The organism is Marinobacter shengliensis, from assembly GCF_003007715.1.
Taxonomy (GTDB): domain Bacteria; phylum Pseudomonadota; class Gammaproteobacteria; order Pseudomonadales; family Oleiphilaceae; genus Marinobacter; species Marinobacter shengliensis.
On record NZ_PXNO01000008.1, the window covers coordinates 1 to 57,671 of the forward strand.

The following is a 57,671-nucleotide window of genomic DNA, read 5'->3' on the forward strand; positions in this document are numbered from 1 at the left end:
CTTTCTGATCACTGGGTCAGATTTGCTCTTTAACAAATTGGACGAGATAGAACACGAATAGATTTCTCTCATTATCTCCGAGAGAAACTGTTCAAAGTGATAGCGATTTCAAGCGTTATCCGGTGTTGTCGTTGAAGTGGTTGTTATATTGCTTCAAGTGACTGTCTCGAAACAGGGTTCTGTATCAGGCTTGCCTGGTAAAGGATGCTGAATCGTGATCAGTTGTCTTGGGGTTATATAGTCAAGCAACTAAGCGCATACGGTGGATGCCTTGGCAGTCAGAGGCGATGAAAGACGTGGAAGCCTGCGATAAGGTTCGGGGAGCTGGCAAACGAGCTGTGATCCGGACATCTCTGAATGGGGAAACCCACCTGGTTTCGGCCAGGTATCTTACACTGAATCCATAGGTGTAAGAGGCGAACCGGGGGAACTGAAACATCTAAGTACCCCGAGGAAAAGAAATCAACCGAGATTCCCTAAGTAGCGGCGAGCGAACGGGGACCAGCCCTTAAGCTGGACAACTGGTAGGAGAAGGCTCTGGAAAGTGCCGCCATAGTGGGTGATAGCCCCGTATCCGAAACCTGAGTCCAGTGAAATCGAGTAGGTCGGCGCACGAGAAACGTTGACTGAACATGGGGGGACCATCCTCCAAGGCTAAATACTCCTGACTGACCGATAGTGAACCAGTACCGTGAGGGAAAGGCGAAAAGAACCCCTGTGAGGGGAGTGAAATAGACCCTGAAACCGTATGCGTACAAGCAGTCGGAGCAGACTTGTTCTGTGACGGCGTACCTTTTGTATAATGGGTCAGCGACTTATGTTCAGTGGCGAGGTTAACCGTTTAGGGGAGCCGTAGGGAAACCGAGTCTGAATAGGGCGAATTAGTCGCTGGGCATAGACCCGAAACCGGGCGATCTATCCATGAGCAGGTTGAAGGTGCCGTAACAGGCACTGGAGGACCGAACCCACTGTCGTTGAAAAGCCAGGGGATGACTTGTGGATCGGAGTGAAAGGCTAATCAAGCCCGGAGATAGCTGGTTCTCCCCGAAAGCTATTTAGGTAGCGCCTCGGACGAATACCACAGGGGGTAGAGCACTGTTTCGGCTAGGGGGTCATCTCGACTTACCAACCCGATGCAAACTCCGAATACCTGTGAGTACTATCCGGGAGACACACGGCGGGTGCTAACGTCCGTCGTGAAGAGGGAAACAACCCAGACCGCCAGCTAAGGTCCCAAAGTACCAGTTAAGTGGGAAACGATGTGGGAAGGCTCAGACAGCTAGGAGGTTGGCTTAGAAGCAGCCATCCTTTAAAGAAAGCGTAATAGCTCACTAGTCGAGTCGGCCTGCGCGGAAGATGTAACGGGGCTCAAACTGGTCACCGAAGCTGCGGCTGCATACTTTGTATGCGGGGTAGGGGAGCGTTCTGTAAGCCTGCGAAGGTGTGTTGAGAAGCATGCTGGAGGTATCAGAAGTGCGAATGCTGACATGAGTAACGACAATGCGGGTGAAAAACCCGCACGCCGGAAGACCAAGGGTTCCTGCGCAACGCTAATCGGCGCAGGGTGAGTCGGCCCCTAAGGCGAGACCGAAAGGTGTAGTCGATGGGAAACGGGTTAATATTCCCGTACCTTGGATAGCTGCGATGGAGAGACGGAGAAGGCTAGGTGAGCCGGGCGACGGTTGTCCCGGTTTAAGCGAGTAGGGAGTGGACTTAGGCAAATCCGGGTCCACAATCCTGAGACGCGACGACGAGTGCCCAAGGGCGCGAAGTCATTGATGCCCTGCTTCCAGGAAAATCTTCTAAGCTTCAGGCTATTCGAGACCGTACCCCAAACCGACACAGGTGGTCAGGTAGAGAATACCAAGGCGCTTGAGAGAACTCGGGTAAAGGAACTAGGCAAAATGGTGCCGTAACTTCGGGAGAAGGCACGCCGGTGTGTACGTGAAGCCCCTGCGGGTGGAGCGGAAGCCGGTCGAAGATACCAGGCCCCTGCGACTGTTTATTAAAAACACAGCACTCTGCAAACACGTAAGTGGACGTATAGGGTGTGACGCCTGCCCGGTGCCGGAAGGTTAATTGATGGGGTTAGCACTCGTGCGAAGCTCTTGATCGAAGCCCCGGTAAACGGCGGCCGTAACTATAACGGTCCTAAGGTAGCGAAATTCCTTGTCGGGTAAGTTCCGACCTGCACGAATGGCGTAACGATGGGGGCGCTGTCTCTACCCGAGACTCAGTGAAATTGAAATCGCCGTGAAGATGCGGTGTATCCGCGGCTAGACGGAAAGACCCCGTGAACCTTTACTATAGCTTCACAGTGAACTTTGAGCATGCTTGTGTAGGATAGCTGGGAGGCTTTGAACCCGGGACGCCAGTTCCGGTGGAGCCAACCTTGAAATACCAGCCTGGCATGTTTGAGGTTCTAACTCTGACCCCTTATCGGGGTTGAGGACACTGTGTGGTGGGTAGTTTGACTGGGGCGGTCTCCTCCCAAAGCGTAACGGAGGAGCACAAAGGTGGGCTAAGTACGGTCGGACATCGTACGGTTAGTGTAATGGCACAAGCCCGCTTGACTGCGAGACAGACACGTCGAGCAGGTACGAAAGTAGGTCATAGTGATCCGGTGGTTCTGTATGGAAGGGCCATCGCTCAACGGATAAAAGGTACTCCGGGGATAACAGGCTGATACCGCCCAAGAGTTCACATCGACGGCGGTGTTTGGCACCTCGATGTCGGCTCATCACATCCTGGGGCTGAAGCCGGTCCCAAGGGTATGGCTGTTCGCCATTTAAAGTGGTACGCGAGCTGGGTTTAGAACGTCGTGAGACAGTTCGGTCCCTATCTGCCGTGGACGTTGGAGATTTGAGGAAAGCTGCTCCTAGTACGAGAGGACCGGAGTGGACGAACCGCTGGTGTTCGGGTTGTGTCGCCAGACGCATTGCCCGGTAGCTATGTTCGGACAGGATAACCGCTGAAAGCATCTAAGCGGGAAGCCCCTTCCAAGATGAGATCTCCCTGAGGCCTTGAGCCTCCTGAAGAGCCGTTCAAGACCAGGACGTTGATAGGCTGGGTGTGTAAGCGCTGTGAGGCGTTGAGCTAACCAGTACTAATTGCTCGTGCGGCTTGACTATATAACACCCAAGACAATTGCGGATAACGCAGAGCAGGGCAAACGCCAGGCTCCACAGAAATCAACATCACGTTCCATCTCGTCCTTCCCAGTGATCATCCGTTTTGCCTGACGACCATAGCGGTCTGGAACCACCTGATCCCATCCCGAACTCAGAAGTGAAACAGACCAGCGCCGATGGTAGTGTGGTTCGCCCATGTGAGAGTAGGTCATCGTCAGGCTCTTAATACCAAAAGCCCCAGCATCCTTGATGTTGGGGCTTTTTTATTTTGGGCCCGTTATCGGCTGATCAATTCGATCACCCCACCTACAATGCTGTGCATCAATTCAAACTGTTCATTGGTGTGCTCAATGTGATTGTCCAGGATGTTGGCCTGCCAGCTGCTAACCCATACCAGCGCTACGACCAGTAACACTGCCGTAGCCATCAGCCATTGGATGCTTCGGCTTTGACGGTTGATACGATCGGTGTGTTGGCGCTGGGCGTTTTCGTTGGCTTGCCTGAGCTCCCTTAACTCTTCCTCAAGCTCTTCATAGGCCACTTCCAGGGTCGACATCCGACCGGTGAGTTTACGGGTAGCCTGCTCGGTATTCTCCTGTGCTGTTCTGCCAGTTTCTTCCACCGCGATTCTGAAAGCTTCGCTGTACTCGGGTTCCGGGCTGTTTACCAGTAAGGTATCCAGAGTTTTCTGCAGGTGCTCTCGATCAATCTGCTTGCGAATAACGCCAGCAGCGCCAAGGGTCTTTGCTTCGTCAATGTAGCGCTCGGCGTTCTGTGAGGTGTACATGAAAACAGGTATGTCGCGTGTGTGAGGCTGGCTTTTGAGTTGTTCCAGAGCCTGAAATCCGTTCATGCCCGGTAGAAGGTGATCCAGAAAGATAACGTCATAGGACTCGTGCTGGAGTAGCGAGAATGCTTCCTCTGCCGTTGAGACTCCTTTGCTACTGATGTCTGATCGTTCGAGGAGCCGGGCCAGGATGATCCTGGCAGTCGACGAATCTTCGATAATCAGTGCGTGCGCCCGTGCCATTGTAAGTGTGCTCCCTGTCCTTGCTCCGCCATCACGATTCTGTAGCTGCATTGGTAATGCAGGATTGCTTGTCGCACTATAAGCGGAGTTCAGAAAATATACAGGGGAGAGGGCGCCAGAGAGTCAGTTTTGCGACGCTCATTTGATTTTTCCAGGAGGGCACGATCAGGGCAGCCAGATTTCAAACACCCCTCCACCATATTTCCCACCGTTGTGCAGCGTTATTGAACCGGTGCGGTCGCCTTCTGTATGCAGCTTGGCCACGGAAGACGCGAAGAAAAGACCAAGGCTTGTGCTGCCGCTGTTGAAGTCGAGGGATTTGAAGCTGAGCGTTCCGGTATGTTGCATGCTCTCCGGATAGCCTGTGCCGTCATCTTCCACACCAAGCACCAGATAGCCATCCTGTTCCCGAGCGGTCAGGCGGATTCTGGTTTTGGTATAACGGATGGCGTTATTGATGGTGTTGTTGAGCACCCCGGTAAGCAGATCGTCATCAAAGAAACCATTGATGTCATCGGCTTCGATGGCGTAATCGATGCCCAGGCCATCAAGCAGGGGGACGTGTCGTGCCATATGCTCGGAGAGAAAATCCGGTACAAAGTGTTCATCAATGTGGGCTGACAGATTGTTCTCACCCAGCCGATAGATGCCCAGCAGCTGAACAAGGTCATTGTGCATGCGCTCGGCCTCGTACTGCAGCATATTGAACTTGCTGGAGCCGGACAGTGACTCTTCATGTTCGGTACGGAGTTCATCAAGGGTGTTCAGCAGCATGCCCAGGGAGTTTTTCATGTCATGCACGGCTGAAGCCAGTACCATTGAAAAGTCGATGTTGTGGTCAGTCATGCAGTCAGTCCTTTCAGTTTTCTGGCCAGTGCGCTGTAACGGCGGTGCTGTCTGTGTTGTTCAGGCAGTCCTTCGAGCCGCCTGAGGCATTCCTGGCAGGTAGTGAGCAGGCTATGATCGTCAGGAGCCTGATCATACTTTCGCAGCAACACCTGAATCAGGTTGAGATTCAGAGCGGCATGATCCGGAACGATCGCCAAGGCTCGGTTGAAAGCCTCGACCGCGCCGTCCAGATCGCCGGATTCGAATGCTTTGATTCCATCCCGGTTGTATCCCCGGGCTTCTATTTTCTGGCGGAAGCCAACGGGTTCATCGAGAAGGTTTTCAATTTTCTGCAGAGTTTCCGGGTTGTCTCCGTAACGAGCCGCCAAATCCGATAGCAACGACTTGGCGTCTTCATCATGCCCCAACCTGAACAGGGTCTTGGCATAGTCGAGGCCCAGATCTGCTGGGATGTCTTCCAGTGTTTCCAATTCTGCCCGTAAGTCGCCCAGCAGTTTTTCTGCAGATTTCTGGTTGCCCTGTCCGGCGTGAACACGGCATTGCACAATACGACTTTTCAGGCCAATGCTGTCGTCGTCGGCGAAACGCTTTTCCATCTTCGATAGCACATTCAAGGCTTCTGCCGCATGTTCCGCACCTTCGGCTTCCGGGTGTCCTTCGCTAAGGTCGGAGAGGCTTTGAGCCAGCGACAGGTAGTGATCAGAGTTATCGTGAATCGAATAGGTTCCCAGTGTCACCGTCTGCCGCCAGGCCTGTGAGGCGGTGTCTATGTCCTGGTTGGTACTGGCCAGTAGCGCCAGGTGCTTCTGGCGTAGCAGGGCGTTTGGTGAGTGTTCTGCGGCTTTTTCCAGGATCTGCTGGGCTTGTACTGCTTTGCCCTGCTTTTCCAGCCCTTCGGCCAACAGGTCGTAGGCTTCCATGTAATCGGGGTGTTTGGCGATCAGTGCTTTCAAACCTTCCACAGAGTCGTCAAAGTTTCTGTTACCCAACAATACCTTGCAACGGCCCAGTCGGGCCCAGGAAAGCTCCCGCTGCGCAAGTACCTCGTCATACACTTTCAGGGCGTGTGACAGATCGCCGACGATGAAATAGAGTTCGCCCAGGGTTTTCATTAGCCAGGTTTTGTACCTTGGTTGTTTGGGCAGTAGCTGTAGGCACTGGGAAATGGCCTCAGGGTAGTTCTCCCGATCCATTTCACGGGTAATCGGTAGCAAGGCACCACGTTGCTGAACCAGAGCGCCAAGGCGCTTCTCCAGCATGGCGCGGTTCAACGGCTTGGTCAGGTAAGCATCCGGTTGGTATTCACGGGCGCCCATGACCATCTCTTTGGACGTTTCGGCGGTCACCATCAAGAACAGGGAGGAGCGGCTCAGAAGCTTTTTGTGCCGGAGCTCCTCAAGAATATGCTGGCCGTTCTTGCCTTCCCCCAGGTTGTAATCACACAGGACAACATCTACGTGGTTGTAGGTGCAGTACTGGATTGCCGGGGTGGCGTGAGCCACCAGCTCGATCTTGTCTGCGCCACAGCTTCTGAGCATCTGGCGCATTGATAGACGGAAGTTCTCGAAATCATCAACCACCAGGAAGTTGAGTTTTCCAAAGGGGTTGATCGCGTCTTTCCTGTCGGTCTGGTTCATGCGCGCTTCTGTTTAAGTAGTTTGTTGACGAGCGCTCTCAGTGCCGCCGGTTTAACCGGCTTGTAGAGAACCTGATAGCCGCGGTTTCCAGCGTCTTCGCGTACCTCTGGCGCCATATAACCGGTAATCAGAATGCCCGGTATGCCATGGCCAAGTTTGTCTCTGATGCTGTCCATAGCATCCAGCCCATTGCGGTTATCATCAAGCTGATAATCGGCAAGTATAATATCCGGTAAGCGGTCTGCCAGTTTTTCCAGGGCATCTTCCAGGCTTTCGGCCGCAGTCACATCACACTGCCAGTTACCCAGTAACGCGACCATACCCTGAAGTATGGCCGGATCGTTATCGATACACAGAACATGCAAGCCTCCCAGACTGGATACCCGCCTTGTGCTGGCGCCGGGCTTGTTGGATTCGGCGCGGCTCAGGTCTGGCGGCGCAAGTGGTACGGTGATACCGAAAACGCTCCCTTTGCCCTGAACTGAGTGCACGGTGACCGGGTGGTTCAGCATGCCGCTGATGCGGTCCACAATGGCCAGGCCAAGACCCAGGCCCTTCTTGTCGCGGCCATGCTGGAAGCGCCGGAACTCCTCGAAAACATGGGTGAGCTGGTCTTCGGACATTCCTGGGCCGGTGTCCCAGACCTCAATGCGCAGGTAGCCTTTGAGCCGACGGCAGCCCATCAGGATCTTGCCACTGGCTGTGTACCGAATGGCGTTGGACAGGAAGTTCTGGACTACCCGGCGTAGCAACTTGACGTCTGATCGTACCCAGGCGCTGCTGGGAACAACATGCAGGTCCAGCTCCTGATCTTTGGCGATAGCAGAGAATTCCGTTGCCAGGTGGCGGAGCAGTTCGTTGACCGGGAACACGCCGATATCCGGCTCCAGTGCCCCGGCGTCCAGCTTGGAGATATCGAGCAAGGTGCTGATGATCTCTTCAGCCGCGCCAAGTGAGCTGTCGATGTGCTCAACCAGTTCACGGGTATCACCTTCAATAACCTTGCCTGACAGGGCGGAGGTGAATAGCCGTGCGGCATTCAATGGTTGAAGTAGGTCGTGGCTGGCCGAGGCAAGAAACCGGGTCTTGCTCTGGTTGGCCTGTTCCGCGACTGATTTTGCTTTCAGCATCTGCTCGTTGATCACCTGCAGTTCCTGAGTACGTTCCCGTACCCGTTGCTCCAGGTAGATATTGGTCTCCTTCAGGGCCTGCTCGGTGCGACGCATGGCTGTAATGTCCTGGAACGTGGTGACATAGCCACCCCCGGGGATGGGACTACCATCCACCCGGACAACGGTGCCATCCGGGCGCTGACGTTCGTAAGACATGGGTTTGCCTTCGCGCATGCTGTTGCAGCGGTTATCGATGATGTCATCTATGCGTCTCGCTGACAGGTTGGCGTTAGTCAGGTTGTAACGCATCAGGTCTTCAACCGGCCGGCCAACCCGGACGAATCCTTTCGGGTAATTGAACAGCTCCAGGTAGCGGTGGTTCCAAACCACCAACTGCTGTTGATGATTGACCACCGATACACCCAGGCTGATGTTCTCGATTGCGGATTGCAGCAGCTCGCGGCTGAAGGTCATGGCCTGAGACGCTTCATCTACGATGCTGACCACATCCTCGATCTGCATATCCCGCCCGGTCAGGGTGGACTCCAGGACGACACGGGCGGTAGACGCACCAATAACCGAGGCCAGTTGGCGCTCGATGTATTTCATCAGGTGGGTAGAGGCGGGCCGGTGCGGGTACAGCCTGATGGCGTTGCGGCGCTCGTAATTGCGGAAGACGCTCTCGGAGCGTTCCTCACCCATGAATCGATCGGTCAGGGCCTGGAGATCGGAGGTCAGAACTTCGCCCTGCCAGCTCTGATGTTGTGCGCTTTCCGGTTTTGGCTGGGCTTCATGGAAGAAGGCGGCAATCTGGATTCGTTCGCGGATGCGCTGCCGGGTTACCAGTGACAGCAGTATGTAGGTGCCGGTGTTAATGCCGAGGCTCCAGATAATGCCGTGGCTGATCTGGTCCAGCTCAGAGCCGAACAGGGCTGTCGGGCGGGTCCAGTTCAGGCCAAACAGCCCCTGTTCGATCAGCGTGTCGGCAATCCAGCCGGTGGACACCAGGGCTGGCAACAGCAGGGTGTAGCACCACATCAGGAAGCCAAGACCGAGGCCCCAGGCGGCCCCGGTAAAATTCCCGCGCCGCCAGATGATGCCGCCCACCAGGGCTGGCCCAAACTGGGCGGCGGCGGCAAAGGACAGCAGGCCGAAAGCGGTGAGGCTGTAATCGGCGCCCGCCATCCGGTAAAAACCGTAAGCGGTAAACAGCACGACAAAGATGGCCACCCGGCGAATGGTGAGCAGAAGGAAGCTCAGGTCGGTTCTGCGGTTCATGCCGGGCCGGAAAAAACGCAACAGCCCGGGCATGATGATTTCGTTGCTGACCATAGTGGCAATGGCTACCGAACAGACAATAACCATGGCCGCTGCGGCTGAGCCGCCGCCGAGGAAGGCTAGCACGGCCAGCCACTGCTCACCCGCCACGATGGGCAGTTGCAGGATGATAATGTCGGGATCACCGCCGGCGAGATCGGAGTTCAGTAGTCCGGCAGCGGCAATGGGCAGTACAAAGGCGCTGGCAATGACCAGGTAAATCGGCATGGCCCACCGCGCTGTCTCAAAGTCACGGTGATCAGCATTCTCCACGACCATGACATGAAACTGGCGGGGAAGGCAGACAATCGCCAGCATGGCGACCAGGGTTTGAGTGAGGAACGCAGGTGTCTCAAGGGAGTTGGTGGTCAGGGTACCCACCAGGTCGGCCTGTTTCACCCGGCTGAACAGGTCGCCAAAACCATTATAAAGCCCGTAACCAACAAACAGGCCAACGGCGATGAAGGCCACCAGTTTGATCAGTGATTCAAAGGCGACCGCCTGGATCATGCCTCGATGATGCTCGGTTGATTCAAGGTGTCGGGTGCCGAACAACACGGTAAAGACGGCCAGCGCCAGGGTGATGTACCAGGCGGAGTCATTCCAGGCAGCCGTGCTCAGTTCCTGGTAGCCGATTCCCCCCTCGGTCAGTACGTTAAAGCCCAGCGCAATGGCTTTGAGTTGCAGGGCGATATAAGGAACGCTGCCAATCAGGGCAAAGATGGCCACCATGGCCGCCAGCACCTGGGACTTGCCGTAACGGGAGGCGATAAAGTCGGCAATGGAGGTGCTGTTGTTGCGTTTACTGATGTAAATAATACGCCGCAGAAGCGGTGCAAAGAACAGGAATACCAGTAGCGGCCCCAGGTAGATGGGAAGAAAGGCAAAGCCTTCCTGGGTGGCTCGCCCAACGGCACCGTAGAATGTCCAGGAGGTAAAGTAGACGGCCAGTGATAGAGCGTAGATGTGGGTTCGCGCCAGCCTGCGTCGATACAAACCCGGGTGTCGGTCACCCGCCCAGGCAATGACGAACAACAGGGAAATGTAGCTAATGGATATAACTATCAGCAGCCAGGCGCTAATCATGCTTTGTTGTTATCCGGTTATCCGATGTCAGTTACCGCACACGGTTCTGTAAAGAGGATCGCTTGCGGTCAGCAACTTCATATTGTCCACTCGTGGCACGCCATCTGAACCAAGGGGAACCAGCTCCCGGCTCTGGCAATGGATCAGGTGAGCCCGGTGTGATACCGCGTCTGTCACGGTTTGCTCAAAACGGTAGAGGGTGAAGCGAACAATATCGTTGTCGCTGGTATCCCGGCGGAAATCACTCGTGTCGACGGTGGAGAAGGCGGTGACATAGGGAAATACGAAGGTCCAGGGTCGGAAGAAAATCTTCTCCTGCTCAGTCGCCACGACAACCGCTTCTTCAGGGAGCAGTGATCGCTTGTGGTCAAACCAAGTGTATTCGCCGTAAACAAGATAGCCGAGCATTCCGGCACCTGCAAACACTGGAATGATCCATCGGGGAGCACGCTTTGCGGTGGCGGCGCGGATGCCCATGGCGATGCCTGCAGCCCCGAGACCGCAAACAATAGTGGCAACAAAAGTCCAGAACATAGGATTGGATTCCTTAACTCAAAAAAGAACGGGCTCCCTCAGTGAGGAAGCCCGTTCGGTCTCAACCCGTCATTAGTTTCAATGAATCAGGCTGTCTTTCAGCTTAGTGGTCTTGAGCGCTACCGGCACCGCGTGGGTAACGGACGCTTTCAACCAGCTCCTGGATTTCAACAGGCGGCTCGGCAGTCACTTTCGATACCCCGAAGGCTACCGCAAAGTTGACCAGAGCACCAACCGCACCGATGGACAGCGGGGAAATACCCAGTACCCAGAACTCGGCGGTATCCGGCAGGTTGTTGGTTCCCGGAATGAAGAACCAGCCCTTGTAGATGAAGATGTAGACCAGTGTGAAGATCAGACCGGACAACATGCCCAGGGTTGCGCCTATGTTGTTCACACGCTTGGAGAAAATACCCATCATCAGCGCGGGGAACAGGGAGGCCGCAGCGATACCAAAGGCCAGAGCGACCACCTGTGCCGCGAACCCGGGCGGGTTGGCGCCTAGCCAGGTGGCGACGACGATGGCAACGGCCATGGAGATCCGTGCCGCCAACAGTTCGCCCTTATCGGTGATGTTGGGGTTGATTCGGCCTTTGATCAGGTCGTGACTCACCGCCGAAGAAATAGCCAGCAACAGACCTGCCGCCGTTGACAGAGCCGCAGCCAGACCACCGGCAGCAATCAGACCAATAACCCAGCCGGGCAGGTTGGCGATTTCCGGGTTGGCCAGTACCAGGATGTCGTTGTTAACAGACAGCTCGTTGCCTTCCCAGCCGCGCTCTGCTGCGGTGGCTGCGAAATCGGCGTTGCCGTCGTTATACACCTGGATGCGGCCATCGTTGTTCTTGTCCTCGAACTTGATCAGGCCAGTTTCTTCCCAGGTGGCAATCCAGGCAGGACGCGCATCATATTCGATGGGCTGGGCTGCAGTGCCTTCCGGGTAGATGGTGGTCATCAGGTTCAGACGAGCCATGGAAGCAACAGCCGGAGCAGTCAGGTAAAGCAGGGCGATGAAGACCAGGGCCCAGCCGCCGGACCAACGAGCGTCAGCTACCTTGGGAACGGTGAAGAAACGGATGATAACGTGGGGCAGGCCAGCCGTACCGATCATCAGGGACAGGGTAAACAGAACCATGTTCAGTTTATTGTCGATGTCCGCCGTGTATTCCCGGAAGCCAAGGTCGGTGACCACCATGTTCAGTTTTTCAAGCAATGGCAGGCCGGATTCAGTATGGGTTGAGAACATACCGAACATCGGGATCGGGTTGCCGGTCAGCTGCAGGGAAATGAACACCGCCGGAATGGTGTAGGCGATGATCAGAACGCAGTACTGGGCCACCTGGGTGTAGGTGATGCCTTTCATGCCGCCGAGCACGGCGTAGATAAAGACCACAACCGCAGCGATCATCAGGCCGTTGGTAGCCTCTACTTCCAGGAAGCGGGAGAAGGCAACACCAGCACCGGCCATCTGGCCAATTACGTAGGTCACAGACGCGACGATCAAGCAGATTACCGCCACCAGACGTGCGTTTGGACTGTAATAGCGATCACCGATGAACTCGGGAACCGTGAACTTGCCGAACTTACGCAGGTAAGGAGCCAGCAGCATGGCCAGCAGAACGTAACCGCCGGTCCAGCCCATCAGGAACGTGGAGTTAGCATAACCACCGGCGGCGATCAGGCCCGCCATGGAAATGAAGGACGCGGCAGACATCCAGTCGGCACCGATCGCCATACCGTTGGTGACCGGGTGAACGCCGCCGCCGGCAACGTAGAAATCGCTGGTGCTGCCGGCTTTCGCCCACACAGCGATCAGGATATACAGGAGGAAGGAACCCCCGACGAAAAGCAGGTTGATTGCAAATTGGCTCATGGTGTCTTACTCCTCATGTACGCCGAATTGCTCGTCGATCTTGTTCATACGCCAGGCGTAGAAGAAGATCAGGGCAATGAAGGTAAGAATGGAGCCTTGCTGGGCGAACCAGAAACCGAGATCGGTGCCACCGACCGGAATGCCCGCCAGCATGGGACGTAACAGAATGGCGAAGCCATAAGACACCAGGGCCCAGATAATCAGGCTCCCGAATATCAGGCGCAAGTTCGCCTTCCAGTAGTTCTCAGCGTCGTAGCTATGACCTGACATACACATCACTCCTGTATTGTTGTTGTGGAGGTTGGGTGGATTACTTGTGGGGTGTTGCGGATAGAGAATTTATTATTCATGTAGTACTTCTCCGACTTGTTGTCTTCTCCGACTTTACTGGTCAATGGAATTATGGATATTGGCAAATGGTCTAACTCTCAGTAACTTGCCTTGTAATTGGTCAAGGACATCAGGCGCTGAAGCAGGTTGTCAGTAGCGGTGCATATTCTGTAAACGGCGCTGATAATGCAGCTTTTCAGCCAGTTCTTTCAGGTTCTTGACGCCATTTTTTTGCGCCCGGTTCAGGGCCATGAGTGTCAGTTCTGCGGTCACCAGGGCATCGGCAGCGGCGTGATGCCGTTCACTAACTTCGAGTTTGAAGAAGTCGGCCCAGTGGTCGAGGCTGCGCCCCTTGGTTTCTGCTTTTGGGAATATCGCCGGTAGTAGCTCGGCAACGTCCATCCAGACGTGGGGGATGGTGTAGCCAAGCTGGGCTTTCAGGGTTTTTTCCAGGAATTTCTGGTCGAATGCGGAGTGGTAGGCAAGGATTGGGTCGCCGTTCATCCACTCGAGCAGGTAGAGCAGGGCATCTTCGGTTTCGTGGCCCTGGGTCAGGGCCTCCGGCCCGATACCATGGATCAGCACGGTTTCCCGGATATCGAGCTCCGGTCGGCGCAGGATCAGATCAAACTGATCATTCAGGTGAATGACCCCGCCCTCAATAGCCACAGCGCCGATGGCGATGACTTCATCTTTCGAGGCATTCAGTCCGGTGGTCTCAAGGTCCAGTACGATCAGGCGGCACCGGGTTAGCGGCTGGTCGCTCACCGTTTTCGGCGTGGGCAGGTTCTCAGGATCGTGATTGCCAACGGCGCCGCCCCTTCGCTGTGCCAGCCATTGCTTGATGTAGTCGAGCATGGTGTTTCCGGTACCTAGAGTTGGTAAGTGACTTCCAGCTTTTGCTGCAGCCTTTGAGCCTGGCGGAAAGACTCCCGCAGGATGCGTCGGTCGAGCGGGTTCAGGTCGTCCGGATCAATGTAGTTGGTCAGTTCCTCGCCCCTGTCCAGCATCTCCTGGTGGGCACGCATACGGATGGCCTGGATCAGGCTGTACGCCTCTTTCCACGCGTTTGCATCTTTGGCGTCGAAAACCCCCTTTCGGGACAGGGCGTCCATTCGCTCCAGCGTATTGGCAGCTTCCACCCCGTGGGCCAGGGCGAATACCCGGACGGATTCGACAAACGGCGCCAGGCCTTGCCGTTTCAGGTCCAGAGAATGCTTTTTCTCGTCATTCAGATAGCGAAAGTTCCTGAACATGGTGAGCGGTGGTTTGCGTTGCAGCGCATTGCCCGCCAGCATCTTCTGGAACAGGGCGTTCTTGCGAATCCTGTCCAGAACTTTCTCCAGCAATCGGTGCAATGGCTCCGTTGGCCCGAATACTGAGCGCATATCGAGGAAGATGGATGAGTACACCAGATTCTGGGGGGTGGAGGCGTCGATAAACCGAACGAACCAGTCATCCCACTCCCGATCACTCAGACACAGTTTCGGGTTGCTTGCCATGATGTTGCCTTTACACAGGGTAAAGCCACACTCGGCCAATTCATCATTCACCTTGCGTGCGAACGGCAGCAGTTTTTCCCTAACCTGGTCCTCGGTCATGCCCTCGGGCGTCTCGAACAGGATGCCGTTGTCCTGGTCGGTCAGCAGTGTTTGCTCCTGCCGGCCTTCGCTGCCAAAGGTCAGCCAGGTGAAAGGGATACCGGGATCGTTTTTCTTCAGGTTCAGTTCCAGTACCCGCCGAACGGTCACATCGTTGAGCGTGGTGATGATCTTGACCACCTGCCCGGAGTCCGCGCCGTGGGCCAGCATGGAATCCACCAGGCGGGAAACGTCGGTGCGCAGGCTCACCAGCGTGCGCAGGTGGGTGGCTGTACCGATGGTCCGGGCCAGGTTCACCAGGTCCACGCGCTGGAGGGAGAACAGGTCCCGCTCGGAGACCACCCCGATCAGATGATTTTCCTCATCGACCACGCACAGATGTGCAAAGTGGTGCTCGGCCATCAACATGGCGGCTTCAAAGGCATCGGCTGTTGAGGGTAAACAGCAGGGATCTGCTGTCATGACCTGCCGGATAGGGGTGTCGAGGGGGCCTCGTTCCTCGGCAATCATCGTGCGCAAATCGCGCAGCGTGAAGATGCCCTTGGGGTGGCGGTTGTCATCCGTAATAATGATGCTGCCGACATTATTCTCATGCATGCGGGCCACCGCCTTGCGCACCGGCAGGTCGGGCGAGCAAACGATGGGATTGCGCAGAGCGTAACGTTCAAGCGGGGTATCCAGGCTATTGCTCGACCCGATCGAGGCCATCGCCTTGGACTGGATGCGCTGGTTGACCTGATCCAGCAGGCTGCTGACGCCGCGCAGGCAGAAGTCCCGGAAGGGTTCGCTTTCGGAGAACAGGGTGATGAACGCTTTTTGTTCAATGCTCAGGCAGAAGGTGTCTCCGGAGGCCCGGTGCAGGGTACGGGTAGGGCGCTCGCCAATCAGGGCAGCCAGCGGAAAGCATTCGCCCTGGCTGATTTCGAAGGTGGTTTCTGCCCGATCCTCTTTTTCGTTGTGGCGTTCGCCCCGAATACGGCCTTGTTTAACGATGTAAAAGCGCTTTACTACGCCGTCATCCGGCGAGAGCACCACGTCTTCATCGGCGTAGAACCTCAGGGTGGCATGTTCAGCGAAATGGGCCAGGTGGGTGTCATCCATGCTGGAAAAAGGTGCATGTTCCCGCAGAAATGTCATGATGGCTCGGGTGTTCTGGGGGCGGGATGTGTCCTGGTTCGCTGCTGCCATATCGCAATCCGTCGTGGGTCGGAGTTGGTCGGCCTTCGCCGCTGTTCCGTAGTTATTGTTGTCCGCTTGCAGTGTAGTTCAGCGGAGCGATGTTATGCCCTACGATTTTGGTCGAAACGTGTCTCAGGGCTTTTCTTTATGGTAGCCCGGCACGGTGGTAGAGTTCTGACATTCGTCAATCCAGAAACAGATAGCTCATGACCAGTAAAGATGAACGCCTGGCGTTTCTTGAAGAGATGAAGGATGTCCGGCGTATTCGGAAACCCAATCGGGCCGAGGTGTCGACCCCCAGGGAGCTGACGCCCGGGCATCTGGAACGGCAGAAAGCGGCCGTTGAAAAGCCGGTTCGTGACCTGAACCCGCTGACTTCTGACATGGTTGAGCCGCTGACGGCCCATGACGTCCTTAGCTGGATGCGGCCCGGTATTCAGCATGGTGTGTTCCGCAAGCTCCGGCTGGGTCAGTACCCGATCGAGGCCAGGTTGGATCTGCACCGGATGACCGTTGAGGAAGCCCGCCGGGAGGTATTTGCGTTTGTCAACGATTGCGTGCGCTACGGATTGCGGTCAGTCATCATTCTGCACGGTAAGGGTGAGCGCAACCCTGATGGCATTGCCCAGTTGAAAAGCTACCTGGCGAAGTGGCTGCCGGAACTGGACAGCGTACTGGCCTTTCACTCGGCCCAGAAACACCATGGTGGAACCGGCGCGGTCTATGTCATGGTTCGCAAGAGCGACCGGGACAAACAGAATAATCGGGAATTGCATGGCAGCCGGTGATCAGGAAATCACGGTGCTGCATTTCAAATAGCTGATGAGGTTATTGATGATGAAAAAGGGTTCTCTGGTGGTGATTGTTATGGCCGGCCTGTTCACTCTGGCGGGTTGCAAAGACCGGGTGATCTGGGACGACAACGGCAAGGTGGAGAGTGCCACCAAAGATCGTGAAGTCTGGGATTCCAATGGCAGAATGAACACCGGTGATCGCAAGATCTGGGTAGACCAGGATGGCAAAGAAGTGATCAAGTGAACGAATTCGTCTTCCAGCAAATAATAAAAGGAAAGGCCCATGGCATTCAGCCTGACGATTAACGGCCAAAGGCACACAGTTGATGTTGATTCCGATACGCCTCTGTTGTGGGTGATTCGGGATGAAGTTGGGCTCAAGGGCACCAAGTTTGGTTGCGGTGCCGGCTTGTGCGGCGCTTGCACGGTTCATGTTAACGGTCAGCCAGCGCGCTCTTGTTCAACACCGGTGGCGTCGGTAGACGGCGCTTCCGTGACCACTATCGAAGGTTTGTCCGAAGATGGCCAGTTGCACCCGTTGCAACAGGCCTGGATTGATCAGGGCGTTCCCCAGTGCGGATACTGTCAGTCGGGCCAGATCATGACCGCAGCGCACCTTCTGAACAACAATCCGTCGCCATCTCGTCAGGACATTGTGACCGCCATGACCGGAAACCTGTGCCGGTGCGGTACCTATTCCCGTATTGTCGCCGCCGTCGAGGCGGTTGCCGGTTCGGTTGGCCATTACCAGCCCGCCGGGGAGGACGCCTGACATGACCATGAATCGTCGTGATTTTCTGAAAGTCAGCACGGGTGCTTCAGGCAGCTTGATACTGGCGGTATCTATCCCGGGGTGCGCCTCTGTCCAGACCGGGTACCAGCCCGAGACCGGTGAGTGGAAGCCGGATATCTGGCTGGAATTGACCCGTGATGATGAGATCATCTTTACCCTGGCCCGGGTTGAGATGGGGCAGGGCACCTACACCGGTTTGACCACGCTGGTGGCCGAAGAGCTGGACGTGGAGCCGGGCAAGATCAAAGTCAAATTTGCCCCGGTGGCGCCGGAATACCGAAACCCCTTGTTTGGTTTGCAGCTGACCGGTGGCAGCACCAGCCTGGCCTCGAGCTGGGAGCCACTGAGGGTAGCGGGCGCGCAAGCACGGCAGATGTTGATTATGGCGGCTGCCCGGGTGTGGGAAGTAGACGCGGACCAATGCACTACACAGGATGGCCGGGTGGTGCATCCCAACGGTGTTGATTCGTTGCGTTACGGCCAACTGGTTGAGTTGGCGGACCGGGAAGTCATCCGGGGCAAGGTGCCCCTCAAACCCCGCTCTGAGTGGAAGTACATCGGCCGTAAGGGCGGCAAGCTGGATGCCCGTGCCAAGGCAACGGGTACCGCCGTCTACGGGATGGACGTTGAGCTTCCGGGCATGGTCTATGCGGTGATGACTCGAAGCCCCCGTTACGGCGGCAAGGCCAGCAGATTCAACCGTGATGAAGTTCTCGGTATGCCAGGTGTAACCGATGCCTTCATCACTGAGCGCGGTGTTGCTCTGGTTGCCCAGCGTTATTGGCAGGCAAGAAAGGCTCAGCAGAAATTGCAGGTAGAGTGGGACTTCTCTGAAGCGCTGGATACCGACACAGAAGCCGTTTTTGAGGGTTACCGCAAGGCCGCGAGTGAAAATTCCGGGGTCAAAGAACGCAGTGAGGGTAATGTCGATAAGGCAGCCGATCGGGCAAAACAGGTGGTTGAAGCCGAGTATGAGCAGCCCTATCTGGCCCATGCCACCATGGAACCGATGAATGCTACGGCCTGGTATCGCGATGGTGGAATGGATGTTTGGGCACCCACCCAGGCGCCAGACCTGGGGCGCATTGCGGCGGCCCGTCATACCGATCTGTCACCGGGCAAGATCAATATTCACACGACCTTCCTTGGCGGCGGGTTCGGCCGTCGCCTCACTCAGGACTATATCGAAGAAGCTGCAGCGGTGGCCTATCAACTGAAGGTTCCGGTCAAGCTGATCTGGTCCCGGGAAGAAGATACTCGCCACGGTTTCCTGCGTCCTGCCATGTTGCACCGGATGAAAGGCAGCCTGAACGACGGTGAGCTGACTGGCTGGCATCACCAGATCGTCGGCCCGCAGGTTCTGGACTGGTACGTTCGCAATGCCGCACCCGCTCAGTATCCCTGGGCGCCAAAATTCCTCTACGACACGTTGGGGCGAGTGGGCCTGATGGCGGAGGGCATTGCCACGCCAAAAGATATTTCGGCCATTGAAGGCGCGATTGAGTACCCCTACCAGGTGCCTAATGTCAGCGTTCGCCATACCCATACTGACCCCGGTGTGCCCATTACCTGGTGGCGTTCGGTGGGTTATTCCCACAACGGGTTTGCGGTGGAAACCTTCATGGATGAGCTGGCCCACGAATCCGGTGAAGATCCGTTGCAGTTCCGACTGAAAATGCTGGATGGCGAGCCGCGACATCGTGAAGTACTAGAGCGCGCAGCCCGGCTGGCGGATTGGGGCCAGCCCGCGCCGGAAGGTCGCGCCCGGGGGCTCGCCTTGTTCAAGAGCTTTGGTACCTATGTGGCCCAAGTGGTTGAAGCCGGAATCGAGAACGGTGAAATACGGGTGTACAAGGTGATCTGCAGCGTGGATTGCGGCCAGGTGGTTAATCCCAGGATTGTTGAAGATCAGATCGAGGGTGGCATCCTGTTTGGCCTGACCGCCGCGCTCTACGGCGAGATCAACTTCGACAACGGCGAGATCCGGCAGAGCAATTTCCACGACTACCGCCTGATGCAGATGCACCAGACGCCCGAAGTGGTGGTGGATATTGTTGACAGTGAGGCAGACCCGACCGGTGTGGGTGAGCCAGGCGTGCCCCCGGTGATTCCCGCCCTGGGCAATGCCCTGTTTGCGCTGACCGGAAAGCGCCAGCGCCGCCTGCCGTTGACGGCTTGAGCCAAAGCGGTTTTCGGGGAGCGATGGCCGTCCTATAATGGCGGCCATCGCTTGCCCGGCAGGGCACGTTTCAACCGGGAGATTGCGTGTGTTTGATGTAACCCGATACGCCACAGCGGCTCAGTCCATCGTGGATGCAGGTCAGTTCCTTTACGGCCGTGGCTGGTCGCCTGCCACCAGCAGCAATTATTCTGCGCGGATCGACAGTGATCATGTGGCCATTACGGTGTCTGGCCGCCATAAGGGGCAGCTGACCGCCGCAGACGTCATGGTGGTTGATCTTGACGGCCGGCCGGTCCAAAGCCAGTGCAAATCCTCCGCAGAAACCCTGTTGCATACCGTGCTTTACCGGGTGTTCCCGGAGGTTGGTGCCGTCTTGCACACCCATTCCGTAAAAGCCACAGTATTGAGTCGGCTGATTGCTGCGGGTCAGGCGCTGGAGCTGGAAGGCTACGAATTGCAGAAGGCGTTTTCCGGTGTTGAGACCCATGAGGGTGCACTGAGCATTCCGGTTTTCGACAACACTCAGGATATTCCGGCGTTGGCCGAGGACACCCGGGCCTGGTTTCTGGCCCATCCTGAACAACCCGGTTACCTGATTCGCGGCCACGGCCTGTATACCTGGGGTAAGACCATGGCGGATTGCCTGCGCCATGTCGAAGCCTTCGAATTTCTCTTTGAATGTGAACTTGAAACCATGAGGGTCCGCCCATGACTACCCTGAGCATATTTCACCAGAGCCAGCCGGACGAGGCCCACACCGTGATGACCGACCCAAGGGCTATCGGTGATGCGCTCGCCCGCCACGGAGTGCGTTTCGAACAGTGGCCAACCCGTGATCTGCCGGCAGATGCCAGCCAGGAGCAGATTCTGGAAGCCTACAGTGACGAGGTTGAGCACCTGAAGCAGGAATGCGGGTTCCAGACGGCCGATGTGGTCAGCCTGAACCCGGACAACCCGCAAAAGGAGGCGTTCCGCCAGAAGTTTCTGGACGAGCATACCCACAGCGAGGATGAAGTGCGGTTTTTCGTGCGGGGCCAGGGCCTGTTCTATCTGCACTTTGGCGACCAGGTGTATGCCCTGCTGTGCCAGCAGAACGATTTGATCAGTGTACCGGATGGCACACGCCACTGGTTTGATATGGGGCCAGAGCCGCAATTCACTTGCATTCGCCTGTTCACCAACCCGGAAGGCTGGGTTGCGAGCTTTACCGGCGAGGATATCGCCAGTCGACTGCCCCGTTACGAAGGGCTTGCGGGAGTGGCAGGATGATTCGGGTAGTTCTGACCGATATAGAGGGCACGACCAGCTCGATCTCATTCGTGCACGATGTGCTGTTTCCCTACGCCAGTAAACACTTGCCGGAATTTATCCGCACGAACCATCACACCACGCCGGCTGTGGCTGAACAGCTGGCTCTGGTCGCAGAAAAAAGTGGTGTCGACAGTAAAGATGTGGAGGGCCTGATTGATGTCCTCCAGGCCTGGATATCCGAGGATCGCAAAGAAGGGCCGCTCAAAGCACTGCAGGGCATGGTCTGGGAGCAGGGATATCACAGCGGAGAGCTGAAGGGCGATATCTATCCGGATGCGGCGGATTATCTTCAGCGCTGGCATGATCGGGGCCTAAGGCTGTTCGTATATTCCTCTGGTTCTGTGAAGGCACAGAAACTGATTTTTGGTTTCAGTAACGAGGGCGACTTTACGCCGTTTTTCTCCGGATACTTCGACACCGGTGTGGGCGGCAAAAAAGAAGCACAGTCTTACCGCAATATTCTTGCCGAGCTGGGTGTAGAGCCGGCGACCGTTCTGTTCCTGTCGGACGTGGAAGCCGAGCTCTCGGCGGCTGAGGAAGCTGGGCTTAAAACCGTCTGGCTGGTGCGTGATGGGGAGCTTCCTGACACTGGTCGGCCTGTAGCCCGTGATTTTGCGGAGGTAGACGCGCTACTGCGTAAACGTTAGGAGGTGGTCGAATGCCCGGTAGTTCATGTCTGAAATGGCTTATTCCGGGTGTTTGTGCCTTGTTTCTGGCCGGCTGCAATCCGTTCTCCGAAGCCGAGCCGATGATGGAAGAGTACCTGGAGCGCCTTGCCCGGGTGCTGGATACGCCATCGGTATCGGTTCCCTCTGATCTTCCCCCTGCCTCCACCGTACCCCGTCGCCGCGAACGTGTACTTGATATGCCAGAGCTGGATCTGGGCATGCTGGACTTTCTGTCGCTGTACGGGTGTGAACTTCAGTATGTGGTGGGCGAGCGAAATTCGGTGATGGGCCGGGTGATGCAGCCTCTTAACCGGCTGCGTTACGAAGTCCGGTTTATCCGAGCCGCGGAAGACTGCATGGCAGAGATCGACGACGAGCGCCTGGAGAAAACCCTCCAGGATGCGGTCGAGAGCAAGCGGGCATCGCTTCCTGTGGCGGTGTGGAATGCCACCTGGGGCACGGAAGAGATCGAACGCTTGCTGACCCTGTCAAAGGGGTTTTATCCGGTCGCTGCCGAAGGCAATCCGGTGTCTGATCTGGTGCGGGACCTGGGCCAGTTGAACCAGGCCGTATCCGATTTGTCGGTCCAGCAGCTCGATGTTCCCCTCGATGCACTTGGCGGAGTGCACCAACGCTGGCAATCGGAGTTTCGCGCCGGGCAGGTGATCAACAGCGCCCGGCTGTTGATTGCAACCCTCAATGCAGGAACAGAGACCCTGAAAGCGCGCCTTGATGAGCGTCCATTATGTCTGAATGGCCGGCCGAATAATCAATCAGAAATCGTCCGAAATTTCTTCTTCAATGTGTACATTGGTGAAATTCAGCCCTACATGAGCGATGTCAGCCGGGCCCGGGATTCGCTGATCGGGGCTCTGGCCGAGCTGGCGGACCAGCAAACTGCCGTTATGCCGGCGAGCTTTCAGGACTGGTACCAGCGTCATTTGTCAGCCGATGCTGAAGTCAGCCTCTGGCGGGAGCTGGACCAGGCCATGATGCGGCACACCCGGCACTGGCAGGAACTGTTGGAGCAGTGCGGTCTGCGCCCGGGTTGATGCGGGTTCAGCGCTGGCTTTCCGGGGTTACCCGCAGGATTTCTTCCACCGTGGTCTGGCCGGCGGCCACTTTCTGTGCGCCACTGAGGCGCAGGGATTTCATGCCTTCTTTGTAGGCGTCCAGCCTTAGCTGCTCGAGTTCGCAGTGATCATTGATCTGGCGAGTCAGGTGGTCGGAGAGCGTCATGATTTCATAGACCCCGGCGCGGCCCATATAGGCGGTATTGCGGCATTCGAGGCAGCCCACCGGATGATAGAACTGACGGGGAACCGGCGCTTTCCAGGGGCGGGTCAGTGTTTGCCAGGCCTGCTCGTCGGCCTCACCCGGAGCCTTGCAGTGGGGGCACAGGGTGCGGGCCAGGCGCTGGGCCATCACCCCAAGCACCGTGGCCCGGATCAGGTAGGGCGGGATGCCCAGTTCCATTAGTCGGGTAATGGCGCTCGGGGCGTCGTTGGTGTGCAGGGTGGAGAGCACCAGGTGGCCGGTCAGCGCTGCCTGTACTGCCATCTCGGCGGTTTCCAGGTCGCGGATTTCACCAATCATGATGATGTCCGGGTCTTGCCGTAACAGGGCCCGAACGCCGTGGGCGAACGTCAGGTCGATATTGGTCTGCACCTGCATCTGGTTGAACGCTGGCTCCACCATCTCAATGGGGTCTTCAATGGTACAGATGTTCAGTTCCGGCGACGCCAGCTGTTTGAGGGTGGAGTACAGGGTGGTGGTCTTGCCGGAACCGGTAGGGCCGGTCACCAGTACAATGCCATGGGGGCGGGCGGTCATGGCCTGCCAGCGCTCCCGGTCTTCTTTACTGAAGCCCAGCTGCTCGAAGGACTTCAGCAGCACCTCCGGATCAAAAATCCGCATCACCATCTTCTCGCCAAAGGCGGTGGGCATGGTGGCCAGGCGCAACTCCACCTCGCTGTTATCCGGTTTTCGGGTTTTGATCCGGCCGTCCTGGGGCCGGCGCTTCTCGGCCACATTCAGGCGCCCCAGAATTTTCAGACGGCTGGTGACCGCCACCCCGACATGTTCCGGAAACTCATAGACGTTATGCAACACGCCATCAATACGAAAACGCACCTGGGTGACCGCCCGGCGTGGTTCGATGTGAATGTCTGAAGCGCGCTGGTCAAAGGCATACTGCAACAGCCAGTCGACAATCTTGACCACGTGCTGGTCATTGGCGTCCGGGTTTTCGTTGGAACCTATGTCCAGCAGTTGTTCGAAATTCTGATTGCTGGCGGCACCCGGGGCCTGGCTGCCGCTGGCCTTGCTCACGGAATTGGCGAGCTGGTAGAACTCCACCGTGTAGCGCCGGATGTCTTCCGGGTTGGCAACGACACGGCGAATGTCCTTGCGAATGGCCTGTCGAAGGTTGCTTTCCCATTCGGTCTTGAATGGTTCTGTGCTGGCAATCAGCACTTCATCCTGGCGTATCTCTACCGCCAGAATGCCGTGGCGCTGGGCAAAGGCGTAGGACATCACCCGGGCGATGGCCGGCGTGTCGATCTTGAGCGGGTCTATGTGGTAGTAATCCTGGCCCGCCCATCGGGCCAGCCAGCTGGTCAGCCGATCAAGATCCAGGGTTCGGCCATCCCTGAGGCTGGTAATGCCGGCAATGGCAACCAGTTCCAGGGGGTGCCGCGGAGAAGTTCGTCCGTCCTGGGTAGCGGCCCCCAGGTTGGCCGTGAGCACCTTCTCAGCATCCTGCTGGCTGATTTCGCCACTTTCCACCAGGGCAGAGCAGATGTCTCGCAGGGTGAGGGTGTGCCGATGTGGTGGTGCTGGCATGGGGGGCGTTTGATCAGCCATCGTTGTGCTCTCCGGGTGTTATGGGCACTCAGTTGGCAACCGGCCGGTTTACTTTCAGGTGAACCATGGCGACGGTGAACAGTAGGAATGTAAGCACTGTGAGAATCATCGGGCCTGGGGCGCCTTCGCTCAGCCAGGCGGAGACCACGGCCTGGGTGAAGTAAAAAATCACCACGAAGGCCATCCAGATGTACCCGCGATTGTGCCCCCGGAATACCGGTACTGCAAACGCCAGCAGGGGTAACAGTTTCACCGTCAACATCAGGGGAATGGACACGCCTTCTACTGGCGCTGGATAGAATGTTGTCAACAGCAGTGTGGCCAATACCGCAAGGTACAGCGCAATGGTTATGCGGGCCGTGGTTTTTGCTTTTTCGTTTTTGAGCATAAAAGGTTCCGGGTGGTTTAAAGTTTGGATGCTGGCGGTGATCAACCGGCAAGTTTGAGCGCCAGCCGGGCAAGGCGCTCACCAAAGGCCTGGCACAGGGTCTTTTCATGGTCACTCAGCGCCTGCTGTGCACCGGTACCTGCCCAGTGGGTGGGGCCGTAAGGCGTGCCGCCGGTCGAGGTCTCATTCAGGGCACTCTCGGAGTAAGGCAGCCCGCACAGTACCATGCCGTGGTGCAGCAATGGCATCATCATGGTCAGCAGCGTGGTTTCCTGGCCGCCATGCAGGCTGCCGGTAGAGGTGAAGGCGCCAGCAGGTTTACCAACCAGCTTGCCGTTAAGCCACAAATCGCCGGTACCATCGAGAAAGTGTTTGAGCGGGGCCGCCATATTGCCAAACCGGGTAGGGCTGCCCAGGGCCAGCCCGGCGCAGTTTGCGAGATCTTCACGGGTGGCGTAAGGGGCGCCGCTGTCCGGCACCGGTGGCAGGCTGGCGTTGGTGTCTGGTGACACTGATGGAACCGTGCGGATTTTCGCCTCGATGCCCTCCGCTCGGGCGACGCCGCGGCCAATCTGATTGGCCATCTCGGCGGTCTGGCCGTTCCGGCTATAGTAAAGCACAAGAACGTACGGTGTAGCGTTGCTCATGTCTGCTCCAGGGGATGGCTCAAAGAATATCCAGTACCTTCTCTGGCGGACGCCCGAGGGCTGCCTTGCCATTGGCCAGAACGATAGGGCGTTCGATCAGTTTCGGGGTATTTACCATGGCCTTGACCAGTTCTTCCCGGGTCAGTTCCGGGGCGTTCAGGCCAAGTTCTCTGTACTCGGATTCCTTGGTGCGCATGAGCTGGCGCGGTTCACAACCCAGTAGATCAAGAATGTGTAACAGTTCCTGCTCTGTCGGTGGTGTCTCGAGGTAGCGTATAATCTCCGGCTCGATACCCTTTTGCTGAAGCAACTCAAGGGTCTGGCGTGATTTTGAACACCGTGGGTTATGGAAAATGCGGGTTGGTTCTGTCATGGTCATGCCCGGTTAACAGTGATGAGTACGGTCTTTAACGAGGGCCGTAGTCTAACAGGAGGATTTACCTTGCAGTACCCTCGGTACCCGTCCGTTCCCCGCCCCAAGGTTTCTGAATGGCCCAGGCACTTGCTGCTGATTCCAGCCGTTATTATGGTGCTGGCCCTGGCGGGTTGCGAGAGAACGGAGTTGCAACGTGCCGATGGTGTGGCGGTGGACTGGGACAGTTACCGTGGCCAGTGGGTGCTGGTTAACTACTGGGCCGAATGGTGCAAGCCCTGCCTGGAGGAGATTCCTGAGTTGAATCACCTCGACAAGTCACCGAGAATTTCGGTGCTGGGCGTCAATTTTGACGGCGTTGAAGGCGCCGCGCTTGTGGAACTGGGCCAGAGAATGGGCATTGAATTCACCATGCTGGGCCAGGATCCGGGCCCCGACTTTGGCTGGAAGATGCCGATGGCACTGCCCGCCACGTTCGTGGTGGACCCTGCGGGCAAACTGATAGAAACACGCTTTGGTCCCCAAACCGAAGAAGATCTGATGCAACTGATCGGTAGCTGACCATGGCACAGACGTTCGTACATCTTCGCGTACACTCCGAATACTCCATGGTGGATGGCCTGGTAAGGGTCAAGCCACTGATTAGCCGTGTGGCCGAGTTGGGCATGCCGGCGGTGGGCCTCACCGAACAATCCAATATGTGCTCGCTGGTGCGCTTTTATAAGGCGGCCATGGGTGCTGGTGTGAAGCCGATTATCGGTGCCGATCTCTGGCTGGAAAACCCGGACGAGCCGGAAAACCCATTCCGGCTCACCTTGCTGGCGCGGGATGAGAAAGGCTATCTGCACCTTACCGAAATCATTTCCCTTGGCTACACCGAGGGTCAGCGCTATGGCAAGCCGATTATCCGGAAGGCCTGGCTGGAAGCCCGCGCGGCGGGACTGATTGCGCTTTCCGGCGCCAAAATGGGCGATGTGGGCAAGGCCCTGCTGGCGGGCAAGCCGGAACTGGCCCGGGAACGGGCTCAATACTGGAAGAATCTGTATCCGGGCAGCTACTACCTGGAGCTGCAGCGTACCGAGCGGGCAGGTGATGAGGATTGCCTGCACCTGAGCGTCGAGCTGGCGGCTGAATTGGGCCTGCCGGTGGTTGCCACCAACGATGTGCACTTCCTGACGGCGGACGATTTCGAAGCCCACGAGGCCCGAGTCTGTATCGGTGAGAGCCGAACACTGGATGACCCCCGTCGGGACCGGCGATTCAGCGACCAGCAGTATCTTCGCAGCGCGGAAGAGATGATCGAACTGTTTTCGGACATCCCCGAGGCCGTTGAAAACACGGTCGAGATTGCCCGCCGCTGTTCGGTCAAGGTCCGGATGGGCGAATACTTCCTGCCGAACTACCCGATTCCCGATGGCATGACCATGGACGAGTATTTCCGGCATGTGTCCGAGGAAGGTCTGGAGATGCGCCTGGAAACCATCCTGAGCAAGGATGATCCGGAGTATGACCAGAAGCGGGAAGAGTATTACAAGCGCCTGAAGTTTGAGCTGGACATCATTATTCAGATGGGCTTCCCCGGCTACTTCCTGATCGTTATGGACTTTATCAAGTGGGCCAAGAACAACGGTGTACCGGTAGGCCCCGGCCGGGGTTCCGGTGCCGGTTCCCTGGTGGCCTACGCGCTGCTGATTACGGATCTTGACCCACTGGAGTACGACCTGCTGTTTGAGCGATTCCTGAACCCGGAACGGGTTTCCATGCCGGACTTTGACGTCGATTTCTGCATGGAAGGCCGGGACCGGGTGATCGAATACACCGCTGAGAAATACGGCCGGGAAGCGGTTTCCCAGATCATTACCTTCGGTACCATGGCCGCAAAGGCGGTGGTGCGGGATGTGGCGAGGGTACAGGGCAAGTCCTACGGCCTGGCAGACAAACTGTCCAAGCTGATTCCGTTTGAAGTGGGCATGACGCTCAACAAGGCTATTGAGCAGGAGCCCCAGCTCAAGGAGTTTCTGGAGCAGGACGAAGAAGCCCAGGAAATCTGGGAGATGGCCCTCAAACTCGAGGGCGTTTGCCGTAACGCCGGCAAGCATGCCGGTGGCGTGGTGATTGCGCCCACCAAGATTACCGATTTCTCGCCCCTGTACTGTGACGACGAAGGCGGCAGCCTGGTCACACAGTTTGACAAAGGCGATGTGGAAGACGCGGGCCTGGTGAAGTTCGACTTCCTGGGTCTGCGGACTCTGACCATCATCAAGTGGGCCTTGCACATGATTAACCCGCGCCGACAGGCGCAGGGTCAATCAGAACTGGACATTGCCACCATCCCGCTGGAAGACAAGCGCTCCTTCGAGTTGCTCAAAAAGGCGGAAACCACCGCCGTTTTCCAGCTGGAATCCCGCGGCATGAAAGATCTGATCCGGCGCCTGCAGCCGGACTCCCTGGAAGACATGATCGCCCTGGTGGCCCTGTTTCGGCCAGGGCCGTTGCAGTCGGGCATGGTAGACGACTTTATCGACCGTAAGCATGGCCGGCAGCCGTTGTCTTACCCACACCCGGATTATCAGTATGAAGGCTTGAAACCGGTATTGGAGCCCACCTATGGGGTTATCCTCTACCAGGAGCAGGTCATGCAGATTGCCCAGGTGATGGCGGGCTACACCCTCGGCAACGCCGACATGCTGCGCCGGGCCATGGGTAAGAAAAAGCCGGAAGAGATGGCCAAGCAGAAGGCATTCTTCCTGGAGGGTTGTGCCAATAATGGCATCGATGAAACCCTGGCGGAAAACATCTTCGATCTGGTGGAGAAGTTCGCCGGCTACGGTTTCAACAAATCCCACTCCGCCGCCTATGCTCTGGTGTCGTATCAGACCTTGTGGCTCAAGGCCCACTACCCGGCCGAATTCATGGCTGCGGTACTCACCGCCGATATGCAGAACACCGATAAGGTGGTCACGCTGGTGGAAGAGTGCCGGAACATGAAGCTGGACCTGCTGGTGCCGGACGTCAGTCGTTCCGCTTACACCTTTACCGTCAATGACGACGGGCAGATTGTTTATGGCCTTGGCGCCATCAAAGGGTTGGGTGAGGGCCCGATTGATAGCATTGTGGAGGCCGCCAAAGACGGCCCGTTCCAGGATATTTTCGATTTCTGCCGCCGGGTTGACCTGAAGAAGGTCAACAAGCGTGCCATGGAGGCGCTGATCCGGGCCGGGGCTATGGACAAACTGGGTGCCGGGCGCGCGCAGCTGATGGCCAGTATCGACAAGGCCGTGCAGCAGGCAGACCAGCAATCCCGCAACGATGCCGCCGGCATGATGGACATGTTTGGCGAAATGCTGGAGAGCAGCGGCGAGGGCGAAGACCCCTACGCCGACGTGGCCCATGTACGGGAGTGGCCTGAAAAAGAACGCCTCAAGGGCGAGAAGGATACCCTGGGTATCTATCTCACAGGGCATCCGTTTGATGAGTACGAACGGGAAGTCCGGCGCTTTGTCCGTAACTCCATCGCGGATCTGAAACCCAACAAGTCACCCCAGCGGGTGGCCGGCCTGGTGGTTGCCCAGCGCACCATGAAAACCCGTACCGGGTCTACGATGTGCTTTATCACCCTGGATGACCGCAGTGCTCGGATAGAAGCCACCCTGTTCTCCGAGGCGTTTTTCGAGAACCGGGAACTGCTGCAGTCAGATCAGGTGATCGTTGTCGAAGGGCAGGTTAGCCACGATGATTACTCCGGGCAAATGAAAATGCGCGTCAGTTCAGTGATGGACGTGGCCACGGCCCGACAGCAGTTCAGCCGTGGCATCCGGCTGGCGCTGCACGCGGAACAGTTGCAGAACGGGCTGCTGGACAAACTGGACGATACCCTGCGCCCGTTCCGCAACGAAGGCAGCCCGGTGTGGATTGAATACAGCAGTGCCGATGCCAGAACCCGCATTGAGCTGGGTGAGTCCTGGCGAGTACAGCCGGATGACAACCTGTTGTTCGAGCTCAGGCACCTGGTAGGCGAGAAGTCCGTGGAACTGGTCTATGATTAATACCAATGTCCGCTTTAGCTGTGCCGGTTGCACTGCTATCTTTGTCCCAAATTCTGGTTTTGGTGGGGTGAAACCTGCCTGGCAATCAAATGATGGAACATCATGAACCCTAATTACCTTGATTTCGAACAGCCGATCGCCGACCTGGAAGCCAAGATTGAAGAGCTTCGCATGGTGGGCAACGACACCGACATCAATATCACCGATGAAATCAGTCGGTTGAAGAAGAAGAGTGTCAGTCTGACAGAAAGCATATTTTCTGATTTGCAGTCCTGGGATGTTGCCCGTTTGGCCCGGCACCCGCGCCGGCCCTACACCCAGGATTACATTGATCTGATTTTCGAAGATTTCGACGAGCTGCACGGCGATCGCCGCTACGCCGACGATTTATCCATTGTTGGTGGTACCGCCCGGCTGGACAACAAGCCAGTAATGGTAATCGGCCATCAGAAAGGCCGCGAAGTGCGTGACAAGGTCAAGCGCAACTTCGGCATGCCTCGCCCGGAAGGTTACCGCAAGGCCCTGCGCCTGATGGAAATGGCCGAGCGTTTCAAGATGCCAATCCTCACCTTCATTGACACGCCGGGTGCCTACCCTGGTATCGGCGCCGAAGAGCGTGGCCAGAGTGAGGCCATTGCCTTCAACCTGGCGGTCATGTCCCGGTTGAAAACGCCGATTATCTCTACAGTGATCGGTGAGGGCGGTTCCGGTGGTGCCCTGGCCATTGGTGTGTGTGATCAGCTGAATATGCTGCAGTACTCCACCTATGCCGTTATTTCGCCGGAAGGCTGCGCTTCCATTCTCTGGAAAAGCGCCGAGTATGCAGCCCAGGCTGCCGAGGCCATGGGTGTTACCGCACAGCGCCTGAAAGAACTGGGTGTTGCCGACAATGTGATTGAAGAGCCCCTGGGCGGTGCTCACCGCAACCCGGAGAAAATGGCGGAAACCCTTAAGGCCAGGTTGGCCAAGGGTGTCGCGGAACTGAGCCGGTTACCTCTGGACGAATTGGTGTCCCGCCGGTACGAGCGCCTTACCAAATATGAAAGCGGGCGGTAACACCGCCCGGGAATCTGGCTGGCCCGAGGATCTTCTCGGACCGGTCAGCTCACTCCCTGACAGCTCCCGCATCCTGGTCGCCCTCAGTGGCGGCCTGGATTCCACCTTGTTGTTGTATGTGGCGGCAGCCTGCCACCGTAATGTCTGTGCTTTGCACATCAATCATCAACTGCAGCCTAATCATCGGCAGACAGAGCAGTTCTGCCGGTCGCTCTGTGAGCGGTTGTCTGTTCCCCTCCTGGTTGAGCGTGTGGACGTTGCAGTGGGCGAGGCTGGCTCCGGTGGTCTTGAGGAGGCGGCCAGGCTGGCCCGATATGACGTGTTCCGGCGGGTACTGGGGGCTGGCGACCTGTTGTTGATGGCCCACCACGCAGACGATCAGGTCGAAACGGTGCTGTTTCGTTTGCTCCGGGGAACCGGTGTAACGGGTCTGGCGGGCATGCCTGAAAGCCGCCGTCTTGGCCAGGGAGCCCTGTTTCGACCCTGGCTGGCGGTAAGCCGTGACCGGCTGGAGCAGGTTGCCCGGGATGTCAGTCTCTCCTGGGTGGAAGATCCTAGCAATACCAGCCTGGCATTTGATCGCAATTACCTGCGCCACGCTGTGCTGCCGGGGCTCAAGGAGCGCTGGCCGGGCCTGCTGAAACGGGTGGAGCACAGTGCCAGGGCCTGCGCCGAAAGCGACATTCTCAATCATCGGTTGGCGGAATTGCAGTGGCAGGCGTGTTCCGATGCGGGCCAGCTCCGGCTGGCGTCGATTCAGGCCTTGAGCCCGTTGGAGCAGAGAAATCTGGTTCGATGGTGGATTCACCGGCAGGGTTTGATAATGCCTGCCCTGGCAGATTGGGATCAGTCGCTGGCGGAGTTGGTTCGGGCCGGCGAAGACCGGACGCCGGAGATTCGTGGTGATGGTTTCAGTTTGCGGCGATATCGGGGCTACCTGTACCTGGTGCCAAACGTGGAAGTGCCGGCGCACTCCGCTGGCCTTGATCCCGGCCGCACGCTGCAATGGGGCCCCTGGACACTACGGCTCACGCCAACAGCCGCTACACCGGAAGCAGCGCCCCCGCCAATACGGGTATCTACGAGGCAGGGCGGCGAAAGGCTTCGCTTTGAGGAGGGCGGGCACTCTCGATCGTTGAAAACCTGGTTGCAGGAACAAGGAGTGCCGCCCTGGGAGAGGGCTTTACTGCCGCTGGTTTACCACGAAACACCCGGTGCCAGTGAGCTGATTGCCGTTGGCGATTTGTGGTGTTCTGAACAATACTCGGGAAGCGCCCCTGCCGCCGGCTGGCGGCTGATTGTGGAGAGGGATTGTGATTGAGTACAGGGGGGCTTTCTGGTAGTCTGGCGACCCATCTTGAGATGAACAATCTCCCTCCTTCACCGAACCAGATAATCACGGAATCTGCATGACGCGTTATATTTTCGTCACCGGCGGTGTCGTGTCCTCCTTAGGCAAAGGTATTGCGTCTGCCTCACTGGCAGCCATCCTCGAGGCACGCGGCCTGAAGGTCACTATTCTCAAGCTGGACCCGTACATCAACGTGGACCCCGGCACCATGAGCCCGTTCCAGCACGGTGAGGTTTTTGTCACCGAAGACGGCGCGGAAACCGACCTCGACCTGGGCCACTACGAGCGCTTTATTCGTACCCCCATGAGCAAGCGCAATAACTTCACCACCGGCCGGGTGTACGAAGAAGTTATCCGTAAAGAGCGTCGCGGTGATTATCTTGGCGGTACCGTGCAGGTGATCCCGCACATTACCGACGAAATCAAACGCCGTGTGGTGGAAGGCGCAGCCGGCTCCGACGTGGCCCTGATTGAAGTGGGCGGCACGGTCGGGGATATCGAATCCCTGCCGTTCCTGGAGGCCTGTCGTCAGCTGAAGGTGGAAGTAGGTTCGCAGCGCGCGCTGTTCATGCACCTCACTTTGGTACCTTACATCGCGACCGCCGGCGAGATCAAAACCAAGCCGACCCAGCATTCCGTAAAAGAAATGCGCTCCATCGGCCTGCAGCCGGATATCCTGCTGTGCCGCTCCGAGCACGAAGTGGACGCCAGCTCCCGTCGCAAGATTGCCTTGTTCACCAACGTGGAAGAGCGGGCGGTTATCCCGATGCAGGACGCCAAGTCCATCTATGCCATTCCGCGCATGCTGCACGAATATGGCCTGGACCAGCTGGTCATCGAGCGCTTCGGCCTGGATGCCCGTGAAGCAGATCTGGGCGAGTGGGATGCCGTTGTGGAATCGTTGATGAATCCGCAGCAGGAAGTCACCATTGCCATGGTCGGCAAGTACATGGAGCTGCTGGATGCGTACAAGTCGCTGATTGAATCCCTGCTGCACGCCGGCATCAAGACCCGCACCAAGGTCAATATCAACTACATTGACTCCGAAGACATCGAGCGTGATGGCACCCGTGTGCTGGAATCCGCCGATGCCATCCTGGTGCCGGGCGGCTTTGGCGAACGGGGCGTGGAAGGCAAGATCCGTACCGTTCAGTACGCTCGTGAAAACAAGGTTCCGTATCTGGGCATCTGCCTGGGTATGCAAGTGGCGGTTATCGAATACGCCCGCAACGTGGCCGGCCTGAAAGACGCCCACAGTACCGAATTCCGCGAGCACACCCCGGAGCCGGTGGTTGGGCTGATCACTGAATGGCTGGATGCAAGTGGTGCTACCGAAGCGCGCACCGAGGCTTCTGATCTGGGCGGTACCATGCGCCTGGGTGCGCAGGATTGCATACTGACAGACGGCTCCACGATCGCTGCCTGCTATGGCAAGAAAACCATTCGCGAGCGCCATCGCCACCGCTATGAAGTCAACAACCACTTCCTGCCCAGCCTTGAGGAAGCCGGCCTGAAAATCTCCGGCCGCTCCGCCGATGGCAAGCTGGTGGAAGTCGTTGAGGCGCCGGAACATCCGTGGTTCGTGGCATGCCAGTTCCACCCGGAATTCACCTCAACACCGCGCGACGGCCACCCGCTGTTCAAGGGCTTTGTTGAGGCGGCACTGGCCAACCGGAAAGGATCCTGAGCATGGCGCAGAGAAAGGTAAACGTCTCGGGCATTGAGGTTGCCAACGACAACCCGTTCGTATTGTTCGGTGGTATGAACGTACTTGAGTCCCGGGAACTTGCCTTTGAGGTTGCTGAAAAGTACGTGGATGTTTGCGGTCGCCTCGGCATCCCGTACGTTTTCAAAGCTTCCTTCGACAAGGCCAACCGCTCGTCCATTAACTCCTTCCGGGGCCCGGGCCTCGAGAAGGGGTTGCAGATCCTGGCGGACATCAAGGGCAAGTTCGGCGTGCCGATCATTTCTGACGTGCACGAGCCGGAGCAGGCTGCGCCTGCGGCAGAAGTCTGTGACATCATCCAGTTGCCGGCATTCCTGAGCCGCCAGACCGATCTGGTCGTGGCCATGGCCAAAACTGGCGCGGTCATCAACATCAAGAAAGCCCAGTTCCTGGCGCCCCAGGAAATGAAGCACATCATCACCAAGTGTGAAGAAGCCGGCAACGACAAGGTTATCCTGTGCGAGCGCGGCAGCAGCTTCGGTTATAACAACCTGGTGGTCGACATGCTGGGCTTTGGCATCATGAAATCGATGAATGTGCCGGTGATGTTCGATGTGACCCATTCGTTGCAAATGCCCGGCGGACGAGCAGACTCAGCTGGTGGCCGGCGTGCGCAGGTTACCGACCTGGCGCTGGCGGGTATGTCTCAAGGCCTGGCAGGCTTGTTCCTGGAGGCCCATCCGGACCCGGACAAGGCCATGTGCGACGGCCCGTGCGCTTTGCGCCTGAGCCAGCTGGAGCCGTTCCTGCAGCGGGTGAAAGCTGTAGACGATCTGGTGAAAAGTTTTAAACCTATCGACACCGCCTGATTGGCGGTGTTCGTTTTTGTTTGCTTGGGGGGAACCGAGCGGGCGGGGATGGCGTTATGAAACACGCTCCTTGCGGCACGTCCATGTGACGCTTGGGCTCCGCCATCCATGGCTCCGCACAGTTTCATAAAGCCATCCCCGCCCGCTCTCGATCTAACTAATTTATAACCTTTAAGATATTGAACAAACGGAGATTCACTGGAATGACCAAGATTGCCAACATCAAAGCCCGTGAGGTTCTGGATTCCCGCGGCAACCCTACCGTTGAAGCCGATGTTATTCTGGAAGACGGCACCATCGGCACCGCTTGTGCGCCTTCTGGTGCATCCACCGGTTCCCGCGAGGCGTTGGAGCTGCGTGATGGTGATGCTTCTCGTTATCTGGGTAAGGGCGTCCTGAAAGCGGTTGATGCGGTAAACAGCAAGATTCGTGATGCATTGGTCGGTAAAGATTCTGCGGATCAGCGTGGTCTGGACCAGATTATGCTGGATCTGGACGGCACCGAGAACAAGGCCAACCTGGGCGCCAACGCCATTCTGGCAGTCTCCCTTGCAGCGGCCAAGGCGGCTGCTGTTTCTCTGAAGAAGCCGCTGTATGCGCACATTGCTGATATCAACGGCACTCCCGGCGAATTCTCCATGCCGGTACCGATGATGAACATCCTGAACGGTGGTGAGCACGCGGATAACAACGTGGACATCCAGGAGTTCATGGTTCAGCCGGTTGCTGTGAAGAGCTTTGCAGAGGCTCTGCGTGTAGGCGCCGAGATCTTCCACAGTTTGAAGAAAGTGTTGAAGTCTCAGGGCCTGAACACAGCGGTGGGCGACGAGGGTGGTTTTGCGCCGAACCTGCCGTCCAATGAAGCGGCCCTGGCTGCGATCAAGCAAGCTGTTGAAGACGCTGGCTATGAACTGGGCAAAGACGTAACCCTGGCGCTGGATTGTGCCTCTTCCGAGTTCTACAAAGACGGTCAGTATCAGCTGTCTGGTGAAGGCAAGAGCTTTGATTCCGAAGGCTTCGCCGATTACCTGGCTGGCCTGTGTGAGCGTTATCCGATTGTGTCCATCGAGGATGGCATGGACGAAAGCGATTGGGATGGCTGGAAGATCCTGACTGACAAGCTGGGCAGCAAGGTGCAGCTGGTTGGTGATGATCTGTTTGTCACCAACACCAAGATCCTGAAGCAGGGCATCGAGAAGGGCGTTGGTAACTCCATCCTGATCAAGTTCAACCAGATCGGTAGCCTGTCCGAGACGCTGGATGCCATCAAGATGGCTCAGGACGCCGGCTACACGGCGGTGATTTCTCACCGTTCTGGTGAAACTGAAGACACCACCATTGCCGACCTGGCGGTTGCGACCTGCGCCGGCCAGATCAAGACCGGTTCTCTGTGCCGCTCAGACCGGGTTGCCAAGTACAACCAGCTGCTGCGTATTGAAGAGGCGCTGGAAGGTAAGGCACCTTACCGTGGCCTGAGCGAGATCAAGGGTCAGGGTTAAGACACGCGACATTTTTGAGTCTGCCAGCGCGCGCTGGTAAGTAACAAAATGTTAAGGCCATCGCGTTCCGGATGAAAATTCGGACACGATGGCCTTTTTGTACAGTGACTTACAAGAATTTGTTGCTAATCTACTATAAGGTCTATACTTGACCTTCGACTCTTTCGATAAATCTGGTTATTTTCTGAGCTGATTTGGCATGAAAACGCTTTGGGCCATTCTGGTAGTGCTGATTCTCCTGCTGCAGGTTCGCCTGTGGGTCGGGGAGGGTAGCTTTGCGCAGGTTTGGTCGTTGGAGAAGGCGATTGCTGAGCAGCGGGCGGAGAATGCCGGGTTGGCGGGGCGTAATGACCGGCTTTATGCGGAGGTGCGGAATCTTCGCAACGAGCAGGGGGCCGTGGAGGAACGTGCCCGTATGAATCTCGGGCTAATTCGCGAAGACGAGACATTCTTTCTGGTCGTCGAGAATTAGTTCTGGAGTTAGAAGCGCCGGGGGTGTCCTTTCCGGGAAACGCTACAAGCACCCGCAAGCGGGTCCGGCCAGCAATCGCAGATTGCTGTCGTTCGGCTGCGCATGAAGCTATGCTTCATTAACGCTTGCCTCACCCATGTGCGCTTCTCTCAGGCCATCCATGGCCTTCGAAATTCCCGGAGAGACACTCCCCGGCGCTCTCCTGACACAGTGCGGGCCTTCCGATTATGAAACCTCAACTTTGGCTTGTTGTTCCTGCTGCCGGCATCGGCCAGCGCATGAAAGCTGAATGTCCCAAGCAGTACCTCAAGATCAATAACCGCTTCATCCTAGATATTACCCTCTCCCGTTTACTGGATAACGCGCCGTTCAAGGGCTGCATGGTGCCGTTGAGTCCGGCGGATCACTGGTGGCCGGATAGTGAGTCGGCTAAGGATGATCGAATCCAGACCTGTACCGGAGGCAAGGAGCGGGCGGATTCGGTGCTTTCGGCGTTGCATGCGCTGGCGGAGCAGGCGGATGAGTCGGATTGGGTGCTGGTGCACGATGCGGCGCGGCCGTGTTTGCATGCCGATGATCTTTCCAATCTGATTGATACCCTTTCTGAGCACCCGGTTGGCGGACTGCTGGCGGCGCCGGTGGCGGATACTTTGAAGCTGGCGGATGACGGCATTCCGCCAGAGGTGGCGCAGACGGTGGATCGGAGTCGGTTGTGGCGGGCGTTGACGCCGCAGATGTTTCGGTTTGGTGCGCTCAGGGCCGCTCTTGAATCCTGTCTGGAAAGTGGTCACGGGGTTACCGATGAGTCCTCTGCGATGGAGTTTTCCGGTAAGATGCCTGTTCTGGTGGAAGGGCGGCCGGATAATCTGAAGGTTACGGTGCCGTCGGACCTTGCGCTGGCCGAGTTTATTCTGGGTCGGCTGTAGGGTTTTCCCGCCTCTTGTTTATTTCTGTTTTTCTCGGAGACGATGATGCGCATTGGTCAGGGCTTTGATGTCCATGCCTTTGGTGAGGGCAGTTCTGTCATTCTGGGTGGTGTTGAGATTCCCCATAGTCATGGCCTGAAAGCCCATTCGGATGGCGATGTGCTGTTGCATGCACTGGCGGATGCCCTGCTCGGTGCGGTGGCGCTGGGTGACATCGGGCATTTTTTTCCGGACACCAGCGACGAGTGGGCGGGGGCCGATAGCCGGGATCTGTTGCGTCGGGTGATGCAGCGGGTATTGGAGGAAGGCTTTGCTGTGGTGAATGTGGATACCACGATTATTGCCCAGGCGCCGAAGATGGCACCTCATGTGGAGGCGATGCGTCTCAATATTGCTGAGGATCTGGGGGTGCCGGTGAATCGGGTGAGTGTGAAAGCCACCACCACGGAGAAGCTTGGCTTTACCGGGCGCGGTGAGGGCATTGCCTGCCAGGCAGTGTGTTTGCTCGAACCGGTGGCTATGTGAGTCAGGATAACGGTTCGCCCCGTTGGCGTCTTGAGTGGCCCACATCTTCAGGTAAGCGCCCGGGCAAGGCGCAGTTAAAGTCGGTTCCTGAGGATTTCCGGGTTACAGAGAGACTCTGGCCAGATTCTGAATTGCCAGGTTCCGTGCATGGAGGGGCCGGTGAGCACTTGTGCGTGCGTCTTGAGAAGTCTGGCGACAATACCGAGTATGTTGCCCGGGAGTTGGCGGCCCTGGCGGGTTGCAAGGCGTTTGAGGTGGGCTTTTGTGGTTTGAAGGATCGCCATGCGGTTACCAAGCAATGGTTCAGTCTCTACTGCCCGGGCCGGGAATCCGAGGATGCTGCGCTGCTGCAAGCCATTGGTGCCCGGTGGCCGGTGTTGGCGAGTGGCCGCCATGCACGCAAGCTTCGCCGAGGCGAGCATCTGGGCAATGAATTTGACCTGATGTTAAGGCAAGTCAACGGCAATAGAGTGGACATTGAGCAGGCGCTGACGTTGCTTGGCGAGCGGGGAGCCCCGAATTATTTCGGGCCGCAGCGGTTTGGCATTGGCGGCGGCAATCTGGAACGGGCAGTGAATCTTGACCCTTCCCGATTGAACCGGAAGAAAGGCGGCCGTCGCGGCGGTGGCGGAAGCGGTTCGAAAAACGTATTGTACTTTTCGGCGGCACGTTCCTGGTTGTTCAACGAAGTCCTGGCTGCTCGGGTTGAAGCGTGCAACTGGTTCAACGGTGTGCCCGGAGAACCCTCGGAAGACGGCCAGCCTACCGGGCCACTGTGGGGCGATGGTGGCACTCTGGCAACTGGAGAATTGGCGGAGCTTGAGCGGGCGGTGGTGTCAGAACACCCGGAGTTCGAGCGGCTGTTTCTCAGTACCCGCATGAAACCGGAGCGTCGGGCCCTGGTAACCCGGCCTGAGCAAATGAGCTGGCAGTGGCTGGATGACAATGCCCTGCGGATACAGTTTTTCCTGCCACCGGGGCAGTATGCCACCACGGTGCTGGGAGATATTTTTGAGCTGCAGGACATGAGCCTCAGCCGTGATAATAAGCAAGAAAGCTAGCGGAGAACACTGTGCGTATTTTGTTGTCCAATGATGATGGCGTGCATTCGCCGGGTCTTGTGGCCCTGTTTGAAGGCCTTGGGGGCCTTGGTGTGTTGGAGGTGGTTGCGCCGGACCGTGACCACAGCGGAGCCAGTAATGCCTTGACGTTGAACCGCCCGCTGACGGTGGAAGAGCACCCCAACGGGTTTCACTCGGTTGATGGTACTCCCACCGATTGCGTGCATCTGGCGGTGAACGGCCTGTTTGATCAGCCTTTTGATCGGGTGGTCTCCGGTATCAACACCCACGCCAACCTGGGCGACGACATTATTTATTCCGGAACGGTGGCTGCGGCCACTGAAGGTCGTCACCTTGGGCTACCGGCTATTGCGGTATCGCTCGTTAACGATGGCCATTTCCATTATGACACCGCCGCACGGGTGGTTCGTTTGCTGCTGGAGGACAAGCGGGCCCTGGCGTTGGGGCCTCGTTCAATCCTCAATGTGAACGTTCCTGATCTGCCCTGGCACGAACTCTCCGGTATCCAGGTCACTCGCCTGGGCCATCGGGAGAGGGCAGAAGGGGCGGTTCCGATGACTTGTCCCCGAGGCAAGCAGCGCTACTGGATCGGTGCCGCAGGCCGCGGCGGCGATGCCGGGCCTGGCACGGATTTTCATGCGGTACGTGAGGGTTATGTTTCCATTACCCCTGTCCACGTTGATATGACCCGTTACGAAGCACTGCCAGGGCTGCGGGACTGGGTAGATGGTTTGGAAGGTGCCAGGGGGGCGACATCGTGATCGCTCAACTTGAGGGGATCGGTATGACGTCCAGGCGCACCCGCCTGCGACTGGTGCAGCGGCTGCGAGACGCCGGCATTGAATCAGACCGGGTACTGGAAGTTATCGGCCAGGTACCCCGACATATTTTCCTGGATGAAGCCCTTGCCCACCGCGCCTACGAGGATACCTCACTACCCATCGGCTATGGCCAGACCCTCTCCCAGCCCTACATTGTTGCCCGCATGACGGAGCTGCTGCTGGCGCATCAGCCGGCCCGGGTGCTGGAGCTGGGCACCGGTTCCGGGTATCAGACCACGGTGTTATCGCAGTTGTTCGATGACATCTACAGCGTTGAACGCATACGCCCGTTGCAGGAGCGAGCCCGTGACCGCTTGCGGCAACTCAATATTCGCAATGTCATGCTCAAGCATGCGGATGGTGGTATGGGCTGGCCCGAGCGGGGGCCTTTTGATGGCATTATCGTGACCGCTGCGCCGGTAGACGTGCCACAGGAATTGCTCGATCAGCTAGCCGACGGTGGTGTACTGATCGCCCCGGTTGGCGAGCACCAGCAGGTTCTGGTGGAGATCATTCGTCGTGGGGAACGTTTTGAGCGGCGCGAACTGGAGCCTGTTCATTTTGTACCCTTGCTGGGTGGGGTTGTTCGCTGATGCAGCCTAAGCCCGATAGCGAAACAAACCGCGCACATCACCCGGCCGCGGTATTCCTGCGGGGTATGGCCATGGGCGCTGCGGATATCGTGCCGGGGGTGTCTGGCGGCACCATTGCGTTCATAACGGGCATCTATTTCCGCCTGCTGGAAGCCATCAGCGCCACACCGGTGGCCTTTGTCCGGAAACTGCTCAAAGGGGATGTGGCCGGCTTCTGGCGCTCGGTGGACGGTACCTTCCTGGTGTGCCTTCTGGCCGGTGTGTTAACCAGTATTGTGAGCCTGGCCTCGCTGATTACCTGGCTCCTGGAGAGCCATCCGGTGTTGATCTGGAGCTTCTTTTTCGGCTTGATTGTTGCGTCTGTCTGGCATGTGGGGCAACAGATTCGACGGGCAACGCCGGCACTGTTGGTTCCTCTGGCCTGCGGTATTGTGTTTGCCTGGTGGGTAACCACGTTGCCAGCCAGTGAGCTGGCACCAACGGGCATTGCCTTCCTGGGTGCGGGGGCACTGGCTATCTGTGCGATGATCCTGCCGGGTATCTCCGGCAGCTTTCTGTTGTTGATCATCGGTATGTATGCACCGGTCCTGGCGGCAATAAAATCCGTGGAACTGATCCATCTGGGGTTGTTTGCCACGGGCTGCCTGATCGGCCTGCTGTCGGTGGCCAGGGTAATCACCCTGGCGTTCCGGCATTTTCACGATACCGTATTAGCGCTATTGACGGGCTTTATGGTGGGGGCGCTGAGCAAGGTATGGCCATGGCAGAAAACCCTGAGTTGGCGCACCAACAGTGCTGGTGAACAAGTCGCTGTGAGCCAGGCTCCGGTAGGCCCGGAAACCTGGGCCAGCCTGTATGGCCAGGACCCGCAGATAATGCTGGCCATCGCCATGGCCATTGCGGGTTTGGTCGTTGTGCTTGCGTTGGAATGGTTTGGGCGGATATCGGCCCGACGGCACCAGAATGTCGCGCCCTGACCGATAAAAGTGTTACCTGACGCACAAAATGTCGTTCCGGACGGTAACAAACCTGTGCGCAGAGTAACTTGGAATTGATTATAAAATGTGCAATATATTAGTAAGTTAGTCCTGAAACATGAGAAATTGCATCGGAAGTGATCAGTTTCTTAGATAGATTTATCATAATCAGGCGTTTGTTATTACGTGATTCTCTTTAGCCGGCACATTCAAGCTGTTCTTCCGACCAGGCTCCCGCCTGCTACGGAAGCGTTCTGCCGGCGGCGCACTGGTCTGCCCGTTGTGGTATCTGCTGTCCTGCTGCTGTTGGCAATGCTTGGCTTATCCGGCTGCAACACCAACGCGATCTATGGCGACGACCTCTACAACCCCCCTGTGTATTGGGGTAGTCATGTTGTGAAACCCGGGGAAACGCTATACGGCATTGCCTGGCGTTATGGCCGGGACTATCGGGAACTGGGGGATGCCAACGGCCTTGCACCACCCTGGAACATCAAAGCAGGGCAGGTGCTGCGGCTGGACAGGAAGGGCACCATTCGCCAGACTGCCCAGGCGTCCTCTCCGCCCAGACAATCCGCGCCTGCTCCCAGGCCCACCACCTCCAGCACCAGGGCACCAGCGCCCACAGCGTCCAAACCTGCTGCCAGAGCACCGGTCCCAGCGCCTCAGGCACGCACGGGTAGCCAGGTGGCGTCAGACATTCGCTGGAACTGGCCTCACTCTGGCACCGTTATTGCAAACTTTTCAGAGTCAGGAAAAGTCAACAAAGGTATTGATATTGCCGGAAATCCCGGTGATGCTGTGAAGGCGGCGGCGAGTGGAAGTGTGGTGTATGCCGGTAATGGGTTGCTGGGTTACGGAAACCTGATTATCGTAAATCATAACGAGCACTACCTGAGCGCATACGCCCACAACCGGAAGATTTTGGTGCAGGAAGGAGAGGAGGTAAAAGCCGGACAGGTAATCGCGGAACTGGGCAGTTCTGGTACAGACAAACCGATGTTGCATTTCGAGATTCGCAAGAACGGCAACCCGGTTGACCCGGCCAGATACCTGCCAAGACGTTGATTGATCAGAAAGCTGGATGTTTCTGAGGTGATTGCCAGTAAGGCCTGACAGAAAACCGCAAAGTAAAAAATAAAAACGGCAACCGTGATTGCCAGCCAACAAGCTAATGTCCTGAAGAAAACCACAACCGGAACCAGCCCGCAATAACAAGAAGTATCGGGCGAAACAGGATTATTGAGAGGCGGGGTACACCATGTCAGCAGAGCAAGAAGACATCATTATCGATCGTGTTGCAGATCTGGATGACGCAGACGATCATCTGTTAGCGGAAGACAAGCCTGAAAAGCCATCAGCAGACGACGCGATGGCAGAAGCGGAAGACGACTTTCCCACCCAGGGAAAGTATTTCACCAGTCAGAAGCAGCTCGATGCCACGCAGCTGTACCTTAATGAAATCGGTTTCTCACCACTGCTCACTCCCGAGGAAGAAGTCTACTTCGCGCGGCTGGCCCGCAAAGGCGAAGAGTCTGGCCGCAAGCGGATGATTGAAAGCAACCTGAGACTGGTTGTTAAAATCGCCCGGCGCTACGTGAATCGCGGTCTCACCCTGCTGGACCTGATTGAAGAGGGTAACCTCGGGCTGATCCGGGCTGTTGAAAAATTCGATCCGGAACGGGGCTTCCGGTTTTCAACCTACGCCACCTGGTGGATTCGCCAGACCATCGAGCGGGCGATCATGAATCAGACCCGCACCATCCGCCTGCCCATCCACGTGGTCAAGGAGCTGAACCTTTATCTTCGGGCAGCCCGGGAGTTGACCCAGAAGCTGGACCACGAGCCCACCGCCGAGGAAATCGCACGCATGGTGGACAAGCCGGTGGCGGATGTGAAGCGCATGCTCGGCCTTAATGAGCGCGTGGCGTCCATGGACACGCCGATTGGTGCCGGCAGCGACAAATCGCTGTTGGACACCGTCGCCGATGAGGGCGCTCTGGACCCGGCGGATCTGCTTCAGGACAACAACATGTGTTCCTGCCTGGAAAAGTGGATTGACCAGCTGAGCGACAAACAGCAGGAAGTGCTTTCCCGCCGTTTTGGGTTGCGCGGTTACCCCATCAGTACCCTGGAAGAGGTGGGCCAGGAAATCGGGTTGACCCGTGAACGAGTGCGCCAGATCCAGGTTGAGGCGTTACGGCGTCTCAGGGAAATTCTGGAAAAAGAAGGTTTGTCTGGTAGCTTGCTGTTTAAATAGCCCCGGAGCCAGGGAAAAGGAAAAGCCAGCCATGGCAACATGGCTGGCTTTTTTGTTAAATGTGGCAGCAATTGAGAACCAGGTGGCGATAGGCCTGTAATTTTCATTGTTAGAATGTCGTCTCCCGGCGGGAATAGGGTGTCGAATCCGGGGACGAATGAAACATTCAATAATAATGATCGAAAGGAAAGGACTATGAAGAAGACGCTTATCACAGGTTTCGCATCTCTGCTGCTGACAGGCGCTTTGGCTGCACCGGCTTATGCCCTGAATGTTGGCGGTGTCGATGTGCCGGACACCTATTCTGCCATGGGGCAGGAGTTGCAGCTTAATGGCGCAGGAACTCGCTCCAAGTGGTTTATGAATCTGTACGTTGGTGGCCTTTATGTACCGGAGAAAGTGGCCGATGCTGAAGCGGTTATTGATGCCGATGAGCCCCAGGCCATTACCCTGCATATCACCTCTGGCATGATCACCAGCGAGCGCATGACGGAAGCCACTATGGAGGGATTCCAAGCGTCCACCGGTGGTGACCTGTCTGGTATTCAAGCTGAGGTAGACCAGTTCATGGCGGTATTCCAGGAAGAGATCAAAGAAGGCGATGTCTTCGATCTGGTCTATGTGCCGGAGCAGGGCGTTCAGGTGCTTAAAAACGGTGAACAGCGCGACACCGTGGGCGACCTGGAGTTCAAGAAAGCCTTGTTTGGTATCTGGCTGTCTGACAAGCCGGCTCAGAAAGACCTGAAAGAGAAGATGCTGGGCAAACGCTGAAGCAACCTGTTTGCCTACAAAAAAAGCCGGCATTTGCCGGCTTTTTTAATGTTGGATTACTGGTAGTCCCGTTTGTGCTTGAATTCGCAAAGATCTTCAATCAGACAGGCCCCACACTTGGGCTTGCGGGCGGTACAGGTGTATCGGCCATGCAGAATCAGCCAATGGTGGGCATCCATCAGAAACTCTTTAGGCACCAGCCTCATCAGTCGTTTCTCAACTTCGACCACATTTTTGCCCGGCGCAATACCGGTGCGGTTGGAAACCCGGAAAATATGGGTATCAACCGCCATTGCAGGCTGTCGGAATGCTGTATTCAAAACCACGTTGGCGGTTTTACGACCAACGCCGGGCAGGGCTTCCAGGGCCTCACGGTTGTCCGGTACCTGACTGTTGTGCTGCTCCATCAGAATCTTGCAGGTTTTGATGACATTCTCGGCTTTACTGTTAAACAGGCCGATGGTTTTTATATAGTCCTTCAGGCCGTCCACGCCCAAGGCGTAGATGGCCTCGGGTGTGTTGGCTACGGGATACAGTTTATCGGTGGCCTTGTTCACCCCTACGTCCGTTGCCTGAGCAGACAGAATCACGGCAATCAGCAGCTCAAACGGCGTACTGTAGTTCAGCTCTGTCGTGGGATTGGGGTTTTCGTCCCGTAGCCGGGTGAAAATCTCAATGCGCTTCTGTTTGTTCATCGTGGCTCAAAATTCATTGTTCAGGAAATGGTGCCGGTTACCCGTACCCGTTTACTGCCTACGCTGGTGCTTGCGGGCTCTGCCGCCTTCCGGCGCTCTTTGATCTGGTGGTCAATGCCGTTCTTGAGTGCAATCAGCAAGCCGAGACCAACGAAAGCCCCCGGCGGCAGTACCATAAACAGCATATCCGGGTAGTGTTCAAAGGGCCGGATCACCCAATCACTCGCCATGGGGCCCAGCAAAAGATGCATGTCTGCGAACAGGGTGCCCTGGCCAACGAGTTCCCGCATTCCACCCAGTACCACCAGCACCGCCAGAAAGCCGAGGCCCATCATCGCGCCGTCCAGCAGGGCCGGTAGCGGCGGGTTCTTGGATGCAAAGGCATCGGCACGGCCCAGAATCGCGCAGTTGGTCACGATCAGCGGAATGAAAATGCCAAGAATCTGGTAAAGCTCGTAGGTGAAGGCCTGCATCAGCAATTCGGCACAGGTTACAAACGATGCAATGATCATCACAAACGCCGGAAGGCGGACGGATTCGTTGACGAAGTTACGGATGATGGAGACCGACAGGTTGGAGCCAATCAGTACCATCAGCGTGGCGATACCGAGGCCAATGGCATTCACCACGGTGCTGGTTACGGCCAGCAGCGGGCATAAGCCGAGCACCTGAACCAGGGCAGGGTTATTGGTCCACAGGCCGTCTCTGATGATTTCAGCGGATGATTTAGTGGCCATGATCAGGAATGCTCCGCAGGAGTGGATTCACCGGCAATGGCTTCCGGAGTCAGGGTTCGGTTTCTGGGCGCGGGTGGTTCGTTCAGCCGCTCCCGGATAATATCCCGGTTCTGGCGGAAGTAGACCAGCGAATGCTGTACGGCTTTGACCACCGCCCGGGGGGTGATGGTGGCACCGGTAAACTGGTCAAACACACCACCGTTCTTTTTTACGTTCCACTGCTCGGCGGGCGGACTGCCCAGCGAGCGACCATCAAAACTGTACACCCAGTCGGATTTCCGGGTTTCAATACGGTCTCCGAGCCCCGGGGTTTCCCGGTGGTTAGTGACCCGCACACCCAGTATGCGGCCGTCCAGATCAATGCCTACCAGCAATCGGATTTCGCCGGAATAACCATCCGGAGCAACGGCTGGCAGGATCATGCCAATTGGCTGGCCATTGCGCCGGGCCACCCAGGCTTTGACCGGTTCACTGCCCGGTTGGCGAGCATTGGCGGGCAGAGTGATGACATCGCGCAGCATATCGTTGTCGTGCTGGTGTTCGGGGATAATCTCAAACAGGGCGCGCGCTTCGGCCCGCTCGGCCTGTTCCTGAATGCGGTCTTTGGTGATGCCCTGGGTCAGGGCAATGGTGCCACCCGTGATGACGGCAAACAGCCCGAGGCCGATGGCACTGCGACGGATAGAGGTCGTAATGGCATTCATCGCTTAACCTCCACTCTTGCTGGGCACGCCACGCTTGGCCTTGTGATGACCGTAGGTTCTGGGCGGGGTGTAGTGGTCGATAAACGGCACCGCGAAATTCATCAGCAGCACACTGAATGCTATTGCATCGGGGTAATTGCCCCAGGTTCGAATCAGATAAACCAGCACGCCAATGCCGGCGCCATAGATCAGCTTGCCCTGATGACTGGTGGCGGCGGATACCGGATCGGTGGCGATAAAGAACGCGCCCAGCATGGTGCCGCCGGCCAGTAAGTGAAGTTGCAACGGTGCATACAGATCGGCATTGCTACCGAATGCCAGACTCATCACAACGATGGCGGCCAGGAAAGCGACGGGTATATGCCAGGTGATGATTCGGAGCCAGATCAGTAACAGGCCGCCAGCCAGAAAGGCCAGGTTGACCCATTCCCAGCCACGGGCAACCAGGTCGCCAAAGGTTGGGTGCTGCAGCACTTCGGCGGCGGTGTGGGTGGCGATCTTGTGTTTGTATTCGTCCAGTGGCGTCGCCATGGTCCAGGCATCGATGGTGGTCTGGCTGGCGGAGAAGATAGTGGCCAGGGTTTCACCAACACCCGGTGCGCCACCCCATAGGGTTGCCGCCTGAGCCCAGTTGGTGGTCATTGCCACCGGGAAGGAAATGAGTGCCAGGGCATAGCCCACCATGGCCGGATTGAATGGGTTCGACCCAAGCCCGCCGTATAGCTGTTTAGCCACGACAATGGCGGAAATCACCGCGATGGCGGAAACCCACCAGGGTGCGAACTGTGGCAGCGACAAGCCGAGCAGCAGACCGGTTACCGCGGCGGTATTGTCTTTCAGGAAAAATGAAACAGGCTTGCTGCGCAATTTCAGGATCGCCGCTTCTGACGCCAGGGCCAGTGCGATACACCAGACCACATTGATCAGGTTGCCCCAGCCGAAGAACAGGGTCTGGGCGATCAGGCCGGGTATGGCTGCCAGAATAACCCAGAGCATAACCCGGGATGTCGGCCGGGCATTTCGGGCATGGGGTGATGACTGTTGAACTAATGCCATAAACGATAAGCCTGCAATGGGTTACTCAGAGGACGCATCCGAGGTGTTGTCGGCCATCTGGCCCCGGGCCTCGGCCAGGGCCTCACGGGCCCGTTCCACCCGGTCGTGATTCTTGGCTACTGCCCGTTCCAGCTTCTCCACGTTGTCGGCCTGCTGGGCCCTGGCTTCCTCCAGCATGCCCTGCATGGTGCTGAGTTTGGTTTCGGCCTGCATCAGCTGCTTTTCCAGTGTTTCAATATCGGGCTGTTCAACGGCGGGCGCAGCTGCCGGCGCCGGTTCCGCTGTCTGGGCGGCCTTGGCTTTCTTGCGCTCAAGGGCCTGTTGCACCAGCGCCGCTTTGGCCGCGCGCTCATCGGTGGCTTCTCCCTGGGCGACCGACTGTTCCGCTTCGGTCTGTTTCTGGGCCTGGGCTTCGGCAGCCGCCTTTGCCCGTTCCTTGCGCCGCAGCTCTTTCTCCTGCTGTTCCCGCTCCAACCGGGCCTGGCGGGCTTCAAAGCGCTCGCGGGCGTGGTCGGATTTCAGCTGCTCCGCACGCTGCTTGCGGATCTCATCCTTGGCGTAGCGATAGTACTGGACGAGGGGAATGGAGCTTGGGCAGACGTAGGAGCAGGCGCCACACTCGATACAATCAAACAGGTTCAGGTGTTCCGCTTTCTCGAATTCAGAGGCCTTCGAGTACCAGAACAGTTGCTGGGGCAGCAGTTCCATCGGGCAGGCCTCGGCACACTGGCTGCAGCGAATACAGGGCTGTTCCGGTGGCGGTGCCGGTAATTCGTCAGCGGTGGCGGCAATGATGCAGTTGGATGTTTTAACCAGCGGTATGGTGTCTGTGGTGAGGGTGTAGCCCATCATGGGCCCGCCAAGCACCAGCCGGTTCAGTTGGCTCTTCTGTAACCCGCCGCTCTCAAGCAGGTAACTGGCCGGCGTCCCGACCAGTATTTCGAAGTTGCCCGGCTCACGAACCGCCTTGCCGGTAACCGTGACAATGCGGGATATCAACGGCTTGCCTTCGAAAACAGCCCGGGACACCGCCATTGCGGTGCCGACGTTCTGGCACATCACGCCGATATCAGCGGGAATGCCGCCACTGGGCACTTCCAGGCCAGTCAGAATCTGGACCAGCTGTTTTTCCCCGCCGGATGGATATTTGGTGGGAATCACCGCAATTTCAATCTGGGTGCCCTGGACCGCTTTCCGCATGGCGGCAATGGCCTCAGGCTTGTTGTCTTCAATACCAACCACGCAACGGGACGGCCGAAGAATCCAGGCCATGACCTTCAGACCATTGACCACTTCTGCCGCGTGTTCGCGCATTGTCATGTCATCGGCGGTGATGTAAGGCTCGCATTCGGCACCATTGAGAATCAGGGTTTCGACTTTACGATCCCGGGGAGGGCGCAGTTTGATGTCGGTAGGGAAGCCCGCGCCGCCCATACCGGCAATACCGGCTTCCCGGATCAGGTCCAGCACCGCCTCCCGATCCAGTTTGTGATAATCGCCGATGGGCTCAAGTTGGCACCACTGGTCTTCGCCATCGGGTTTCAGCACCACGCACCAGTCAGACATGCCAGAAGGGTGCGGAACCGGTCGCAGTTCAATGGCTTCGATAACGCCAGATGTAGACGCATGCACCGGCACGCCCATGCCCGTAGTGACATCCGCAATCTTTTGGCCCTTGAGTACACGCTCGCCAACCTCAACAATGACTTCAGCCGGCTCACCGATGTGCTGTTGTAGCGGCAGTACCAGCCGCTCGGGTATGCCGGCCCTGCGAATGGGGCGGCCGGTAGACTGATGTTTGTTTTCAGACGGATGAACGCCGCCGGAAAAATCCCATAGTTGCGTCATCAGGCTAGGGCTCCCTGGCGATCAGTAGCAATAAGGGTTGGTTCCGGAGGAGACCAGGTCCAGCTTCGGATGTCCGGTTCAATGGTGACCATGTCAATACAGTCTACCGGGCAGGGCTCCACGCACAGGTCACAGCCGGTACATTCGCTCTCAATAACCGTGTGCATGTGTTTTGCGGAACCTAGGATGGCATCCACCGGGCAAGCCTGAATGCATTTGGTGCAGCCAATGCATTCATCTTCTCGAATAACCGCGACCCGCTTGGCCTGAGCCACACCATGTTCGGCGTCCAGCGGTTGGGGTTCCACATCCAGCAGATCGGCCAGGGCCTTGATGGTGGTTTCGCCACCGGGTGGGCACTTGTTGATCGCGTCGCCGTTGGCAATGGCTTCGGCGTAGGGGCGGCAGCCGGGAAAACCGCATTGGCCGCATTGAGTTTGAGGCAGCAGGGCATCTATCTGTTCAACCAGTGGGTTGCCCTCGACCTTAAAGCGCTCGGAAGCAAAGCCCAGTAACCCGCCGAACACCAGGGCCAGGGCAAGCAACACCACAACGGCAATCAGGAAACTTGTCCACATAAATCAACCGCTCCGTCAGACCGCAACCAGGCCAGTGAAACCCAGGAATGCCAGTGCCATCAAGCCTGCGGTGATCAAGCCGATAGACGCGCCCCGGAAGGCTACTGGTACATCAGACACGGCAATCCTCTCCCGCATGGCTGCAAACAGTACCAGCACCAGCGAGAAGCCCGCGGCAGCACCGAAGCCGTACAAAACGGATTCAACAAAGTTGTTGTTCTTGTTGATGTTCAACAAGGCAACACCCAGTACCGCGCAGTTGGTGGTGATCAGCGGAAGGAAAATGCCCAGCACACGGTAAAGCAGGGGGCTGGTCTTGCGAACCACCATTTCGGTGAACTGAACCACCACGGCAATCACCAGAATAAAGGTGATCGTTCTCAGGAACGCCAGATCAAGGGGTTCCAGCAAATAGGTATAAGCCAGGTAACTGCACACCGATGCCAGTGTCAGCACAAACGTGGTGGCCAGGGACATACCCATGGCGGTCTCCAGCTTGCCGGAAACCCCCATGAACGGACACAGCCCCAGGAACTGCACCAGAACAAAGTTGTTTACCAGGATGGTACTGACCAGTATCAGCAAATACTCTGTCATCGGAGTGTCTCTGCCTGTTGCTGCTTACATGACCCGCATGCCGGGAGTGGCACCGGAATCGGGCGACAGAATGAAAATCTCTTTGCCACCGGGGCCTGCTGCCAGGACCATCCCTTCTGACATGCCAAACTTCATCTTCCGGGGTTTCAGGTTGGCCACCATCACGGTCATACGGCCTTCCAGGTCTTCCGGTTTGTAAGCGGATTTGATACCAGCAAACACATTGCGCTCGCCATGCCCCACATCAAGAGTCAGGCGAAGAAGCTTGTCGGCGCCTTCAACATGTTCGGCTTTGACAATTTTCGCCACGCGAAGATCCACTTTAGCGAAATCCGGGAACTCGATTTCATCGGCAACCGGCTCCAACTCCCGCGGAGCGTCTTTTTTTGCATGACCCTGGGCCGCTGGCAGCTCGTCTTTCGAGGCATCCAGCATTTTCTCGATCTGCACCATGTCGACCCGGTTCATCAGGGGCTTGAACTTGTCGATACCATGATCTTCCAGAAGTTCATGGCGGCGATTCCAGTTCAGCCGGTCATTCAGGAACGATTCGGAGGCCTGGGCCATCTTGGGCAGTACTGGTGCCAGATACGTGATCAGCAGGCGGAACATGTTGATGGCGTTGGTACAGATGGCCTGCAGCTTGTCGTCCTGCCCTTCCTGCTTGGCGATCACCCACGGCTGCTCGTCGTTCACGTACTGGTTGGCAATGTCGGCCAACTCCATAATCCGGCGCATGGCGCGGCCGAATTCGCGAGTTTCGTAGAACTCGGCAATCTGCTCGCCGGCGTCAATAAATTCTTTCAGTTTGTCCTGTTCGGTGACCCTGCCCAGCTTGCCGTCAAAGCGCTTGGTGATGAACCCGGCGCTGCGGCTGGCGATGTTCACCACCTTGCCCACCAGGTCTGAGTTCACCCGGGCAGCGAAGTCTTCCAGGTTCAAGTCCATGTCATCCACACCACCGGTCAGCTTGGCGGCGAAGTAGTAGCGCAGGTATTCCGGGTCCAGATGGTCCAGGTAGGTGCGCGCCATGATGAAGGTGCCACGGGATTTGGACATCTTCTTGCCGTTGACCGTGACAAAACCATGGGCCCAGACCGCCGTTGGCGTGCGGAAACCGGCATCGTGCAACATGGATGGCCAGAAAAGGGCGTGGAAGTTGATGATGTCCTTGCCAATGAAGTGGTACACCTCAGCAGAGGAATCCTTCTTCCAGAAATGCTCGAAATCGATACCTTCGCGGTTACACAGGTTCTTGAAGCTGGCGAGGTAACCGATGGGGGCGTCCAGCCAGACATAGAAGTACTTACCGGGCGCATCCGGAATCTCGAACCCGAAATAGGGCGCATCCCGGCTGATATCCCACTCCTGCAGGCCCGCATCCAGCCACTCGGCCAGCTTGTTGGCCACCTGCGGCTGCAGGGCTCCACTGCGGGTCCACTTGCTCAGGAAATCGTGGAACTCCGGCAGCTTGAAGAAATAGTGCTCAGACTCCTTCTCAACCGGCGTAGCGCCCGACACCGCAGAACGGGGATTAATCAGCTCGGCAGGCGTGTAGGTGGCTCCACAGGCTTCGCAGTTATCGCCGTACTGATCTTCCGCCTTACACTTGGGGCAAGTGCCTTTGATGAACCGGTCCGCCAGGAACATCTCTTTTTCGGGATCAAAGAACTGGGTGATCTTGCGCGTGGCAATATGATCATTGTCTTTGAGCTGGCGGTAGATGTACTCGGAGAAATACTGGTTCTCTTCCGAGTGCGTGGAATGGTAATTATCGAAACGGATATGGAAACCAGAGAAGTCTTCCTGATGCTCCTGGCGAATCCGGTCAATCAGTTGCTCCGGGGTAATCCCCTCACGCTCGGCCCGCAACATGATGGCAGTGCCATGGGCATCGTCGGCGCAAACGTAGTAGCAGTTGTGGCCACGCATATTCTGATAGCGCACCCAGATGTCGGTCTGAATGTATTCCAGCAGGTGCCCCAGATGAATGGGCCCATTGGCGTAGGGCAGGGCGCTGGTAACCAGGATATCGCGCTGTTGCTTGCTAGCTTGCGTCATGGTGATGTCCGAACCTTATGTTGAGTCGGGTTGGAAAGACAAAAACGGGGTTCCGGTGACAATCGCAATTGATTGTTCCGGGTAAAGACCCCATATGGTCAGAAACGGGCACAGATGATACCTTCCAAGCCATCATTTTTCACCTGCATTCAAGCTTATGAGCTTATTCCGGAGACCCCGATGACCCAGATTTCCCAACAGGCCCTAGAAACCGCCGTCAAAGAATACCGAGACCCCTATCTCAACAAGGACCTGTACGCACTGGGTGCCGTGAAAAACCTGACCGCTGACGACAACGGCAAGGTCACCCTCATGGTGGAATTGCCGTACCCCTCCAAGGGCATCGCCGGCGGCCTGAAACAGATCGTCGCCAATGCCCTGGAATTTGTGGATGGCGTGGAAAGCGCTGAAGTTCACGTGGCCCAGAAGATCCACAGTTACAAAACCAACAAAGACCTCCCGGCCGTGCCGGGCGTGAAAAACATCATCGCCGTGGCCTCCGGCAAAGGCGGCGTGGGCAAATCCACCACTGCCGTCAACCTCGCCCTGGCCCTGCAGGCCGAGGGCGCCCGGGTTGGCATCCTCGACGCCGACATCTACGGCCCCAGCATCGGCATGATGCTCGGCGTACCCGAAGGCAAACGCCCGGACGTGCGAGAAAACAAATACTTCGTCCCCATGCAGGCCCACGGCCTGCAAGCCAACTCCATGGCCTTCGTCACCACCGACAAAACCCCCATGGTCTGGCGCGGCCCCATGGTCAGCGGCGCTGTGATGCAGCTGCTCCAGCAAACCCTGTGGGATGAACTCGACTACCTTATCATCGACATGCCCCCCGGCACCGGCGACATCCAGCTCACCCTGGCCCAGAAAGTCCCGGTCACCGGCGCCGTCATCGTCACCACCCCCCAGGACATCGCCCTGCTGGACGGAAAAAAAGGCATCGAAATGTTCCGCAAAGTCGACATCCCGGTACTGGGCGTGGTCGAAAATATGAGCGTGCACATCTGCTCCAACTGCGGCCACGAAGAACCCCTCTTCGGCCACGGCGGCGGCGAACGCATCGCAGAAGAATACGAAACCACCCTCCTGGGCCAGCTACCCCTGCACATGACCATCCGCGAACAAACCGACAGCGGCGCCCCGACCGTCGCGGCTGAACCGGATTCCGAAGTGGCCCGGCGGTACCTCGATATCGCCAGAAGGGTAGGGGCGGAGCTGTCTACCCGGGAGCGGAACCTTGGTGGGACTATCTCCAGTGTTTCTGTAACGGAACACTGAGCCGCCTGTTCAGTTAGTCTTGCCCTAAGCCTGTCTGATTAATCAGGCCTGTCGTAAGGCGATTCCTGAGCAGTCTGCGTAGAGGAAGTGAGGGGCGCTTTCCAAAAATCTCGGAGGCCATGGATGGCCGGAGCGAAGCGCACATGGATGTGCTCGTAGCGTTTTTTGGAAAGCGCCCCTCACTTCCTCTGACTCCAAGCTCACAGGCTACAGCGAGCACGAACGCCGAGGCTTCGACAGTCACTGAAGTACAAGGTAAACTACGCCCCAATTTTTCCCAGCTGGAAACGAGAATTCACCATGAGCATCAAATCCGACAAGTGGATCCGCCGGATGTCCGAACAACACGGCATGATCGAACCCTTCGAAGCCGGCCAAGTTCGGGAAAGCGAAAAGGGCCGCGTCATCTCCTACGGCACCTCAAGCTACGGCTACGACGTACGCTGCAGCAACGAATTCAAAATCTTCACCAACGTCCACAGCGCCACCGTAGACCCAAAGAACTTCGATGAAAACAGCTTCGTCAACTACACCGGCGACGTCTGCATCATCCCGCCGAACAGCTTCGCCCTGGCGCGCACCGTGGAATACTTCCGCATCCCCAGAAGCGTACTCACCATCTGCCTGGGCAAAAGCACCTACGCCCGCTGCGGCATCATCGTCAACGTTACCCCGCTGGAACCAGAGTGGGAAGGCCAGGTAACCCTGGAGTTCTCCAACACCACCAACCTGCCAGCGAAAATCTACGCCAACGAAGGCGTCGCCCAGATGCTGTTCTTCGAATCCGACGAAATCTGCGAAACCAGCTACAAAGACCGGGGCGGCAAGTACCTTGGCCAGACCGGCGTGACCCTGCCCAGGACATGAACGCCAACCAGTTTCTTAAAGCCGTCTCACAACTGCAGGGCTGGCGCGAATGCGCCTTCCTGCTGGCTCTGGCCGAACGGGCCTTCCCCAACTACGCCCTGTTCGCTGACGCCGTTGGCATGAAAAGCGGTGGCAAAATGCGCCAGCTGCTTGACCTGGCCTGGGATACACTCCAGCAGGAGGCAACCGAAGCGGCCATCCCCCAGTTGCTCACCAAGCTCGAGAGCCTGAGCCCCAACGTTGACGACTATGACGCTTACGGTGTTTACCCGGCCTTCGACTTTTGCCAGTTGCTGGAACAGGCACTGCTCAACCGCCTGAACCCCAACAAACATCGTGCAACCGACGCATCCCAGCTGGCCACCAGGACCATTATGGACTTCGTTGAAATGTCCGAGGGTGAAGAACTGGATGAAGACCAGTTGGTGCGCCTGTTTGAACAGCATCCGCTGCTCAAGGAAGATAAAATCTTCCAACGCGACACCGTGCTGGCCCTCAAGCGCCAGCGCACGCCACTGGAAGACTTTATCGCCGAACTCAAGGCGGATGCCGCCAACGACGGCGTCAGCAATCTCGGTATTTCCCTCGATAGCTGAGCCGCTCCGGCTCACGCTACACTTATCAGCTACCTATTGAATTGCCTGTAGAACGGATCAGCGCCATGAAACTCTCTGCTTTTGGTCGTAAGTTCACCGCCGACGCCGGTATCACCTCCCTGATGGATGACCTGGGTAACGCCATGGCCTCCGGTGAGGGGATGATCATGATGGGAGGCGGTAATCCCGGGCATATTCCCGAGATTCAGGAGCGGGTGCAGGAAATTCTGGCGGGTATCGCGGCAGATGAGGGGCAGATGCGCCGGCTGGTCGGGATTTATGATCCCCCCCAGGGTGAGAAGCAGTTTATCGCCTCGCTGGCGGAATTGCTGAACAAGAAATACAACTGGGGGCTGAAGCCCGAGAACATCGCCCTGACCAATGGCAGCCAGGCGGCGTTCTTCATGCTGTTCAACATGTTTGGCGGCGACTATGGCGATGGCCACCGTAAACACATCCTGCTGCCCCTGGCGCCGGAATACATTGGCTATGCCGATGCTGGTATCGAGCCCGGTCTGTTTCAGGCGGTCAGGCCCGACATTTCCTTCACCGACGCCCATGAGTTCAAGTATCGGGTGGATTTTGATGCGGTGGAAGTGACCGGTGAAACCGGCGCCATCTGCGTATCCCGCCCCACCAACCCGACCGGCAATGTGATTACTGATGAAGAGCTGGCAAGGCTCGAAGGCCTGGCCCGGCAGCACGATATTCCGTTGATTGTCGACGGCGCCTACGGCACACCCTTCCCGAGCCTACTGTTTGTGGACGCCCAGCCCACCTGGAACGAGCAGATTATTCTGTGCCTGAGTTTGTCCAAGCTGGGTCTGCCGGCGGCTCGCACGGGTATCGTGATTGCGGCGGAGCCGATTATCAAGGCGTTGTCTGGCATTAACGCCATCATGAACCTGGCGACCGGAAGTTTTGGTGCCATGCTGGCCGAGCCTTTGGTGCGCTCTGGTGAGATCCTGTCACTGAGCCGTGATGTGGTTTGTCCGTTCTATAAAGCCAAGATGAAAAGAGCTGTGGAGGCGTTTCGTGACGCCATGGGTGAGGACAGTTGCCGCTGGTACATCCACAAACCAGAAGGCGCCATGTTCCTGTGGCTGTGGTTTCCTGATCTGCCGATTTCCAGCCTGGAGCTGTATCAGCGGCTTAAGCAGAGAGGGGTGTTGGTGGTGTCTGGCCACTATTTCTTCCCGGGCTTGCCAGAAGATGACTGGCGCCACCGTCACGAATGCCTGCGCGTAACCTATTCTCAGGACGACGCGCAGGTGGCAGAAGGGCTGAGGATTATCGCGGATGAGGTCAAAGTGGTCTGGGCGGAATCCGGCCGCTAGGGCCGGAGCCGCTCGACGGGTAATCAGTCCCGAATGGTCGCGTCTTTCAGCTTCAGCTCGTATTCGCTGCCATCCGGCTCCACCTGCAGTAATCTGAGCAGCAGGTGGCCCTGGTTTGGATCTATCCACATCAGCGTCTGGCGCTTGGAATCCTCGCCTCGCACCTTTTCCACCTTCAGGGTTTGCGTTGTCTGGCCATTGGTGTTGATGGAGCTGTCGTCGTCAACAACCGCAAAACGATCCTCGTTATAACGGCCTTTATCAATGATGTTGTAGGTCAGATCCCGTTCACCGGCTTTTAGATCCTGGTGCATCTGTAGCTGGAAGCCCAGTGGGTCCAGCGCCCCGTCCTGGAGTTCCAGTTCAAAGGATTTGCCTCGGTATTTCCCTGTTGCAATACCTGTCTGCCAGTCGAAATCTATGGACTGCTCCCGATTCCGAATCATCAGGCCTTTGAGGCTGTAGCGGTAGCGAAGCGGAACCACGCGGTCATCTTCCCAGAGAAGGACCACCGATTCGTCTATATCTGCAATAAACGACCTTACCTCTGTGCGATACAGCCACACATTATTGCCCTGATCGGTCAGGCTGCGTTTGCCAGCGCCACTGAGGCTGATGCCTTTTGACATGGACGCAGAGTAGGTGGCCTCGTGGGGGAAGAGGGCTGGGGTCGTGTCTTGAGTATCGGCGGCGGCAACCG

51 protein-coding genes and 2 rRNA genes (1 of these 53 running past the window's edge) are annotated in these 57,671 nt (G+C 57.3%); 31 read left to right on the top strand and 22 right to left on the bottom strand.

The window, feature by feature from the left end; genetic code table 11:
* Nucleotides 1-239 precede the first annotated feature (239 nt).
* Nucleotides 240-3,131, top strand: a 23S ribosomal RNA gene (locus tag C7H10_RS02705).
* 106 nt (nt 3,132-3,237) lie between these two features.
* Nucleotides 3,238-3,351 (top strand): 5S ribosomal RNA (rrf, locus tag C7H10_RS02710).
* Between the two features lie 57 nt (nt 3,352-3,408).
* Here the strand turns inward: rrf and C7H10_RS02715 are convergent.
* The 9 genes from C7H10_RS02715 to C7H10_RS02755 form a co-directional block, all read right to left on the bottom strand.
* Complete coding sequence (locus C7H10_RS02715; RefSeq protein WP_106693656.1) at nt 3,409-4,161, bottom strand: response regulator; 753 nt, start codon at nt 4,159-4,161, stop codon at nt 3,409-3,411.
* A gap of 165 nt (nt 4,162-4,326) precedes the next feature.
* Nucleotides 4,327-5,007: a sensor histidine kinase gene (locus C7H10_RS02720; protein WP_061332642.1), complete on the bottom strand. Its 681-nt coding sequence runs from the start codon at nt 5,005-5,007 to the stop codon at nt 4,327-4,329.
* On the bottom strand, nt 5,004-6,647 hold the full coding sequence (locus tag C7H10_RS02725) for a response regulator (RefSeq protein WP_106693658.1): 1,644 nt from the start codon (nt 6,645-6,647) through the stop codon (nt 5,004-5,006). Before C7H10_RS02725 ends, C7H10_RS02720 begins: the two co-directional genes overlap by 4 nt.
* Nucleotides 6,644-10,162: a PAS domain-containing hybrid sensor histidine kinase/response regulator gene (locus C7H10_RS02730; RefSeq protein WP_106693660.1), complete on the bottom strand. Its 3,519-nt coding sequence runs from the start codon at nt 10,160-10,162 to the stop codon at nt 6,644-6,646. Before C7H10_RS02730 ends, C7H10_RS02725 begins: the two co-directional genes overlap by 4 nt.
* 27 nt (nt 10,163-10,189) lie before the next feature.
* Nucleotides 10,190-10,696, bottom strand: coding sequence for a hypothetical protein (locus C7H10_RS02735; RefSeq protein ID WP_106693661.1), 507 nt, complete (start codon nt 10,694-10,696; stop codon nt 10,190-10,192).
* A 103-nt stretch (nt 10,697-10,799) separates the two neighbouring features.
* Nucleotides 10,800-12,569 (bottom strand): sodium:solute symporter family protein, encoded by a 1,770-nt coding sequence (locus tag C7H10_RS02740; RefSeq protein WP_106693663.1) that lies wholly within the window; start codon nt 12,567-12,569, stop codon nt 10,800-10,802.
* 6 nt (nt 12,570-12,575) lie between these two features.
* The gene (locus tag C7H10_RS02745) at nt 12,576-12,839 is read right to left on the bottom strand and encodes a DUF4212 domain-containing protein (RefSeq protein ID WP_058090360.1); all 264 of its coding nucleotides are present in this window, start codon (nt 12,837-12,839) and stop codon (nt 12,576-12,578) included.
* Nucleotides 12,840-13,049: 210 nt separating this feature from the next.
* Nucleotides 13,050-13,757 (bottom strand): 3'-5' exonuclease, encoded by a 708-nt coding sequence (locus C7H10_RS02750; RefSeq protein ID WP_106693665.1) that lies wholly within the window; start codon nt 13,755-13,757, stop codon nt 13,050-13,052.
* Between the two features lie 14 nt (nt 13,758-13,771).
* The gene (locus C7H10_RS02755) at nt 13,772-15,688 is read right to left on the bottom strand and encodes a putative nucleotidyltransferase substrate binding domain-containing protein (RefSeq protein WP_106693667.1); all 1,917 of its coding nucleotides are present in this window, start codon (nt 15,686-15,688) and stop codon (nt 13,772-13,774) included.
* Nucleotides 15,689-15,885: 197 nt separating this feature from the next.
* Here C7H10_RS02755 and smrA point away from each other — a divergent pair, with 197 nt between their 5' ends.
* The 8 genes from smrA (at nt 15,886) to C7H10_RS02795 (ending at nt 22,479) form a co-directional block, all read left to right on the top strand.
* Complete coding sequence (smrA, locus tag C7H10_RS02760; protein ID WP_106693669.1) at nt 15,886-16,467, top strand: DNA endonuclease SmrA; 582 nt, start codon at nt 15,886-15,888, stop codon at nt 16,465-16,467.
* A 46-nt stretch (nt 16,468-16,513) separates the two neighbouring features.
* On the top strand, nt 16,514-16,717 hold the full coding sequence (locus C7H10_RS02765) for a hypothetical protein (RefSeq protein WP_146136789.1): 204 nt from the start codon (nt 16,514-16,516) through the stop codon (nt 16,715-16,717).
* Nucleotides 16,718-16,756: 39 nt separating this feature from the next.
* Nucleotides 16,757-17,245 (top strand): (2Fe-2S)-binding protein, encoded by a 489-nt coding sequence (locus C7H10_RS02770; protein ID WP_061332650.1) that lies wholly within the window; start codon nt 16,757-16,759, stop codon nt 17,243-17,245.
* Nucleotide 17,246: 1 nt separating this feature from the next.
* On the top strand, nt 17,247-19,445 hold the full coding sequence (locus C7H10_RS02775) for a xanthine dehydrogenase family protein molybdopterin-binding subunit (RefSeq protein ID WP_106693673.1): 2,199 nt from the start codon (nt 17,247-17,249) through the stop codon (nt 19,443-19,445).
* An 88-nt stretch (nt 19,446-19,533) separates the two neighbouring features.
* Nucleotides 19,534-20,160: a methylthioribulose 1-phosphate dehydratase gene (locus C7H10_RS02780; protein ID WP_106693674.1), complete on the top strand. Its 627-nt coding sequence runs from the start codon at nt 19,534-19,536 to the stop codon at nt 20,158-20,160.
* Nucleotides 20,157-20,717: a 1,2-dihydroxy-3-keto-5-methylthiopentene dioxygenase gene (locus C7H10_RS02785; protein ID WP_072677011.1), complete on the top strand. Its 561-nt coding sequence runs from the start codon at nt 20,157-20,159 to the stop codon at nt 20,715-20,717. The genes C7H10_RS02780 and C7H10_RS02785 overlap by 4 nt, the downstream gene beginning before the upstream one ends.
* The gene (gene mtnC, locus C7H10_RS02790; RefSeq protein ID WP_106693675.1) at nt 20,714-21,406 is read left to right on the top strand and encodes an acireductone synthase; all 693 of its coding nucleotides are present in this window, start codon (nt 20,714-20,716) and stop codon (nt 21,404-21,406) included. Before C7H10_RS02785 ends, mtnC begins: the two co-directional genes overlap by 4 nt.
* An 11-nt stretch (nt 21,407-21,417) precedes the next feature.
* Nucleotides 21,418-22,479 carry a DUF3080 domain-containing protein gene (locus C7H10_RS02795; RefSeq protein ID WP_106693677.1) on the top strand — a complete coding sequence of 354 codons (1,062 nt, stop codon included), beginning with the start codon at nt 21,418-21,420 and terminating at the stop codon, nt 22,477-22,479.
* Nucleotides 22,480-22,486: 7 nt separating this feature from the next.
* Here the strand turns inward: C7H10_RS02795 and tfpB are convergent, their stop codons facing one another.
* Genes tfpB through arsC form a run of 4 tightly spaced genes read right to left on the bottom strand, consistent with a single transcriptional unit; the run spans nt 22,487 to nt 25,700 of the window.
* Nucleotides 22,487-24,292, bottom strand: a complete 1,806-nt coding sequence (gene tfpB, locus C7H10_RS02800; RefSeq protein ID WP_106693678.1) for a type IV pilus assembly ATPase TfpB — start codon at nt 24,290-24,292, stop codon at nt 22,487-22,489.
* Between the two features lie 28 nt (nt 24,293-24,320).
* The gene (locus C7H10_RS02805) at nt 24,321-24,680 is read right to left on the bottom strand and encodes a DUF2069 domain-containing protein (protein WP_061332656.1); all 360 of its coding nucleotides are present in this window, start codon (nt 24,678-24,680) and stop codon (nt 24,321-24,323) included.
* Nucleotides 24,681-24,721: 41 nt separating this feature from the next.
* Nucleotides 24,722-25,327: an NAD(P)H:quinone oxidoreductase gene (wrbA, locus tag C7H10_RS02810; RefSeq protein ID WP_106693680.1), complete on the bottom strand. Its 606-nt coding sequence runs from the start codon at nt 25,325-25,327 to the stop codon at nt 24,722-24,724.
* Between the two features lie 19 nt (nt 25,328-25,346).
* Nucleotides 25,347-25,700 carry an arsenate reductase (glutaredoxin) gene (gene arsC / locus C7H10_RS02815; protein WP_072677017.1) on the bottom strand — a complete coding sequence of 118 codons (354 nt, stop codon included), beginning with the start codon at nt 25,698-25,700 and terminating at the stop codon, nt 25,347-25,349.
* A gap of 69 nt (nt 25,701-25,769) precedes the next feature.
* Between arsC and C7H10_RS02820 the strand changes: the two genes are divergently transcribed.
* The 17 genes from C7H10_RS02820 to C7H10_RS02900 all read left to right on the top strand — a co-directional run bounded on the left by C7H10_RS02820 (nt 25,770) and on the right by C7H10_RS02900 (nt 44,614).
* Nucleotides 25,770-26,261, top strand: coding sequence for a TlpA family protein disulfide reductase (locus C7H10_RS02820; protein ID WP_244178164.1), 492 nt, complete (start codon nt 25,770-25,772; stop codon nt 26,259-26,261).
* A gap of 2 nt (nt 26,262-26,263) precedes the next feature.
* Entirely contained in the window at nt 26,264-29,746 is a 3,483-nt protein-coding gene (dnaE, locus tag C7H10_RS02825; RefSeq protein ID WP_106693682.1) for a DNA polymerase III subunit alpha, read from the top strand.
* Between the two features lie 102 nt (nt 29,747-29,848).
* Nucleotides 29,849-30,802 (top strand): acetyl-CoA carboxylase carboxyl transferase subunit alpha, encoded by a 954-nt coding sequence (gene accA, locus C7H10_RS02830; protein WP_061332660.1) that lies wholly within the window; start codon nt 29,849-29,851, stop codon nt 30,800-30,802.
* Nucleotides 30,786-32,123, top strand: a complete 1,338-nt coding sequence (tilS, locus tag C7H10_RS02835) for a tRNA lysidine(34) synthetase TilS (RefSeq protein ID WP_106693684.1) — start codon at nt 30,786-30,788, stop codon at nt 32,121-32,123. Before accA ends, tilS begins: the two co-directional genes overlap by 17 nt.
* 88 nt (nt 32,124-32,211) lie before the next feature.
* Nucleotides 32,212-33,840 (top strand): CTP synthase, encoded by a 1,629-nt coding sequence (locus C7H10_RS02840; RefSeq protein ID WP_106693685.1) that lies wholly within the window; start codon nt 32,212-32,214, stop codon nt 33,838-33,840.
* Nucleotides 33,841-33,842: 2 nt separating this feature from the next.
* Entirely contained in the window at nt 33,843-34,688 is an 846-nt protein-coding gene (kdsA, locus tag C7H10_RS02845) for a 3-deoxy-8-phosphooctulonate synthase (protein WP_106693686.1), read from the top strand.
* Between the two features lie 203 nt (nt 34,689-34,891).
* Nucleotides 34,892-36,187 (top strand): phosphopyruvate hydratase, encoded by a 1,296-nt coding sequence (eno, locus tag C7H10_RS02850; protein ID WP_022990066.1) that lies wholly within the window; start codon nt 34,892-34,894, stop codon nt 36,185-36,187.
* Nucleotides 36,188-36,386: 199 nt separating this feature from the next.
* Nucleotides 36,387-36,659: a septum formation initiator family protein gene (locus tag C7H10_RS02855; RefSeq protein WP_022990067.1), complete on the top strand. Its 273-nt coding sequence runs from the start codon at nt 36,387-36,389 to the stop codon at nt 36,657-36,659.
* A gap of 227 nt (nt 36,660-36,886) precedes the next feature.
* The gene (gene ispD / locus C7H10_RS02860) at nt 36,887-37,585 is read left to right on the top strand and encodes a 2-C-methyl-D-erythritol 4-phosphate cytidylyltransferase (RefSeq protein WP_106693688.1); all 699 of its coding nucleotides are present in this window, start codon (nt 36,887-36,889) and stop codon (nt 37,583-37,585) included.
* A gap of 45 nt (nt 37,586-37,630) precedes the next feature.
* On the top strand, nt 37,631-38,110 hold the full coding sequence (gene ispF, locus C7H10_RS02865; protein WP_061332665.1) for a 2-C-methyl-D-erythritol 2,4-cyclodiphosphate synthase: 480 nt from the start codon (nt 37,631-37,633) through the stop codon (nt 38,108-38,110).
* Nucleotides 38,107-39,171, top strand: a complete 1,065-nt coding sequence (truD, locus tag C7H10_RS02870; RefSeq protein WP_106693689.1) for a tRNA pseudouridine(13) synthase TruD — start codon at nt 38,107-38,109, stop codon at nt 39,169-39,171. Before ispF ends, truD begins: the two co-directional genes overlap by 4 nt.
* A gap of 11 nt (nt 39,172-39,182) precedes the next feature.
* Entirely contained in the window at nt 39,183-39,953 is a 771-nt protein-coding gene (surE, locus tag C7H10_RS02875) for a 5'/3'-nucleotidase SurE (RefSeq protein WP_058090337.1), read from the top strand.
* A complete protein-coding gene (locus C7H10_RS02880; RefSeq protein ID WP_106693690.1) occupies nt 39,950-40,606 on the top strand; it encodes a protein-L-isoaspartate(D-aspartate) O-methyltransferase in 657 nt (218 codons plus the stop codon). The genes surE and C7H10_RS02880 overlap by 4 nt, the downstream gene beginning before the upstream one ends.
* Nucleotides 40,606-41,583: a DUF368 domain-containing protein gene (locus tag C7H10_RS02885; protein ID WP_106693691.1), complete on the top strand. Its 978-nt coding sequence runs from the start codon at nt 40,606-40,608 to the stop codon at nt 41,581-41,583. Before C7H10_RS02880 ends, C7H10_RS02885 begins: the two co-directional genes overlap by 1 nt.
* Before the next feature lie 312 nt (nt 41,584-41,895).
* Nucleotides 41,896-42,651: a peptidoglycan DD-metalloendopeptidase family protein gene (locus C7H10_RS02890; RefSeq protein ID WP_106693723.1), complete on the top strand. Its 756-nt coding sequence runs from the start codon at nt 41,896-41,898 to the stop codon at nt 42,649-42,651.
* Between the two features lie 193 nt (nt 42,652-42,844).
* A complete protein-coding gene (gene rpoS / locus C7H10_RS02895; protein ID WP_106693692.1) occupies nt 42,845-43,843 on the top strand; it encodes an RNA polymerase sigma factor RpoS in 999 nt (332 codons plus the stop codon).
* A 195-nt stretch (nt 43,844-44,038) separates the two neighbouring features.
* A complete protein-coding gene (locus C7H10_RS02900; protein ID WP_058090333.1) occupies nt 44,039-44,614 on the top strand; it encodes a chalcone isomerase family protein in 576 nt (191 codons plus the stop codon).
* Between the two features lie 56 nt (nt 44,615-44,670).
* Here the strand turns inward: C7H10_RS02900 and nth are convergent, their stop codons facing one another.
* The 8 genes from nth to metG are packed head-to-tail and all read right to left on the bottom strand — an operon-like array spanning nt 44,671 to nt 52,890.
* Complete coding sequence (gene nth / locus C7H10_RS02905) at nt 44,671-45,309, bottom strand: endonuclease III (protein WP_106693693.1); 639 nt, start codon at nt 45,307-45,309, stop codon at nt 44,671-44,673.
* Nucleotides 45,310-45,329: 20 nt separating this feature from the next.
* Entirely contained in the window at nt 45,330-46,046 is a 717-nt protein-coding gene (locus tag C7H10_RS02910) for an electron transport complex subunit E (RefSeq protein WP_106693694.1), read from the bottom strand.
* 2 nt (nt 46,047-46,048) lie between these two features.
* A complete protein-coding gene (gene rsxG / locus C7H10_RS02915; protein ID WP_106693695.1) occupies nt 46,049-46,750 on the bottom strand; it encodes an electron transport complex subunit RsxG in 702 nt (233 codons plus the stop codon).
* Between the two features lie 3 nt (nt 46,751-46,753).
* The gene (rsxD, locus tag C7H10_RS02920; protein ID WP_106693696.1) at nt 46,754-47,806 is read right to left on the bottom strand and encodes an electron transport complex subunit RsxD; all 1,053 of its coding nucleotides are present in this window, start codon (nt 47,804-47,806) and stop codon (nt 46,754-46,756) included.
* A gap of 21 nt (nt 47,807-47,827) precedes the next feature.
* Nucleotides 47,828-49,654, bottom strand: a complete 1,827-nt coding sequence (rsxC, locus tag C7H10_RS02925) for an electron transport complex subunit RsxC (protein ID WP_106693697.1) — start codon at nt 49,652-49,654, stop codon at nt 47,828-47,830.
* Complete coding sequence (gene rsxB, locus C7H10_RS02930) at nt 49,654-50,232, bottom strand: electron transport complex subunit RsxB (protein ID WP_106693698.1); 579 nt, start codon at nt 50,230-50,232, stop codon at nt 49,654-49,656. Before rsxB ends, rsxC begins: the two co-directional genes overlap by 1 nt.
* A gap of 15 nt (nt 50,233-50,247) precedes the next feature.
* Complete coding sequence (gene rsxA / locus C7H10_RS02935; RefSeq protein WP_058090326.1) at nt 50,248-50,829, bottom strand: electron transport complex subunit RsxA; 582 nt, start codon at nt 50,827-50,829, stop codon at nt 50,248-50,250.
* Nucleotides 50,830-50,853: 24 nt separating this feature from the next.
* Entirely contained in the window at nt 50,854-52,890 is a 2,037-nt protein-coding gene (metG, locus tag C7H10_RS02940; protein ID WP_106693699.1) for a methionine--tRNA ligase, read from the bottom strand.
* Between the two features lie 180 nt (nt 52,891-53,070).
* Here metG and apbC point away from each other — a divergent pair, with 180 nt between their 5' ends.
* The 4 genes from apbC (at nt 53,071) to C7H10_RS02960 (ending at nt 56,971) form a co-directional block, all read left to right on the top strand.
* Nucleotides 53,071-54,171, top strand: a complete 1,101-nt coding sequence (gene apbC, locus C7H10_RS02945; protein WP_058090324.1) for an iron-sulfur cluster carrier protein ApbC — start codon at nt 53,071-53,073, stop codon at nt 54,169-54,171.
* 300 nt (nt 54,172-54,471) lie between these two features.
* On the top strand, nt 54,472-55,038 hold the full coding sequence (gene dcd / locus C7H10_RS02950) for a dCTP deaminase (protein ID WP_011784457.1): 567 nt from the start codon (nt 54,472-54,474) through the stop codon (nt 55,036-55,038).
* Nucleotides 55,035-55,634, top strand: a complete 600-nt coding sequence (locus tag C7H10_RS02955; protein ID WP_106693700.1) for a YjaG family protein — start codon at nt 55,035-55,037, stop codon at nt 55,632-55,634. Before dcd ends, C7H10_RS02955 begins: the two co-directional genes overlap by 4 nt.
* Before the next feature lie 65 nt (nt 55,635-55,699).
* On the top strand, nt 55,700-56,971 hold the full coding sequence (locus tag C7H10_RS02960; RefSeq protein ID WP_106693701.1) for a valine--pyruvate transaminase: 1,272 nt from the start codon (nt 55,700-55,702) through the stop codon (nt 56,969-56,971).
* Between the two features lie 23 nt (nt 56,972-56,994).
* On the opposite strand, the gene C7H10_RS02965 is transcribed toward C7H10_RS02960, so the two are convergent.
* Nucleotides 56,995-57,671, bottom strand: partial view of a DUF3108 domain-containing protein gene (locus C7H10_RS02965; RefSeq protein ID WP_106693702.1) — the 3' portion only. 73 nt of this gene lie beyond the right edge of the window; 677 of the gene's 750 nt are visible here — the last part of the coding sequence; the start codon falls outside the window, past its right edge; the stop codon is at nt 56,995-56,997.

What these genes read in the sequence shown, in the direction of transcription:
- nth (WP_106693693.1), bottom strand. Translation starts at nt 45,309, where the DNA reads ATGAACAAACAGAAGCGCATTGAGATTTTCACCCGGCTACGGGACGAA.
- C7H10_RS02745 (WP_058090360.1), bottom strand. Translation starts at nt 12,839, where the DNA reads ATGTCAGGTCATAGCTACGACGCTGAGAACTACTGGAAGGCGAACTTG.
- C7H10_RS02890 (WP_106693723.1), top strand. Translation starts at nt 41,896, where the DNA reads ATGCTTGGCTTATCCGGCTGCAACACCAACGCGATCTATGGCGACGAC.
- accA (WP_061332660.1), top strand. Translation starts at nt 29,849, where the DNA reads ATGAACCCTAATTACCTTGATTTCGAACAGCCGATCGCCGACCTGGAA.
- C7H10_RS02900 (WP_058090333.1), top strand. Translation starts at nt 44,039, where the DNA reads ATGAAGAAGACGCTTATCACAGGTTTCGCATCTCTGCTGCTGACAGGC.
- rsxA (WP_058090326.1), bottom strand. Translation starts at nt 50,829, where the DNA reads ATGACAGAGTATTTGCTGATACTGGTCAGTACCATCCTGGTAAACAAC.
- dnaE (WP_106693682.1), top strand. Translation starts at nt 26,264, where the DNA reads ATGGCACAGACGTTCGTACATCTTCGCGTACACTCCGAATACTCCATG.
- mtnC (WP_106693675.1), top strand. Translation starts at nt 20,714, where the DNA reads ATGATTCGGGTAGTTCTGACCGATATAGAGGGCACGACCAGCTCGATC.
- C7H10_RS02910 (WP_106693694.1), bottom strand. Translation starts at nt 46,046, where the DNA reads ATGGCCACTAAATCATCCGCTGAAATCATCAGAGACGGCCTGTGGACC.
- C7H10_RS02805 (WP_061332656.1), bottom strand. Translation starts at nt 24,680, where the DNA reads ATGCTCAAAAACGAAAAAGCAAAAACCACGGCCCGCATAACCATTGCG.
- C7H10_RS02955 (WP_106693700.1), top strand. Translation starts at nt 55,035, where the DNA reads ATGAACGCCAACCAGTTTCTTAAAGCCGTCTCACAACTGCAGGGCTGG.
- C7H10_RS02735 (WP_106693661.1), bottom strand. Translation starts at nt 10,696, where the DNA reads ATGTTCTGGACTTTTGTTGCCACTATTGTTTGCGGTCTCGGGGCTGCA.
- C7H10_RS02770 (WP_061332650.1), top strand. Translation starts at nt 16,757, where the DNA reads ATGGCATTCAGCCTGACGATTAACGGCCAAAGGCACACAGTTGATGTT.
- C7H10_RS02720 (WP_061332642.1), bottom strand. Translation starts at nt 5,007, where the DNA reads ATGACTGACCACAACATCGACTTTTCAATGGTACTGGCTTCAGCCGTG.
- dcd (WP_011784457.1), top strand. Translation starts at nt 54,472, where the DNA reads ATGAGCATCAAATCCGACAAGTGGATCCGCCGGATGTCCGAACAACAC.
- tilS (WP_106693684.1), top strand. Translation starts at nt 30,786, where the DNA reads ATGAAAGCGGGCGGTAACACCGCCCGGGAATCTGGCTGGCCCGAGGAT.
- kdsA (WP_106693686.1), top strand. Translation starts at nt 33,843, where the DNA reads ATGGCGCAGAGAAAGGTAAACGTCTCGGGCATTGAGGTTGCCAACGAC.
- smrA (WP_106693669.1), top strand. Translation starts at nt 15,886, where the DNA reads ATGACCAGTAAAGATGAACGCCTGGCGTTTCTTGAAGAGATGAAGGAT.
- C7H10_RS02755 (WP_106693667.1), bottom strand. Translation starts at nt 15,688, where the DNA reads ATGGCAGCAGCGAACCAGGACACATCCCGCCCCCAGAACACCCGAGCC.
- rsxD (WP_106693696.1), bottom strand. Translation starts at nt 47,806, where the DNA reads ATGGCATTAGTTCAACAGTCATCACCCCATGCCCGAAATGCCCGGCCG.
- C7H10_RS02740 (WP_106693663.1), bottom strand. Translation starts at nt 12,569, where the DNA reads ATGAGCCAATTTGCAATCAACCTGCTTTTCGTCGGGGGTTCCTTCCTC.
- C7H10_RS02855 (WP_022990067.1), top strand. Translation starts at nt 36,387, where the DNA reads ATGAAAACGCTTTGGGCCATTCTGGTAGTGCTGATTCTCCTGCTGCAG.
- C7H10_RS02960 (WP_106693701.1), top strand. Translation starts at nt 55,700, where the DNA reads ATGAAACTCTCTGCTTTTGGTCGTAAGTTCACCGCCGACGCCGGTATC.
- C7H10_RS02795 (WP_106693677.1), top strand. Translation starts at nt 21,418, where the DNA reads ATGCCCGGTAGTTCATGTCTGAAATGGCTTATTCCGGGTGTTTGTGCC.
- C7H10_RS02885 (WP_106693691.1), top strand. Translation starts at nt 40,606, where the DNA reads ATGCAGCCTAAGCCCGATAGCGAAACAAACCGCGCACATCACCCGGCC.
- ispD (WP_106693688.1), top strand. Translation starts at nt 36,887, where the DNA reads ATGAAACCTCAACTTTGGCTTGTTGTTCCTGCTGCCGGCATCGGCCAG.
- C7H10_RS02765 (WP_146136789.1), top strand. Translation starts at nt 16,514, where the DNA reads ATGATGAAAAAGGGTTCTCTGGTGGTGATTGTTATGGCCGGCCTGTTC.
- arsC (WP_072677017.1), bottom strand. Translation starts at nt 25,700, where the DNA reads ATGACAGAACCAACCCGCATTTTCCATAACCCACGGTGTTCAAAATCA.
- C7H10_RS02785 (WP_072677011.1), top strand. Translation starts at nt 20,157, where the DNA reads ATGACTACCCTGAGCATATTTCACCAGAGCCAGCCGGACGAGGCCCAC.
- apbC (WP_058090324.1), top strand. Translation starts at nt 53,071, where the DNA reads ATGACCCAGATTTCCCAACAGGCCCTAGAAACCGCCGTCAAAGAATAC.
- ispF (WP_061332665.1), top strand. Translation starts at nt 37,631, where the DNA reads ATGCGCATTGGTCAGGGCTTTGATGTCCATGCCTTTGGTGAGGGCAGT.
- C7H10_RS02715 (WP_106693656.1), bottom strand. Translation starts at nt 4,161, where the DNA reads ATGGCACGGGCGCACGCACTGATTATCGAAGATTCGTCGACTGCCAGG.
- rpoS (WP_106693692.1), top strand. Translation starts at nt 42,845, where the DNA reads ATGTCAGCAGAGCAAGAAGACATCATTATCGATCGTGTTGCAGATCTG.
- C7H10_RS02775 (WP_106693673.1), top strand. Translation starts at nt 17,247, where the DNA reads ATGACCATGAATCGTCGTGATTTTCTGAAAGTCAGCACGGGTGCTTCA.
- tfpB (WP_106693678.1), bottom strand. Translation starts at nt 24,292, where the DNA reads ATGGCTGATCAAACGCCCCCCATGCCAGCACCACCACATCGGCACACC.
- C7H10_RS02750 (WP_106693665.1), bottom strand. Translation starts at nt 13,757, where the DNA reads ATGCTCGACTACATCAAGCAATGGCTGGCACAGCGAAGGGGCGGCGCC.
- eno (WP_022990066.1), top strand. Translation starts at nt 34,892, where the DNA reads ATGACCAAGATTGCCAACATCAAAGCCCGTGAGGTTCTGGATTCCCGC.
- wrbA (WP_106693680.1), bottom strand. Translation starts at nt 25,327, where the DNA reads ATGAGCAACGCTACACCGTACGTTCTTGTGCTTTACTATAGCCGGAAC.
- C7H10_RS02725 (WP_106693658.1), bottom strand. Translation starts at nt 6,647, where the DNA reads ATGAACCAGACCGACAGGAAAGACGCGATCAACCCCTTTGGAAAACTC.
- metG (WP_106693699.1), bottom strand. Translation starts at nt 52,890, where the DNA reads ATGACGCAAGCTAGCAAGCAACAGCGCGATATCCTGGTTACCAGCGCC.
- rsxC (WP_106693697.1), bottom strand. Translation starts at nt 49,654, where the DNA reads ATGACGCAACTATGGGATTTTTCCGGCGGCGTTCATCCGTCTGAAAAC.
- rsxB (WP_106693698.1), bottom strand. Translation starts at nt 50,232, where the DNA reads ATGTGGACAAGTTTCCTGATTGCCGTTGTGGTGTTGCTTGCCCTGGCC.
- rsxG (WP_106693695.1), bottom strand. Translation starts at nt 46,750, where the DNA reads ATGAATGCCATTACGACCTCTATCCGTCGCAGTGCCATCGGCCTCGGG.
- C7H10_RS02730 (WP_106693660.1), bottom strand. Translation starts at nt 10,162, where the DNA reads ATGATTAGCGCCTGGCTGCTGATAGTTATATCCATTAGCTACATTTCC.
- C7H10_RS02840 (WP_106693685.1), top strand. Translation starts at nt 32,212, where the DNA reads ATGACGCGTTATATTTTCGTCACCGGCGGTGTCGTGTCCTCCTTAGGC.